63 protein-coding genes (2 of these 63 only partly in view) are annotated in these 53,659 nt (G+C 57.4%); 33 read left to right on the forward strand and 30 right to left on the reverse strand.

Annotated elements, in window-relative coordinates; translation table 11 throughout:
- The 4 genes from hflC to rpiA all read right to left on the reverse strand — a co-directional run.
- Window positions 1-673, reverse strand: the 5' portion of a protein-coding gene (gene hflC, locus ACR0DK_RS13520; RefSeq protein WP_170393556.1) for a protease modulator HflC. The gene continues 224 nt to the left of window position 1, outside the view; the window shows 673 of its 897 coding nt (coding positions 1-673); it begins with the start codon at window positions 671-673; the stop codon falls past the left edge of the window.
- On the reverse strand, window positions 673-1,815 hold the full coding sequence (hflK, locus tag ACR0DK_RS13525; protein ID WP_170393723.1) for an FtsH protease activity modulator HflK: 1,143 nt from the start codon (window positions 1,813-1,815) through the stop codon (window positions 673-675). Before hflK ends, hflC begins: the two co-directional genes overlap by 1 nt.
- 72 nt (window positions 1,816-1,887) lie before the next feature.
- Window positions 1,888-3,246 carry a glutathione-disulfide reductase gene (gene gor / locus ACR0DK_RS13530; RefSeq protein ID WP_170393558.1) on the reverse strand — a complete coding sequence of 453 codons (1,359 nt, stop codon included), beginning with the start codon at window positions 3,244-3,246 and terminating at the stop codon, window positions 1,888-1,890.
- A gap of 129 nt (window positions 3,247-3,375) precedes the next feature.
- Window positions 3,376-4,161, reverse strand: coding sequence for a ribose-5-phosphate isomerase RpiA (gene rpiA / locus ACR0DK_RS13535; protein WP_170421048.1), 786 nt, complete (start codon window positions 4,159-4,161; stop codon window positions 3,376-3,378).
- A 167-nt stretch (window positions 4,162-4,328) separates the two neighbouring features.
- Between rpiA and ACR0DK_RS13540 the strand changes: the two genes are divergently transcribed.
- The 4 genes from ACR0DK_RS13540 to ACR0DK_RS13555 are packed head-to-tail and all read left to right on the forward strand — an operon-like array spanning window position 4,329 to window position 7,809.
- Entirely contained in the window at window positions 4,329-5,030 is a 702-nt protein-coding gene (locus tag ACR0DK_RS13540; protein WP_480736557.1) for a glutathione S-transferase family protein, read from the forward strand.
- A 1-nt stretch (window position 5,031) separates the two neighbouring features.
- Window positions 5,032-6,405 carry an L-serine ammonia-lyase gene (locus ACR0DK_RS13545; RefSeq protein WP_170511074.1) on the forward strand — a complete coding sequence of 458 codons (1,374 nt, stop codon included), beginning with the start codon at window positions 5,032-5,034 and terminating at the stop codon, window positions 6,403-6,405.
- 27 nt (window positions 6,406-6,432) lie between these two features.
- Complete coding sequence (locus ACR0DK_RS13550) at window positions 6,433-6,849, forward strand: GFA family protein (RefSeq protein ID WP_170421044.1); 417 nt, start codon at window positions 6,433-6,435, stop codon at window positions 6,847-6,849.
- A gap of 45 nt (window positions 6,850-6,894) precedes the next feature.
- Complete coding sequence (locus tag ACR0DK_RS13555; protein ID WP_480736559.1) at window positions 6,895-7,809, forward strand: DMT family transporter; 915 nt, start codon at window positions 6,895-6,897, stop codon at window positions 7,807-7,809.
- Here ACR0DK_RS13555 and ACR0DK_RS13560 read toward each other — a convergent pair.
- A complete protein-coding gene (locus ACR0DK_RS13560; protein ID WP_480736561.1) occupies window positions 7,754-8,461 on the reverse strand; it encodes a thiamine diphosphokinase in 708 nt (235 codons plus the stop codon). The two genes, ACR0DK_RS13555 and ACR0DK_RS13560, sit on opposite strands and share 56 nt — an antisense overlap.
- Before the next feature lie 120 nt (window positions 8,462-8,581).
- Here ACR0DK_RS13560 and ACR0DK_RS13565 point away from each other — a divergent pair, with 120 nt between their 5' ends.
- Complete coding sequence (locus tag ACR0DK_RS13565) at window positions 8,582-10,255, forward strand: hypothetical protein (protein ID WP_480736636.1); 1,674 nt, start codon at window positions 8,582-8,584, stop codon at window positions 10,253-10,255.
- A 99-nt stretch (window positions 10,256-10,354) separates the two neighbouring features.
- Here ACR0DK_RS13565 and ACR0DK_RS13570 read toward each other — a convergent pair whose 3' ends face one another.
- The 6 genes from ACR0DK_RS13570 to nthA form a co-directional block, all read right to left on the reverse strand.
- Complete coding sequence (locus tag ACR0DK_RS13570) at window positions 10,355-11,062, reverse strand: porin family protein (RefSeq protein WP_170563396.1); 708 nt, start codon at window positions 11,060-11,062, stop codon at window positions 10,355-10,357.
- Window positions 11,063-11,141: 79 nt separating this feature from the next.
- Entirely contained in the window at window positions 11,142-11,384 is a 243-nt protein-coding gene (locus tag ACR0DK_RS13575; RefSeq protein ID WP_170510671.1) for a DUF2842 domain-containing protein, read from the reverse strand.
- Window positions 11,384-12,676, reverse strand: coding sequence for an adenylosuccinate synthase (locus ACR0DK_RS13580; RefSeq protein ID WP_170393577.1), 1,293 nt, complete (start codon window positions 12,674-12,676; stop codon window positions 11,384-11,386). The genes ACR0DK_RS13575 and ACR0DK_RS13580 overlap by 1 nt, the downstream gene beginning before the upstream one ends.
- A gap of 220 nt (window positions 12,677-12,896) precedes the next feature.
- Entirely contained in the window at window positions 12,897-13,226 is a 330-nt protein-coding gene (locus ACR0DK_RS13585) for a nitrile hydratase accessory protein (RefSeq protein ID WP_170393579.1), read from the reverse strand.
- Complete coding sequence (gene nthB, locus ACR0DK_RS13590) at window positions 13,223-13,900, reverse strand: nitrile hydratase subunit beta (protein ID WP_480561789.1); 678 nt, start codon at window positions 13,898-13,900, stop codon at window positions 13,223-13,225. Before nthB ends, ACR0DK_RS13585 begins: the two co-directional genes overlap by 4 nt.
- On the reverse strand, window positions 13,897-14,511 hold the full coding sequence (gene nthA / locus ACR0DK_RS13595; protein WP_480736566.1) for a nitrile hydratase subunit alpha: 615 nt from the start codon (window positions 14,509-14,511) through the stop codon (window positions 13,897-13,899). Before nthA ends, nthB begins: the two co-directional genes overlap by 4 nt.
- A gap of 151 nt (window positions 14,512-14,662) precedes the next feature.
- Between nthA and secG the strand changes: the two genes are divergently transcribed.
- The 6 genes from secG (at window position 14,663) to ACR0DK_RS13625 (ending at window position 19,028) form a co-directional block, all read left to right on the forward strand.
- Window positions 14,663-15,031, forward strand: coding sequence for a preprotein translocase subunit SecG (gene secG / locus ACR0DK_RS13600; protein ID WP_010439184.1), 369 nt, complete (start codon window positions 14,663-14,665; stop codon window positions 15,029-15,031).
- Window positions 15,032-15,190: 159 nt separating this feature from the next.
- On the forward strand, window positions 15,191-16,834 hold the full coding sequence (locus tag ACR0DK_RS13605) for a CTP synthase (protein ID WP_170421030.1): 1,644 nt from the start codon (window positions 15,191-15,193) through the stop codon (window positions 16,832-16,834).
- A 102-nt stretch (window positions 16,835-16,936) separates the two neighbouring features.
- Window positions 16,937-17,713: an isocitrate lyase/PEP mutase family protein gene (locus ACR0DK_RS13610; protein ID WP_170393586.1), complete on the forward strand. Its 777-nt coding sequence runs from the start codon at window positions 16,937-16,939 to the stop codon at window positions 17,711-17,713.
- Window positions 17,714-17,784: 71 nt separating this feature from the next.
- Complete coding sequence (locus ACR0DK_RS13615) at window positions 17,785-18,078, forward strand: DUF1330 domain-containing protein (protein ID WP_170393588.1); 294 nt, start codon at window positions 17,785-17,787, stop codon at window positions 18,076-18,078.
- Between the two features lie 41 nt (window positions 18,079-18,119).
- The gene (locus ACR0DK_RS13620; protein ID WP_170393590.1) at window positions 18,120-18,569 is read left to right on the forward strand and encodes a tellurite resistance TerB family protein; all 450 of its coding nucleotides are present in this window, start codon (window positions 18,120-18,122) and stop codon (window positions 18,567-18,569) included.
- A gap of 21 nt (window positions 18,570-18,590) precedes the next feature.
- Window positions 18,591-19,028, forward strand: a complete 438-nt coding sequence (locus ACR0DK_RS13625; RefSeq protein WP_170393592.1) for a tellurite resistance TerB family protein — start codon at window positions 18,591-18,593, stop codon at window positions 19,026-19,028.
- A gap of 31 nt (window positions 19,029-19,059) precedes the next feature.
- Here ACR0DK_RS13625 and ACR0DK_RS13630 read toward each other — a convergent pair whose 3' ends face one another.
- Both ACR0DK_RS13630 and ACR0DK_RS13635 read right to left on the reverse strand, forming a co-directional pair.
- Window positions 19,060-19,638 (reverse strand): disulfide bond formation protein B, encoded by a 579-nt coding sequence (locus ACR0DK_RS13630; protein ID WP_170393594.1) that lies wholly within the window; start codon window positions 19,636-19,638, stop codon window positions 19,060-19,062.
- A 9-nt stretch (window positions 19,639-19,647) separates the two neighbouring features.
- Window positions 19,648-19,803: a DUF5993 family protein gene (locus ACR0DK_RS13635; protein WP_223118239.1), complete on the reverse strand. Its 156-nt coding sequence runs from the start codon at window positions 19,801-19,803 to the stop codon at window positions 19,648-19,650.
- Between the two features lie 366 nt (window positions 19,804-20,169).
- On the opposite strand from ACR0DK_RS13635, the gene ACR0DK_RS13640 reads away from it, so the two are divergent.
- The 4 genes from ACR0DK_RS13640 to ACR0DK_RS13655 all read left to right on the forward strand — a co-directional run bounded on the left by ACR0DK_RS13640 (window position 20,170) and on the right by ACR0DK_RS13655 (window position 23,500).
- A complete protein-coding gene (locus tag ACR0DK_RS13640; protein ID WP_170393596.1) occupies window positions 20,170-20,946 on the forward strand; it encodes an ABC transporter ATP-binding protein in 777 nt (258 codons plus the stop codon).
- Between the two features lie 33 nt (window positions 20,947-20,979).
- Window positions 20,980-21,729, forward strand: coding sequence for a transporter substrate-binding domain-containing protein (locus tag ACR0DK_RS13645; RefSeq protein ID WP_170393598.1), 750 nt, complete (start codon window positions 20,980-20,982; stop codon window positions 21,727-21,729).
- 80 nt (window positions 21,730-21,809) lie between these two features.
- A complete protein-coding gene (locus tag ACR0DK_RS13650; protein WP_480736573.1) occupies window positions 21,810-22,697 on the forward strand; it encodes an ABC transporter permease in 888 nt (295 codons plus the stop codon).
- Window positions 22,694-23,500 (forward strand): ABC transporter permease, encoded by an 807-nt coding sequence (locus tag ACR0DK_RS13655; RefSeq protein WP_480736575.1) that lies wholly within the window; start codon window positions 22,694-22,696, stop codon window positions 23,498-23,500. The genes ACR0DK_RS13650 and ACR0DK_RS13655 overlap by 4 nt, the downstream gene beginning before the upstream one ends.
- Here ACR0DK_RS13655 and ACR0DK_RS13660 read toward each other — a convergent pair.
- Window positions 23,497-24,306, reverse strand: coding sequence for a M90 family metallopeptidase (locus ACR0DK_RS13660; protein WP_480736577.1), 810 nt, complete (start codon window positions 24,304-24,306; stop codon window positions 23,497-23,499). The two genes, ACR0DK_RS13655 and ACR0DK_RS13660, sit on opposite strands and share 4 nt — an antisense overlap.
- Before the next feature lie 211 nt (window positions 24,307-24,517).
- Here ACR0DK_RS13660 and ACR0DK_RS13665 point away from each other — a divergent pair, with 211 nt between their 5' ends.
- The 5 genes from ACR0DK_RS13665 to ACR0DK_RS13685 all read left to right on the forward strand — a co-directional run bounded on the left by ACR0DK_RS13665 (window position 24,518) and on the right by ACR0DK_RS13685 (window position 30,563).
- Window positions 24,518-25,837, forward strand: coding sequence for a glutamine synthetase family protein (locus ACR0DK_RS13665; protein WP_480736579.1), 1,320 nt, complete (start codon window positions 24,518-24,520; stop codon window positions 25,835-25,837).
- A 58-nt stretch (window positions 25,838-25,895) separates the two neighbouring features.
- A complete protein-coding gene (locus tag ACR0DK_RS13670; RefSeq protein WP_170404894.1) occupies window positions 25,896-26,576 on the forward strand; it encodes a type 1 glutamine amidotransferase in 681 nt (226 codons plus the stop codon).
- On the forward strand, window positions 26,576-27,934 hold the full coding sequence (locus ACR0DK_RS13675) for a glutamine synthetase family protein (RefSeq protein WP_170393610.1): 1,359 nt from the start codon (window positions 26,576-26,578) through the stop codon (window positions 27,932-27,934). The genes ACR0DK_RS13670 and ACR0DK_RS13675 overlap by 1 nt, the downstream gene beginning before the upstream one ends.
- A gap of 12 nt (window positions 27,935-27,946) precedes the next feature.
- Window positions 27,947-29,251, forward strand: coding sequence for an NAD(P)/FAD-dependent oxidoreductase (locus tag ACR0DK_RS13680; protein WP_170817600.1), 1,305 nt, complete (start codon window positions 27,947-27,949; stop codon window positions 29,249-29,251).
- Between the two features lie 112 nt (window positions 29,252-29,363).
- Window positions 29,364-30,563, forward strand: coding sequence for a DegT/DnrJ/EryC1/StrS family aminotransferase (locus ACR0DK_RS13685; RefSeq protein WP_480736583.1), 1,200 nt, complete (start codon window positions 29,364-29,366; stop codon window positions 30,561-30,563).
- A 3-nt stretch (window positions 30,564-30,566) separates the two neighbouring features.
- Here ACR0DK_RS13685 and ACR0DK_RS13690 read toward each other — a convergent pair whose 3' ends face one another.
- From ACR0DK_RS13690 to ACR0DK_RS13705, 4 genes are all read right to left on the reverse strand, one after another.
- Window positions 30,567-31,328 carry a trypsin-like serine peptidase gene (locus tag ACR0DK_RS13690; RefSeq protein ID WP_480736585.1) on the reverse strand — a complete coding sequence of 254 codons (762 nt, stop codon included), beginning with the start codon at window positions 31,326-31,328 and terminating at the stop codon, window positions 30,567-30,569.
- Window positions 31,329-31,336: 8 nt separating this feature from the next.
- Window positions 31,337-31,891 carry a polyhydroxyalkanoate synthesis repressor PhaR gene (phaR, locus tag ACR0DK_RS13695; protein ID WP_170393618.1) on the reverse strand — a complete coding sequence of 185 codons (555 nt, stop codon included), beginning with the start codon at window positions 31,889-31,891 and terminating at the stop codon, window positions 31,337-31,339.
- Between the two features lie 135 nt (window positions 31,892-32,026).
- Window positions 32,027-32,473, reverse strand: coding sequence for a phasin family protein (locus ACR0DK_RS13700; RefSeq protein WP_029621740.1), 447 nt, complete (start codon window positions 32,471-32,473; stop codon window positions 32,027-32,029).
- A gap of 132 nt (window positions 32,474-32,605) precedes the next feature.
- Window positions 32,606-34,408, reverse strand: a complete 1,803-nt coding sequence (locus tag ACR0DK_RS13705; protein WP_480736587.1) for a PHA/PHB synthase family protein — start codon at window positions 34,406-34,408, stop codon at window positions 32,606-32,608.
- 111 nt (window positions 34,409-34,519) lie between these two features.
- Between ACR0DK_RS13705 and phaZ the strand changes: the two genes are divergently transcribed.
- Together phaZ and ACR0DK_RS13715 are read left to right on the forward strand one after the other, a co-directional pair.
- Entirely contained in the window at window positions 34,520-35,791 is a 1,272-nt protein-coding gene (gene phaZ, locus ACR0DK_RS13710; protein WP_170393624.1) for a polyhydroxyalkanoate depolymerase, read from the forward strand.
- Window positions 35,788-36,372 (forward strand): DUF6151 family protein, encoded by a 585-nt coding sequence (locus tag ACR0DK_RS13715; RefSeq protein WP_170393626.1) that lies wholly within the window; start codon window positions 35,788-35,790, stop codon window positions 36,370-36,372. Before phaZ ends, ACR0DK_RS13715 begins: the two co-directional genes overlap by 4 nt.
- Here ACR0DK_RS13715 and ACR0DK_RS13720 read toward each other — a convergent pair.
- From ACR0DK_RS13720 to ACR0DK_RS13735, 4 genes are all read right to left on the reverse strand, one after another.
- The gene (locus tag ACR0DK_RS13720) at window positions 36,369-37,079 is read right to left on the reverse strand and encodes an alpha/beta fold hydrolase (RefSeq protein WP_170421006.1); all 711 of its coding nucleotides are present in this window, start codon (window positions 37,077-37,079) and stop codon (window positions 36,369-36,371) included. The genes ACR0DK_RS13715 and ACR0DK_RS13720 overlap by 4 nt on opposite strands.
- Before the next feature lie 73 nt (window positions 37,080-37,152).
- A complete protein-coding gene (locus ACR0DK_RS13725; protein WP_223118287.1) occupies window positions 37,153-37,767 on the reverse strand; it encodes a hypothetical protein in 615 nt (204 codons plus the stop codon).
- 20 nt (window positions 37,768-37,787) lie between these two features.
- On the reverse strand, window positions 37,788-38,795 hold the full coding sequence (locus ACR0DK_RS13730) for an alpha/beta hydrolase (protein ID WP_480736590.1): 1,008 nt from the start codon (window positions 38,793-38,795) through the stop codon (window positions 37,788-37,790).
- On the reverse strand, window positions 38,795-39,544 hold the full coding sequence (locus tag ACR0DK_RS13735; protein WP_480736592.1) for an alpha/beta fold hydrolase: 750 nt from the start codon (window positions 39,542-39,544) through the stop codon (window positions 38,795-38,797). Before ACR0DK_RS13735 ends, ACR0DK_RS13730 begins: the two co-directional genes overlap by 1 nt.
- Before the next feature lie 216 nt (window positions 39,545-39,760).
- Between ACR0DK_RS13735 and thrS the strand changes: the two genes are divergently transcribed.
- From thrS to ACR0DK_RS13760, 5 genes are all read left to right on the forward strand, one after another.
- The gene (gene thrS / locus ACR0DK_RS13740; protein ID WP_170626089.1) at window positions 39,761-41,719 is read left to right on the forward strand and encodes a threonine--tRNA ligase; all 1,959 of its coding nucleotides are present in this window, start codon (window positions 39,761-39,763) and stop codon (window positions 41,717-41,719) included.
- A gap of 221 nt (window positions 41,720-41,940) precedes the next feature.
- Complete coding sequence (locus tag ACR0DK_RS13745; protein WP_010439128.1) at window positions 41,941-42,243, forward strand: BufA1 family periplasmic bufferin-type metallophore; 303 nt, start codon at window positions 41,941-41,943, stop codon at window positions 42,241-42,243.
- Between the two features lie 71 nt (window positions 42,244-42,314).
- Entirely contained in the window at window positions 42,315-43,172 is an 858-nt protein-coding gene (gene bufB / locus ACR0DK_RS13750) for an MNIO family bufferin maturase (RefSeq protein WP_480561802.1), read from the forward strand.
- Window positions 43,169-43,930, forward strand: coding sequence for an HvfC/BufC N-terminal domain-containing protein (locus tag ACR0DK_RS13755; protein ID WP_170563450.1), 762 nt, complete (start codon window positions 43,169-43,171; stop codon window positions 43,928-43,930). The genes bufB and ACR0DK_RS13755 overlap by 4 nt, the downstream gene beginning before the upstream one ends.
- The gene (locus ACR0DK_RS13760) at window positions 43,927-44,445 is read left to right on the forward strand and encodes a DoxX family membrane protein (protein ID WP_170626091.1); all 519 of its coding nucleotides are present in this window, start codon (window positions 43,927-43,929) and stop codon (window positions 44,443-44,445) included. The genes ACR0DK_RS13755 and ACR0DK_RS13760 overlap by 4 nt, the downstream gene beginning before the upstream one ends.
- A 1-nt stretch (window position 44,446) precedes the next feature.
- On the opposite strand, the gene ACR0DK_RS13765 is transcribed toward ACR0DK_RS13760, so the two are convergent.
- Window positions 44,447-44,815 (reverse strand): hypothetical protein, encoded by a 369-nt coding sequence (locus ACR0DK_RS13765; RefSeq protein ID WP_170393641.1) that lies wholly within the window; start codon window positions 44,813-44,815, stop codon window positions 44,447-44,449.
- A gap of 42 nt (window positions 44,816-44,857) precedes the next feature.
- Window positions 44,858-45,175, reverse strand: coding sequence for an arsenate reductase family protein (locus tag ACR0DK_RS13770; RefSeq protein WP_170422413.1), 318 nt, complete (start codon window positions 45,173-45,175; stop codon window positions 44,858-44,860).
- 214 nt (window positions 45,176-45,389) lie between these two features.
- On the opposite strand from ACR0DK_RS13770, the gene ACR0DK_RS13775 reads away from it, so the two are divergent.
- Entirely contained in the window at window positions 45,390-45,596 is a 207-nt protein-coding gene (locus ACR0DK_RS13775) for a cold-shock protein (protein WP_008758035.1), read from the forward strand.
- Between the two features lie 115 nt (window positions 45,597-45,711).
- On the opposite strand, the gene thyX is transcribed toward ACR0DK_RS13775, so the two are convergent.
- Window positions 45,712-46,623 (reverse strand): FAD-dependent thymidylate synthase, encoded by a 912-nt coding sequence (gene thyX / locus ACR0DK_RS13780; protein ID WP_170510735.1) that lies wholly within the window; start codon window positions 46,621-46,623, stop codon window positions 45,712-45,714.
- Window positions 46,624-46,800: 177 nt separating this feature from the next.
- Between thyX and ACR0DK_RS13785 the strand changes: the two genes are divergently transcribed.
- From ACR0DK_RS13785 to ACR0DK_RS13795, 3 genes are read left to right on the forward strand one after another with little or no spacing between them, the layout of a single operon-like run.
- A complete protein-coding gene (locus ACR0DK_RS13785; RefSeq protein ID WP_170393645.1) occupies window positions 46,801-47,229 on the forward strand; it encodes a VOC family protein in 429 nt (142 codons plus the stop codon).
- Window positions 47,226-47,930 (forward strand): DUF1194 domain-containing protein, encoded by a 705-nt coding sequence (locus tag ACR0DK_RS13790; RefSeq protein ID WP_480736598.1) that lies wholly within the window; start codon window positions 47,226-47,228, stop codon window positions 47,928-47,930. Before ACR0DK_RS13785 ends, ACR0DK_RS13790 begins: the two co-directional genes overlap by 4 nt.
- Complete coding sequence (locus ACR0DK_RS13795; RefSeq protein WP_480736600.1) at window positions 47,927-48,697, forward strand: DUF1194 domain-containing protein; 771 nt, start codon at window positions 47,927-47,929, stop codon at window positions 48,695-48,697. The genes ACR0DK_RS13790 and ACR0DK_RS13795 overlap by 4 nt, the downstream gene beginning before the upstream one ends.
- Here the strand turns inward: ACR0DK_RS13795 and ACR0DK_RS13800 are convergent.
- From ACR0DK_RS13800 to ACR0DK_RS13810, 3 genes are all read right to left on the reverse strand, one after another.
- Complete coding sequence (locus ACR0DK_RS13800; RefSeq protein ID WP_170610068.1) at window positions 48,644-49,141, reverse strand: winged helix DNA-binding protein; 498 nt, start codon at window positions 49,139-49,141, stop codon at window positions 48,644-48,646. The two genes, ACR0DK_RS13795 and ACR0DK_RS13800, sit on opposite strands and share 54 nt — an antisense overlap.
- A gap of 77 nt (window positions 49,142-49,218) precedes the next feature.
- Complete coding sequence (locus ACR0DK_RS13805) at window positions 49,219-49,476, reverse strand: succinate dehydrogenase assembly factor 2 (RefSeq protein ID WP_170393653.1); 258 nt, start codon at window positions 49,474-49,476, stop codon at window positions 49,219-49,221.
- Entirely contained in the window at window positions 49,473-49,865 is a 393-nt protein-coding gene (locus ACR0DK_RS13810; RefSeq protein ID WP_170393655.1) for a helix-turn-helix domain-containing protein, read from the reverse strand. The genes ACR0DK_RS13805 and ACR0DK_RS13810 overlap by 4 nt, the downstream gene beginning before the upstream one ends.
- A gap of 92 nt (window positions 49,866-49,957) precedes the next feature.
- Here ACR0DK_RS13810 and ACR0DK_RS13815 point away from each other — a divergent pair, with 92 nt between their 5' ends.
- Window positions 49,958-51,160 (forward strand): pyridoxal phosphate-dependent aminotransferase, encoded by a 1,203-nt coding sequence (locus ACR0DK_RS13815; protein ID WP_170596076.1) that lies wholly within the window; start codon window positions 49,958-49,960, stop codon window positions 51,158-51,160.
- Between the two features lie 14 nt (window positions 51,161-51,174).
- Window positions 51,175-51,576, forward strand: a complete 402-nt coding sequence (locus ACR0DK_RS13820; RefSeq protein WP_170420988.1) for a hypothetical protein — start codon at window positions 51,175-51,177, stop codon at window positions 51,574-51,576.
- Window positions 51,577-51,580: 4 nt separating this feature from the next.
- Here the strand turns inward: ACR0DK_RS13820 and ACR0DK_RS13825 are convergent, their stop codons facing one another.
- Window positions 51,581-52,945 (reverse strand): MATE family efflux transporter, encoded by a 1,365-nt coding sequence (locus ACR0DK_RS13825; RefSeq protein WP_480736603.1) that lies wholly within the window; start codon window positions 52,943-52,945, stop codon window positions 51,581-51,583.
- Window positions 52,946-53,074: 129 nt separating this feature from the next.
- Window positions 53,075-53,659: the 3' portion of a polyphosphate kinase 2 gene (gene ppk2 / locus ACR0DK_RS13830; protein ID WP_170404818.1), read on the reverse strand. Its footprint extends 345 nt past the window's final position; the window shows 585 of its 930 coding nt (coding positions 346-930); its start codon lies beyond the right edge, outside the window; it ends in the stop codon at window positions 53,075-53,077.

The raw sequence follows: 53,659 nt of genomic DNA on the forward strand, positions 1-53,659 counted from the left end.
CCTCACGGTTGGCGTCGGAAACCAGTTCAACCACGGTCCGGTCGGCCTGCGCGCGCACACGCTGCGCGGCTTCGTTACCGCGGGCGCGTTCGTCGGTCGCTTCACGTTCCCGTTCTGCCTTCATCCGGTCAAACGTCGCCTCAAGGTTGGCCTGCGGCAGATCAGTCGCCTTCAGACGCACGTCGATTACGTTCACGCCCAGCGCACGTGCCTGTGCAATCGCGCTGTTGCGGATACGCAGCATCAGTGCGGCACGATCCGAGCTGAGGATGTCACGGGACGAAACCGAACCCAGTACTTCGCGGGTTTCGGCGCGCAGAATGCGGTCCAGACGATCCTCGGCAACCGGGATACCGCCGACACCAACGGCCTGACGGAACTGTTCCAGATCAGAAATCCGGTAGCGTGCGAAGGCATCGACCACCAGACGACGATCGTCCAGAGGCGTCACTTCCAGCGGCTGAACGTCAATCGACAGGATACGGTCGTCATACCGTACCACTTCCTGAATCAGCGGGATTTTGAATGCCAGCCCCGGATCTTCCTTAACCGCAACAACGCGACCAAATTGCAGAACCAGAGCGCGCTCACGCTCGTCCACGATGAAGATCGAGGACAGAACACCGACTATCGCAAGAAAGATGATCGGCAGAATAAACGTTGTCTTACGCATCAGTTGCTCTCCCCTGCAGGGTTACGGCGCAACTCGTTGAGCGGCAGATAAGGCACAACGCCCTGCCCCGATCCTGTCGAGTTTTCATCCAGAATGATCTTGTCCACATCACCCAGCACCTGCTCCATGCGTTCCAGATACAGACGTTTGCGGGTCACATCAGGTGCTTTGGAATATTCCTCCAAAACCGCGCTAAAGCGGCTGGCTTCACCCTGTGCACCGTTGATCTGCTGGGCACGATAAGCTTCAGCCTCTTCCAGTACCTGCGCGGCTTCACCACGCGCCTCAGCGAGAACGCGGTTGGCATAGGCGTCAGCGACGTTCTGCAACCTGTCACGCTCCTGCGCGGCGGCCTGAACGTCGCGGAACGCGGCAATCACGTCCTGCGGTGGATCAGCCTTGTCAAAGTTCACACGAACGATGTTCACACCCGAATCGTAGCTGTCCATTGTCTCTTGAATCAGTTCCTGCAGGCGATCAGCAATGATACCGCGATCCCGGTTCAGGATCGGCGCAAGTTCGCTTTGGGCAATAATCTCACGCATCGCCGATTCAGACACGGCGCGGATCGTCTGGCGCGGATCACGCAGGTTGAACAGGAATTTCGCCGGGTCATTGATGTTCCAGACAACCTGATAGTCGATATCGACCACATTCTCGTCGCCGGTCAGCATCAGACCATCGTCGCTGCCACGGGCACCGCCCATGTCTTCGTTCTGTTCGCGGGTGACCGGAATGACCTCGGCGGTCACAAACGGCCAAGGCGCAAAGTTCAGACCCGGATTTCCGACAGCCGAGAACTCACCCAGAAACAGTTCTACAGATTGTTCTTCGGGTTTGACTGTATAAAAGCTTGCTAGCCCCCACAGACCTGCCGCAACCAACAGACCGATCGCAACGGTCCCTTTGGTAAACGCGGGGCCACCGCCGCCGCCCGAACCATTTGTACCACGGCCACCGCCGCCACGACCGCCCATCAGGACGCGCAGCTGTTCCTGGCCCTTTTTCATCAGCTCATCGATCTCGGGGATCTGCGGGCCGTCACCTTCGGGGGGCTTGCGCCCATCCCCGTTGTTACCCCGATTTCCTCCGCCTCCGGATGAGCCTCCGCCCCCCCAGGGGCCGCCGCTGTTGCCCGCCATATGTATCTTTTCCCTTGTGTTGGACCGTGTGATCACGGGTTCCCTTGTAACGTGTGTGCGCGCGCTTGCAAATCAAGCCGTGCGCACAGGTTGCCGCATTGTCACCAGTTCTTCGGCCATCACCGGATGAACTGCAACCGTACGGTCGAAATCTTCTTTGGTGGCACCCATCTTTACGGCAATTCCGGCAAGTTGGATCATCTCACCCGCGCCCGGCGCAACGATGTGACAGCCGAGTATTTTCCGCGTCTCTTGCGACACGATCAGCTTCATCAGCACGCGCTGTGTGCCTCCGGCAAACGCCTTCTGCATGGGCTTGAATGAGGTCGCATAAACCTCAATCGGTTCCTGTTCCGCAGCCGCTTCCTCGCTGAGGCCCACAGTACCCATTTCCGGCTGGGTAAAGATCGCGGTCGGGATCAGTTCGTGATCAACGGGCGTTGGGTTGCCTTTAAAGACGGTCTCGACAAAGGCCATGCCTTCGCGGATCGCCACAGGGGTCAGGTTCACCCGATCGGTTACATCACCAATGGCAAATATCGAGGGCACGCCTGTCTGGCTGTACTCATCCACGATGATCTCACCCTTGCGACCGCGCGCGACGCCCAAAGCCTCAAGCCCCAGATCATCCGCATTCGGCGCGCGACCCGTGGCATACATCACAACGTCGAACAGCTGCTCGGAGCCATTTGTGGCCTTCACCCAGATTTTGTCGCCTTGCTTTTTCATCTCAAGCACGTTGGTGCCCAGATGCAGGTCGATGCCGTTCTGGCACATCTCTTCACTGATCAGCCCGCGCGCCTCATCATCAAAGCCCCGCAGAATTTGCGCCCCGCGATAGAACTGAGTCGTTTTGACCCCCATCCCATTCATGATCCCGGCAAATTCACAGGCGATATAGCCACCGCCAACGATCAGCATGGATTCGGGCAGTTCCTCCAGGTGGAAAATCTCATTCGAGGTGATCGCAAGATCAGATCCGGGGAACTCGGGTACAACCGGACGACCGCCCGTTGCGACAAGAATATGCTTGGCTGTCTTGCGGGTACCATCAGCCAGTTCCACCGTATGCGGATCAACGACATGGGCGCGCTGGTCGAAACTCTCGACACCATTGTTCTTCAGGATATTGCGGTAGATACCTTCCAACCGATCGAGCTCTGCGTGCAGCTTAACTTTGAAAGTGTTCCAGTTGAACGCACCCGGCTGCATGTCCCAGCCATAAGCCTGCGCGTCCCCGACCGTATCCGCGAACTCGCTAGCGAAAACCATCAGCTTCTTGGGTACACAGCCACGGATCACGCAGGTTCCGCCGTAACGATCCTCTTCCGCCAGAGCCACCTTGGCGCCGTTTTCACCCGCCGCCACCCGTGCCGCGCGAACTCCGCCCGAGCCGCCTCCGATGACGAACAGATCATAGTCAAAGCTCATGTACGAGTTCCTTTTATTCCGCGTGGCCAAAATTCACTGGATATCTGGGCGCAAATCCTGAACTGCCAACCCCTGACGCGGGAAATAGTGATTTTTCTTCTGCAGTTTATCGCGCTACTTGCCTGATCTTTAGTCCGCCAGATCGGAAAACAGGTTGTCCCCACCGTCACCCAGCATATCGGTCAGGACTGTACCCTCATTGATATCACGCAATTCGACCCGGCCATCGCCATAACCAATGACAACCTTGTCGCAAATATCAATGAACAGCCCATTTTCGACCACACCCGGGATCTGATTCATTACCAGTGCCAATTGGCGGGCATTGCCGATCCGCTTGAGATGCAGGTCCAGAATGTGATTGCCCTCATCTGTAACCTTGGGCGCCTCACCGTTCATGCGCAAAGTGACCGAGGTGCCCAGCACATCCATTGTGTCCAGCGCTTCTTCAATCAGGGTGCGGGTGGTCTGCCAGCCGAACGGGATCACCTCAACCGGCAGAGGGAATGCGCCCAGCGTCTCAACCTCTTTGCCTGCATCCGCGATCACCACCATCTGATCGCTGGCTGTGGCCACAATCTTTTCCTGCAACAGCGCAGCACCACCGCCCTTGATCAGGTTGAACTCGCCATCAAACTCATCCGCGCCGTCGATTGTCAGGTCCAACCAGCCGGCCTGATCCAGCGAGACGACCTCGATCCCTTCTTCCCGCGCCAATTGCGCCGTCGCGGTCGACGTCGGAACGCCCTTGATTTTCAACCCTCCATCGCGCACCCGTTCACCCAGGCGGCGCACCAACCATGCGGCGGTCGAGCCTGTCCCCAATCCCACACGCATCCCGTCCTGAACAAGATCGGCGGCGCGACAGGCAGCAACGTATTTCGCTTTGTCGATGGGCGACAAGTCTCTGGTCATGGCAGCTTCCCCCAAGAATACTGCCAGACTTATACGGAATGCCCCGCGCAACTGCGAGAGGCAAAACACGCCATACCTGTGCTAACATGTCGCTGAAATACGCGTTTCCGATAGGAAACGTCGCAATCAGCCTCTATTGTGATCGCCAGACCCCCTAGATAGTCGCCATGGAATCGCCATACCGCCTGCACTACGCCCCAGACAACGCCTCGCTGGTGATCCGACTGGCGCTGGAAGAGATGGGCCTGCCCTATGAGACCATACTGGTCGATCGCGCCCGCGATGCACAGAATAGTGCGGCGTATCGGGCGTTGAATCCGAACGGGCTGATCCCGGTGCTGGAGACGCCCCAGGGTCCGATCTTCGAGACCGCCGCAATCCTGCTGTGGCTGGCTGATACGCATGGGCAATTGGCCCCGACACAGGTCAGCCCTGATCGGGCGGCATTCCTGAAGTGGCTGTTCTTCGCCTCTAATACCCTGCATGCCGACCTGCGAATCCTGTTTTATGCCGAGAAATACATCGCGGCAGATCAGGCCGATACACTACGCTCCGGCATCCGCCCCCGGCTGCGGCAGCACCTGAATCTGCTGGATGCTCAAGCCCAAAAAGCGCCCGACTGGTTCAGTGCTGATCACCCGTCAGTCCTGACGATATATGTCGCCTGCATGATGCGTTGGATGGCGCTTTATCCCGCTAAGGCGGACCGCAGCTGGTATCAACTCGCCGACACGCCTTATCTGCAAAAAATCCTGATGCAGCTAGAATCAAACCCGTCGACCCGCGCCGCCATTGCCGCCGAGGGGCTGGGGGTCACTCCCTTCACCTCGCCGACCTACGCCAACCCTCCAGAAGGCTCAGCTACCTGATATGTTTCTCTCTGTCTTCGATATGTTCAAAGTGGGCATCGGCCCATCTTCTTCCCACACCATGGGTCCGATGGTGGCCGCCGCACGGTTCCTTGACCTGATGCGCGCCTCACCGTTCGAGTTTTCGGGCCTGCGCGGCTCGTTGCACGGCTCGCTGGCCTTTACCGGCGTCGGCCACGCCACCGACCGCGCTACCATTCTGGGCCTCGCCGGGTTTGTGCCTGACACCTATGACAACGACAAGGCCGAAGCCACACTGGCAGCTATCGCAGAATCCCATACGGTGACACCCGAAGGCCTGCCGACGCTGAGCTTTGATCCCAAAGCCGATCTGATCTTCGACTACGACAACAATCTGCCCGGTCATGCCAATGGTATGATCCTGATGGCCACTGACGCACAAGGCGATGTCATCCTGCGTCAGGTCTACTACTCCATCGGTGGAGGATTTGTTCTTACGGAAGAGGAATTGGCCGAAGGCAAGGCAACTGACGAAGGTGCGCCTGTGCCCTTCCCGTTCAAATCCGCCGCCGAAATGCTGCAAATGGCCAAAGACAACGGTAAAAGCATCGCTCAGATGAAGCGCGAAAATGAGATCGCGCGCGGTTGCGCGGATAGCTTTGCCAAAGGCACCGCGCGTCTTTGGCAGGTCATGAATGACTGCATCGAGCGTGGGCTAAAAACGGATGGCATCCTGCCCGGTGGTCTCAGCGTGCGCCGCCGCGCCAAGGGCATCCACGATGCCCTGCTGGCGGAACGCGGCATGAACCTGAATGCCCCGCATACGATCAACGACTGGATGAGCGTCTACGCCATGGCCGTAAACGAGGAAAACGCAGCCGGTGGGCAAGTTGTCACCGCCCCTACAAATGGCGCGGCAGGCGTGCTGCCATCAGTTCTGCGCTATTACCTCGATCACGTGCCCGGCGCGTCCGAAAGCCATGTCGAGGATTTCCTGCTGACCGCCGCCGCCATCGGTGGTCTGGTCAAGTTCAACGCTTCGATCTCGGGCGCTGAAGCGGGCTGTCAGGCCGAGGTTGGCAGCGCGTCAGCCATGGCTGCGGCAGGCATGTGCGCCGTGATGGGCGGTACGCCTGAGCAGGTTGAAAATGCCGCCGAGATCGCGTTGGAACATCACCTTGGCATGACCTGCGATCCAGTCGCGGGCCTTGTGCAGGTGCCGTGTATCGAGCGTAACGGCCTGGGTGCGATCAAGGCCGTCTCTGCCGCATCGCTGGCGCTTCGCGGCGACGGCAAGCACTTTATGCCTTTGGACGCGGCCATTGAAACGATGCGCCAGACCGGTGAGGATATGCACGAGAAGTACAAGGAAACCTCTTTGGGCGGGTTGGCCGTCAACGTGCCGAACTGCTGATCTGACAGCAAGAACAAGTGGGGTGACATGCGCGGACATTGCCTGTGCGGCAAGATTGGATACGAGGTTGACCCTCCGGTTCTGTCCTGTGTCACATGCCATTGCGACAGCTGCCGTCGCCAATGCGCCGCTCCGATGACCACCTATTTCGGCGTGCGCGACGGCAATTGGCGCTGGACCGGTGAGCAGCCGAAACGCTTCAATTCCTCACCTGGAGTCGAGCGCAGTTTCTGCCCCCATTGCGGCACGCCGATATCCTTCCGGTCCACGGTGATGTCGGATGTGATGCACCTCTACGTCGCGACACTGGAAAATCCCGAAGTACTCAGCCCGACCTTGCATGTCGCGCATGAGGAAAAGCTTAGCTGGCTGCAGCTTGGTGACGGCCTGCCCACCTGCATCGGCCCGGATTACACCAAAGTCCAACCCCTGCCCGACACCTGAGATCAGAGCTTCCCCCTCTGCCGCGAAACCGCTAGCGTCGCGCACATGACTCAGGATCGCCCCGTTCTCGGCATCATATTGATGCTCGGTTTTTGCGTGCTCGCACCGCTTGGTGACGGGATGGCAAAGCTGTTGGGTGAAACCACAGCTTTGGGACTGTTGGTACTGGTGCGGTTTGCTGTTCAGGCGATTATCCTGATCCCACTGATCGCGATGACCGGCAAGCCATGGAAGATGACGCCGCGCGTTTTGCGCCTGACGATGATCCGCACCCTTCTGCACATCATTGGGATCGCAGCGATGTTCACAGCGCTGCAATATATGCCGCTGGCCGATACCGTGGCCATCGCCTTTGTAATGCCTTTCATCATGCTGCTGTTGGGCAAATACGTTCTGGGCGAACAGGTCGGCCCCCGTCGTTTGATCGCCTGTGTCGTGGGATTCATTGGCACCTTGCTGGTGATCCAGCCTAGCTTTGCACAAGTGGGCGCGCCTGCCTTGTTGCCCTTGATCGTCGCAGTGGTCTTCGCCCTGTTCATGCTGGTTACGCGGCAGATCGCCAAGGAAACAGACCCGGTTGCGCTGCAGGCTGTATCGGGGGCCATGGCTACCGTCTTTTTGCTTCCGATTGTCCTGCTGGGTTCCCAGATCGGCCTGCCCGCAATGTCCCTGACGATGCCCACGGCCGAGACGCTCTGGCTGCTGCTGGGAATCGGTGTGCTGGGCACCGTGGCGCATCTGCTGATGACATGGTCTCTGCGCTATGCGCCGTCTGCGACTCTGGCCCCGATGCAATATCTAGAGATTCCGGTCGCCACCCTGATCGGCTGGCTGATCTTCCACGATCTGCCAAACGGGCTGGCCGCGCTAGGCATCGGCATCACCATCGCGGCCGGGCTCTACGTTATCCTGCACGAGCGGGCCAACGCTCGGTCCGGCCCGACTGAAACGCCTGCATGACCTGATCCAACGCCGCGCGCGGCAGGATCGTCAGCAACCCGGGTCCATTGACCTCAAGCGTTAGCGCTCCTAGCGCTCGGTTAGAGGTTCCGACCTGCCCGTCCGGTTCCAGCACCAGATCATCAATCGGCCATTCCAGCCCCTCGCTGCGCCCGGTCACCCGCCGCAGCGGAAACAATGAAACCGTGTCTCCTGCTGTGAGCTCCAGACTGATCCTGGGTGGCGCATGAAAGACAATTTCTCGTGCGCCCAACAGGACACAAGGCCGATCCTGCAACCGAACCAGAGTATTGAACGCCACCAACTGATGATCCACCCGCGCGCCCAGAAATCCTGCTGCCAGCACCACAGGCGCGTCCATATTGCGCAGCGCCTTGTCAAAATCGGTGCTGTTCTGCTCGGATATCTGGAACAACCGATCCTTGGGAATCCGGGCCAGATATTCTGCCGTAATCGAGTCCAAATCGCCGATCACTGCGTCCGGCATCCGTCCCGAATCAATCAACGCAGCCGCACCGCCATCCGCCGCAACGGCAGAATTGACGCGATTTAGCACCAGATTCACATCCTCTGAACAGATTTCTCCCCCGCCAAACAGCCCGATTGGCCCGCCAGAGCGAACAATTGCCCCATTTTCCACAAGATTGACCATAATTTCCAGTTTTGGACATAATGAAACCACAAAATGATAGCTTCATGGCTAGAGTTTCGAGTCGGTTGCCCCTGCTGTGTCTGGTAATCGACCTGGTAGTTTGTAAAGGACATGCGTCTGATGGTACAGAACAACAAGGTACTCACCGTTTCATACGGCACCTTCTCGTGCACCCTCGAAGGCTTTGACGATTCATTTGAAACAATGAAGGCGATCGCCGAGTATTTCCGGGACCTTGCAGCGGATGACCGATACTTCGGATCGGAACCTCCTCAGCCTGACGCCGAGATGCTGACCCGGATCGCACAGCGGGACGCCGCACAGAAGGTTGAAGCCAGCCAGAACGAGACCGGCCTGTTGCTGCGCGCAACGGAAACCGCCCCGGTTGCAGCACCGACCCCCGCTGCAATTGCGCCAGCCACAACACATGAACCTGTTCAGCCTGTCGCGGATGTTGTTCCCCCTGCTCCGTCTGCTCCGCAATCCGACGATGCCCCCGCCGCTGACAGTATCGCAGCCAAGCTGCAGCGAATCCGGGCTGTTGTTTCGCATTCCGATGCTGCCCCTGCCGGATACTCTGAAGACGAAGACGTCAGCTATCTGCAGCCTGTGAAGCCAAAGGTCGATGCAATCTCTGCCGCTTTTGAGTCCGGCGCGCTGAGCCCGGCCGATCTGGAAGACACTGCTACGGACGACGCTCCGGCAACGGCCCCGCAGGTCGAACAGCCTGCCGAACCCGAGCAAATGGCAACCATCGCTGAGCTGCCCGTTCAGGACGAAGAACCACTCGCGCCTGCCGCCATCAAGCAGGACGAAGTCGAAGCAGCCCCGATCATCTCACCGGCGATCACTGCCGAACTTGAAGACGAGGACGAAGCGCCCGAACAGCCGGCAGCCGATGTCACGGACAAGGACGTGTTGTTCTCGGACCTCGACGACGACCCTGAAACTGAAGACGAAGGCCCGTCAAACATTCTGAATGGCCAGGACGACACCGACGAAGATGAAACATCACCGGATCTTACCGGCCTCACCCATGGCGTCATCTCGGCCGAGGATGAGGCGCTGCTGCTTGACGAAATGGCGCTGGTAGAAACCGAGCTGGCGGCAAACACGACGGCTGAGCTGCCCGATATGACGGGTCTGGATCAGGACGTCTCGCGCCTGATGGACGAAGCGGGCGCCCATATGGATGATCCTGCCACCAGCGGCCAGCGCGAAACATATTCTCACCTGCGCACTGCCGTTGCTGCAACCGAAGCAGACCGCGAAGATGGCGCAGACAAATCTCAGACCCCCGAGGATGATTATCGCGGTGATCTGGCCTCGGTCGTCAATCCACGCCGACCCGAGATCGAGGTCACCAGTGAACGCCCCACCCCGGATGCTGCCGCACCATTGAAACTGGTGGCTGAACAGCGGGTGGATACCGAAACGGCTGACACCGGCCCGGTGACACCGCGCCGTGTCACCTCGGCGGACGAGGAATCTGCAGATGAAGATGTTGGTTTTGCAGCCTTTGCGCAAGAACAGGGTGCCCAATCACTACTCGACCTGCTGGAAGCTGCCGCGGCTTATCTGTCCTTCATCGAAGGTCAGGAGCAGTTCTCGCGTCCACAGCTGATGAACAAAGTTCGCTCGCTCAAGCAGGACTCGTTTAACCGCGAAGAAAGCTTGCGCTCATTCGGTCAGTTGCTGCGGGACGGCAAAATCGAAAAGGCCGGAGGTGGCCGTTTCGCCGCCTCAACCCAAATCGGGTTCCGCCCGAACGACGACGAGCGTGCCGCTGGCTGACACCAAGATCCCCCCAATACCCCCTCAAGACAAAATTGGGCCAGAGGAAACTCTGGCCCTTTTTCGTTCCGTGGCTGGCAGCCAAAAAGCCAGTCAAGTTCAGAAGTTGAACGCCAGCGCCACGTAAGGGCCGGTCAGGATCAGATCAATCACATCGCGCCCGTCTTCAAACTCAACATCCAGATGGCGATACCCGCCCGCAACGTTGATATTCTCACGCCAATTCCAACTAGCCTGCACCAGCGCCTCCCACTGGAATTCCGAGCCATAACCGAAGCCGCCGATATTGCCCATCGCTGTGAGGCTCCAGCGGTCATTCAGCGCGTAGTTATAGCGTGCGCCGATCAACGGGTCGGTCCAGCTTTGATCTGTGCTGAAGGTGCGATCCAGCACGGTGGTCGAAACATCCAGGTCCCAATGGCGCAGCCCGGCCAACGCTTCCAACCGTGACCGATCATCCTGATAGACCGCATAGCTGGCCGCCAGTGAGACCATCGTGCCCTCAAGATCCCAACTGGCTGCATCGTCAAACCGACCGACCGAGACATCGTCACCCAAATTGAGATAATTGAACTCACCACCAATGGTCCAACGCCCATTTCGGGCCTGACCAGCGATCAGGAACGCGCCCTTCAGAATGTCGAAGATCGAGGTATCCCCGTTCACCGGCGGGTTTGGTCCCACGTCCAGTGAGGTTCTGAATTCCGGCCCCCAGAAATAAGGCGCAATGGTATAGCGCCAATCATCGGCCTGAGCGCTGCTCGCGATACATGTTGTGGTAACCGCCGCTAATACCCGGTTTTTCATGCCCTATCTGCCTCTGGTTGCCGCGAAAGAAAGTCGCAAACATCGTGCCACGCAGAAGACACCAAGACAATCGGGCGGCTTAGCTTTGATCTTGATCCGGGTCCTCTTTGCCCACCCCGCGGAAGACAAATTTGAACGGCAACGCCCAGACAATGCCAAGCGCGACATATACCAGAAGTTCCAGCCAGATCGGCGGGCGATCCAGCCAGTTCACGATTGTCACAACCGCAACGATATAGACGGGGAGCCCGATCAGCAGCAGCACCAATGACCACCGCCGACGTGCCTTATAGCTGAGGCCGGGTTTGTCGTTGCTGCTCATCAATCTGCAAACGGGTCGGTCACCAGAATGGTGTCCTCCCGCTCCGGGCTGGTGGACAACAGGGCGACCGGACATTCGATCAATTCCTCGACGCGGCGCACGTATTTGATCGCGTTCGCAGGCAAGTCTGCCCAACTGCGCGCGCCTTCGGTGGATTCGCTCCAGCCCGGCATCTCTTCGTAAATCGGCGTGCAACGTGCTTGCTGGTCGGCGGCGGTCGGCAGATAGTCCAGACGATCGCCATCCAGCTCATACCCGACACAAATTTTCAGCGTCTCGAACCCGTCCAATACATCCAGTTTGGTCAGGGAGATGCCGTTCACGCCGCTGGTCGCGCAGGTTTGACGTACCAGACAGGCATCGAACCAACCACAACGGCGTTTGCGCCCCGTCGTGGTGCCGAACTCATGCCCCCGTTCGCCCAGGCGTTGGCCATCTTCGTCGTCTAATTCGGTTGGGAAAGGCCCCTCACCCACGCGGGTCGTGTACGCCTTGACGATGCCCAAAACGAAGTCGATCGAACCCGGTCCAATCCCAACGCCTGTCGAGGCCTGGCCCGCAATCACATTCGACGATGTCACAAACGGATAGGTCCCGAAATCGATATCCAGCAGCGCACCCTGTGCGCCTTCGAACAGGATTCGCTTGCCTGCCTTGCGCTTCTCGTTCAGCACCTTCCACACCGGTGCTGCGAAAGGCAAAATCTGCGGCGCGATCTCTTTCAACTGCGCAATCAATGCATCGCGATCAATTGGTTCCAACCCCAGCCCATTGCGCAGCGCATTGTGATGGACCAAGGCCCGATCGACCCGCAGCGCTAGCGTCGCATCATCAGCCAGATCAGCCACCCGGATCACACGCCGACCAACCTTGTCTTCATAGCATGGACCGATCCCGCGACCGGTCGTGCCGATCTTGGCCACCGAGTTCTGGCTTTCGCGCGCACGATCCAGCTCGCCATGGAACGGCAGGATCAGCGGGGTGTTCTCGGCAATCATCAGCGTCTCGGGCGTGATATCGACACCCTGCGCGCGGATGGTACCGATCTCTTTGATCAGGTGCCAAGGGTCCAAAACGACCCCATTGCCGATCACGCTCAGCTTTCCACCGCGTACGACGCCCGAAGGTAGCGCATGCAGTTTGTAAACCTCACCCTCAATGACCAGCGTGTGCCCGGCATTATGTCCACCCTGAAAACGCGCGATCACATCCGCTCGCTCACTGAGCCAGTCGACGATCTTGCCTTTTCCTTCGTCACCCCACTGGGCGCCGACAACAACCACGTTGGCCATATCCGGTCCTTTTGCGCTGAATATTCAAACCCGGCTCATATAGCCGGGCACAGACGGCAGGGAAACCGATATTTCGCCGCAGACACAAATCGTGCTGCGCGCGATGCCTCCGGTGGAGGTGATTTTGGCCAGATGAAGAGCGGATCCCCTGCTTCATCTGGCCAAAAGTACCTCGGGGGAGTCGCCCGGACGGGCGGCGGGGGCAGCGCCCCCTCTGCTTTTAGCGCAAGTGTACGGGATGACCGTGGGGTGTTGTCAGGTAAGCCTCTTCCCATGCATTGCGAAGATCCTGGACATCATCAGTGGGCGCTTCCCCCTGCTCAGCCAGCAGCGCCTCCAAGGTCTCCAACCAAGCGTGAAAGTAATCGTCCCCACCATCCAGATCTTTTTTGAGGCCGTTCCGTTTCAAAGTATTGGAAAACCGTTCCGCCCAGTCCGGCCAATCAAACCGGCCCGCTTCGTTCAAGGCCACTGTGACCGCAAAAACCTGCGCGTGCCAGGGCTCGGCAAAAATCGGCTCGGGGGCCGAGTGAGTGATACAATCGCTCATGCGGGCTCCAAATAAGACTGCCAGAGGTCCAGCACGACTTCATCCGCCGGATGCTCGGGGTTTGCCCAAAGTTCTGAGGCGGGAAACACGACCGCATATAGCGGCTCGGGGGCTTCACCCAACCCATGGGCGTTGGAATCCGGCAGGACATGAGTGCCATGCAGCCTGAGGATGCGACCCGTTGCACCCGCGGCATAGATCGGCAACCGGGTGTGGCCGCCATCAACCAGTCGATTGGCGCTCTGGCTCAAGGTTCGGACTGCTTGTTCGGCTTGAAACCGAACTTCGACGTTCGACGGGCGATCTGCGGGTCCACCTTTGGCCAAAGCGCCTGCGACGGCGTCAGCCATCAGGGTACGCTCAGTCAGAGGATGAACACCATCCCCGTCAACACCGCGCAAATCATCAAGCGTCAGGACACCCTTTTCGACCAGAAGATCAGCCAGACCAGACATCCATTTCTCATAGTAAGAAAACCGCGCGTAGTCCGTAGGAGACAACCTTTCCCGCGCGTGACGTGAGACATCGATATTCCATTGCCCCAAAAACCCCGCAGCGAGCGTTACCGCCAGCGCCCGACCGTGCCAGTCTTCGGCAAACACCGGCGCGTCTTCGGGTTCCGGGTTCACCGGACCATCACCAAAGCGCCCTCCCATATCATGGACCCGCGTCATGACGGCACCTTGGGTAGCCCAGTGCCGATCATGCTGTCGCGGGTGACCAGCGCCGCCAATTCGTCCGCGTTCAATCCTTCTGTGCCCTCTGGGCGCATCGGCAGGACGAGGTAACGAATTTCGGCCGTCGAATCCCAAACGCGGACCGAAGTGCCTTCGGGCAAGGTAATGCCAAACTCAGACAGGACCTTGCGCGGCTCTCGCACGGCGCGGGCGCGGTAAGCGTCAGATTTGTACCAGCCGGGTGGAATTCCTAGCAGCGGCCACGGGTAACAGCTGCACAAGGTGCAGACGACCATGTTGTGCTGTTCAGGCGTGTTCTCGACGACCACCATATGCTCACCCTGACGACCGTAAAACCCCAGATCGGCCACGACCGATGTGGCGTCCGCCAGCAGCGCGGCTCTGAAATCGGGATCACTCCAAGCCTTGGCAACAACATGCGCGCCGTTCTGTGGACCTATCTTGTTCTGATAAGTATCGATGATTTCATCCAGCGCTGCAGGATCAATCAGACCCTTGCGGGTCAGAATCGTCTCAAGCGCTTTGACGCGCAGCGCGGGTTCGGGAGGCAACAGGGCGTGCGGGTGGTCGTGATCATCATGTGGCATGAGGCGCAGCCTGCGCGACAGAACAGCGCTCTGTCCAGTCTCTTTGGTGTGATATGAAACATCACCGCACGTGATGCCAACTCGTGACTTGCCCCCGCTGGCAAACTTGCATAAGTACCACGCGATACACGCCACGCTGTACAGGACCACCATGGAAAACGTCGTTCTCATCATCCACCTTCTTCTGGCCTTGGGCCTGATTGTCGTTGTGCTGATGCAACGTTCCGAAGGCGGCGGCCTTGGGATGGGTGGCGGTGGCGGCGGGGCCATGACGGGCCGCGCGGCAGCAACGGCGTTGGGCAAGCTGACATGGATCCTGGCCGCGTGCTTTATCGTCACCTCGATCACGCTGACGATTCTGGCGGCCCAGAAATCTTCTGGCAGCTCGGTGATTGACCGTTTGGGCGTGCCTGCCCCGGCCCCGGCTGAGGAAAGCGCTCCGGCAGTCCCATCGGCAGATGAATTGTTGCCGCCGGCGCAAGGCGACAATGCTCCGCTGATCCCGCAGGCGGCCGACTAAGCCACAAAACCTAGAAAATCATAAGGGAACTGCAACAGCATCTTGCGGTTCTCTTGCGCTATGTGCGCGAATCCTTTATACGTGAAGTCCCGTGATGCAGCGGTTTTTTCGAACCGCCGGGCAGCTAATAATGACGTCTCACGGGAGCAGCCGAAAAACATGGCGCGTTTTATTTTCATCACTGGTGGTGTGGTTTCGTCCTTGGGCAAAGGACTGGCTTCGGCGGCGTTGGGATCGCTGTTGCAGGCCCGGGGATATTCGGTGCGTCTGCGCAAGCTGGACCCCTATCTAAACGTCGATCCGGGCACCATGTCGCCCTTCGAACATGGCGAAGTATTCGTTACCGATGACGGCGCTGAAACCGATCTGGACCTTGGCCATTACGAACGCTTCACCGGTGTGGCGGCACGCAAGACCGACTCGGTCAGCTCGGGGCGGATTTATTCCAATGTGCTGGAGAAAGAGCGCCGTGGAGATTACCTCGGCAAAACCATTCAGGTGATCCCGCACGTCACGAATGAGATCAAGGATTTCATCGCGATTGGCGAGGATGAAGTTGATTTCATGCTCTGTGAAATCGGCGGCACCGTAGGTGATATTGAGGGCCTGCCCTTCTTTGAAGCGATCCGCCAGTTCAGTCAGGACAAGCCGCGCGGTCAGTGTATCTTCATGCACCTGACGCTGCTGCCCTATATCAAAGCATCGGGCGAGTTGAAAACCAAGCCAACCCAGCATTCGGTGAAAGAGTTGCGCTCGATCGGTCTAGCCCCTGACATTCTGGTTTGCCGGTCCGAGGGACCGATTCCAACCAAAGAACGCGAAAAGCTGGCCCTGTTCTGCAACGTCCGCCCTGACAGCGTGATTGCCGCACAAGACCTCAGCACCATCTACGACGCCCCGCTGGCCTATCACCGTGAAGGTCTGGATCAGGCGGTTCTGGACGCATTCCAGATCAGCCCGGCCCCCAAGCCCGATCTGGCCAAATGGGAAGACGTCAGCGACCGCATCCACAACGCCGAAGGCGAAGTGAAAGTAGCCATCGTCGGCAAATACACCCAGCTTGAAGATGCCTATAAGTCAATTGCCGAGGCCCTGACCCATGGCGGCATGGCCAACCGCGTCCGCGTCAAGATCGAGTGGGTCGATGCCGAGGTGTTTGACAACGAAGACGCCGCACCTCATCTGGAAGGCTTCCACGCCATCCTCGTCCCCGGCGGCTTTGGCGAACGTGGCACCGAAGGCAAGATCAAGGCCGCTCAATATGCGCGTGAACACAAAGTGCCCTATCTGGGCATCTGTCTGGGCATGCAGATGGCCGTGATCGAAGCCGCACGCAACGCGGCGGGAATCACCGAAGCCGGGTCCGAGGAATTTGACCACGAGGCTGGCAAAAAGCGTTTTGAACCCGTTGTTTACCACCTGAAAGAATGGGTGCAGGGCAACCACAAGGTCGAACGCAAAGTCGGAGACGACAAGGGCGGCACCATGCGTTTGGGCGCCTATAATGCGGTTCTGGCCGAAGGCTCGAAGGTCGCGGAAGTCTATGGCGGCACCCAGATTGAGGAACGCCACCGTCACCGCTATGAGGTCGACATCAAGTACCGCGACAAACTGGAAAAGGCAGGCTTGAATTTCTCGGGCATGTCGCCAGATGGGCGTTTGCCGGAAATCGTCGAATGGTCGGATCACCCATGGTTTATTGGTGTTCAGTATCACCCGGAACTGAAATCCAAACCCTTCGACCCGCACCCCCTGTTCCGCGAATTCGTGCGCGCCGCGAAAGACACCTCGCGTCTGGTCTGATCACGGGCCGATAACAGATTTGTACCAGTCGGCGCGAAATATCTTTACGCGCCGGCGGTTTGCACGGTTAACTGCCGCCATAGCAGCGACAGGAGACCGGCCATGACCGATCAGATTACCCAAGCAGAAACATTTGCCGCCCTGCACAAGAAGGGTGATCCGGTCATCCTCTATAACATTTGGGACCCCGGCAGCGCCGTCGCTGTACGCGATGCAGGGGCCAAAGCGCTGGCGACTGGCAGTGCTCCGGTGGCAATGGCGCAGGGGTTTTCGGACGGCCAGAACATCCCGTTTGAGTTGGCGTTAGACAACGCTCGCCGCATTGTCGAGGCGGTTGATATACCGGTCACCATGGACCTCGAAGGCGCTTATGCCGAGGATACTTTTGGCATATCGGCCAATGTCAAACGCGCGCTGGAAACCGGTGTAATCGGCTTTAACTTCGAAGATCAGGTCGTTGGAACTAAAGATCTTTATGATATCGAAACACAGGCAGCGCGTGTCGCTGCGATGCGCGAAAGCTGTGACGTGGCCGGTGTTCCCGCCTTCATCAACGCCCGCACTGACATCTTCCTCAAAGCCGCTCCGGACACGCATGATCAAGCGATGCTGGATGACGCCATGGCCCGCGCGGCCGCCTACGCCGATGCCGGAGCCAGCGGGTTCTTCGCGCCGGGCCTGAAAGACGAATCCATGATCGGCCAGCTTTGCGCGGCCACCGACCTGCCGGTCAACATCATCGCCCTGCCCGGCACGCCTGACACGCCGACGCTGGCGAAACTCGGCGTGGCCCGGATCAGCTATGGCCCGGTTCCCTATCGGCAAATGACCGCTTGGTTACAGGATTCAGCACGCGCCGCGCTGCAATCCGGTGGATGATCCACTTTTAGGGGATTGCATTTCAACCTGTTCCTCCGCACCTTGCATCCGATACCAGCGGAGGACACCTTGTGGCCAAAGGATACTGGGTTGCCCATGTCGATGTAGACGACATTGAAACCTACAAATCTTACATTGCTGCCAATGCGGCCCCATTCGCCGATTACGGGGCCAAGTTTCTTGTACGCGGCGGCGAGAGGAGCGAGCCTGAAGGCAAGGCTCGCGCCCGCACAGTTGTCATCGAATTTCCCAGCTATGAACAGGCGCTGGCCTGCTATGAAAGCGATGCCTATCAAGCCGCCAAGGCCTTGCGCGATCCGGTTTCGACCGGCGATCTTGTGATTATTCAGGGCTATGAGGGCTAGCACCGCTTGGCGCGCCTCGAATTACGGAATATCCTGCCGATATGTTGAAAAAATTCTTCCAGGCCTTTCGGCCGCCGCAACATGACAAACTGCCCGATCCTGATGCCGAACTGGCCCTGGGGGCATTGCTGGTACGTGTCGCGCAGGCCGACCGCGACTACAAGCTGGAAGAGATCAGCCTGATCGACCGCATTCTTGCGCGACTTTACCAGCACAATGCGATCGAGGCCGCCAAGGTCCGCGCCACCTGCGAAAAATTGCACGCAGCTGCTCCGGAAACAGATACATTCGGCAAACTGATCCGCGAAACCACCGATCTTCAGGAACGCTTGGCCGCGCTTGACGCCCTGTGGGAGGTCGTGCTGGCCGATGGCAACTCGGACGAGGGCGAGGTCAAGATCGTCGAAGAAGCCCGCATTGCCATGGGCCTCAGCTTCAACGACAGCAAAGCGGCACGCGAGCGGATACAAAGCCGCTTGGAAGCGACCTAGGCTATCTCTATATAAACGCTTATGTTCAGTGATTTCCTGTCCCGGCTCACGCAGCCGCAGCCCGACCCGCTTGTCGAAGATGATGCCCGTCTGGCCCTCACCGCCCTGTTGGTGCGTATCGCTCGGTCCGACAACGACTATGCCGATACCGAAATGGCCCGAATCGACCGCATCTCGGCCGAACGCTACGGCCTGTCGCCATTTGAGGCCGCAGCCCTGCGCGCCCGAGCCGAAGACCTTGAAGCCGAGGCGCCCGACACCGTCCGCTTTACTCGCGCCATCAAAGAGGCGATCGCCTATGACGACCGCCTGGCCGTTGTGCAGGCCATGTGGTCGGTCGCACTGGCGGATGGGCACCGCAGCGGTGAAGAGGATTCTCTGCTACGCCTTGTCGTCAGCCTGCTCGGCGTGAGCGATGTGGATTCGGCGCTTGCAAGACAAAAGGCGGCGAAGGTCTGATCAACCGGCAAGCCTTTGGGCGTTGTCAGCGCTATGAATCGCTGCCTTCAAGCTCATTCAGAAACTTGTAGTCCGTCGGTGGATCGTCACAGATGCCAGGCCCACACTCCAAAAGCGCCGAACCAGCGTTCGCGACGGCCAATGCCAAAATCAGGAAAAACGCTGTTTTGGCCAATGTACTTCCTCCGAAGCGTTCGGTTGCCCGAACGTCCGAGGCAAGATCATACTGCTTCTCGAATACCAGCATGATTGCGGTGCCAAGGATGATCAAACCAAAGGCAACTCCCGCCCAGGTATAGAAGTGTAGGCCCAGAACCGGGGAGCCGTAGTGCCCTGTTCCGGGCACGATATGCAGCAGGATCTGGCGGATCGAAACGCTGATCCCAAATATCGCTGCCACCAGCACGATGCCATAGTTTCTGGCGCGCGTACCCCATAACAGGTTCAGAGCAAGCCCGAACCCAACGGCCACGAATCCCACGCGTTGGAGCAAACATAACGGACAGGGCAGTTCGTAAAGGACAAGCTGAAAGTAGAAGGCAAGCACCAGAACCAGGCAAACCGCCAGTGCACCAATCGCATTCATGTTACGAGCAAATTCAGGTGACATTGGACGACCTCACAGTTGAATCGTTAAGGGGGTCGTGGCGTGAAACTTCAGCCAGTAGGCACTCGCCAAAAGCGTCAGCACGAACAATGCGTATGAAATTCTGACCAGCTTAAAGTATGCCAGCACCATCGTGCCGGCGAACAATGCAAATAATAGCGCGATCACAAGAAGCCCCTTACGTGAATTGAATTCGTATATTTCAATCTTTAACTCAAAACGAATTATTCCCAAATTCAAACAGTTTTGGTGATTGGATCAAGCCAGTTCAATAAATTTGGTTTCGCTGAGGATCACCTCGGTTGATCCGGAATCCTGTGACCTGAATCTCTGGGCCGCAATCAAGAGATTGATCTGGCTGACCTGTCGATAATGGTGCATCGAGTCACAGAATGCGCCCAACAAACTGACAGTTTAGACAGCGCGACCGCCCGATTTGGCAATTTCGCTGCGTGAACTTGTCAATTGCGCATTGCATTAGCCCGATTTTTCAGCCCTATTACCGCACCAACACCAATCATATCTGGACTGCCCGTGACAGACGCCGCTCCCGTCATTGAGATCAAGAACCTGCACAAAAGCTTTGGCCAACTCGAGGTGCTCAAGGGCGTGGACATCACCGCGCATCGCGGCGACGTCGTGTCGCTGATCGGATCATCCGGCTCGGGGAAGTCTACCCTGCTGCGCTGCTGCAATCTGTTGGAAGACAGCCAAGAGGGCGAGATTCTGTTCAAAGGCGAGCCCGTCCGTTGGACTGGCAGCCACAATCATCGCCGTCCCGCCGATCCCAAGCAGGTGTTGCGCATCCGCACAAATCTGTCGATGGTGTTCCAGCAGTTCAATCTGTGGGCCCATATGACCATCCTGCAGAATGTGATGGAGGCTCCGGTCACTGTCATGGGCCGCGACAAGGCCGAGGTCGAAGACAGCGCGCGCAAATATCTGGAAAAGGTCGGCATCGGCGACAAATGCGACGTCTATCCGGCGCAACTATCGGGCGGACAGCAACAACGCGCCGCAATCGCACGTGGGCTGTGCATGGAACCTCAGGCGCTGCTGTTTGACGAACCGACCTCAGCGCTCGATCCCGAACTGGAACAGGAAGTGATCAAAGTGATCAAGGATCTGGCCGCAGAAGGCCGCACCATGATCATCGTGACCCATGACATGAAGATGGCTGCGGATATCTCCAGCCACGTTGTGTTCCTGCATCAGGGCCTGATCGAAGAAGAGGGTTCAGCCGAAGACATTTTCACTGCCCCTGAATCCGAACGGCTTCAGGGCTTTCTCTCCGCCACTCAGGCGGCTTAACCAACGGACAGAACCAATAAAGGGGAGTAACTCATGAAAAACCTGATTCTGACCACCGCAGCACTGGCGTTGACCGCCGGTATCGCAATGGCCGAAACTGTGCGCATGGGCACCGAGGGCGCCTACCCTCCGTACAACTTCATCAATGATGCTGGTGAGATCGACGGCTTCGAGCGTGAAGTCGGTGACGAGCTGTGCAAGCGCGCTGGTCTGGAATGCGAATGGGTCAAGAACGACTGGGATTCGATCATTCCGAACCTGGTCTCGGGCAACTACGATACCATCATCGCCGGCATGTCGATCACTGACGAACGCGATGAGGTCATCGACTTTACCCAGAACTACTACCCGCCGACCGCCTCAGCTTACGTAGCTGCTTCAGATGGCGCTGACACGAAAGGTGGCATCGTCGCTGCACAGACCGCAACCATTCAGGCCGGTCACGTTGCTGAATCCGGCGCGACTCTGGTCGAATTCGCCACCCCCGAAGAAACCATCGCCGCCGTGCGCAACGGCGAAGCGGATGCGGTGCTGGCGGACTATGACTTCTTGGTCCCGATTGTTGAGGAATCCGGTGGCGAGCTGGTCTTTGTCGGCGATCTTGTCCCGCTGGGCGGTGGCATCGGCATGGGCCTGCGCGAGAGCGACGCAGAACTGCGCGGCAAGTTCGATGACGCTATTTCGTCCATGAAGGCGGACGGCACGCTCAACGAGATGCTGGTCAAATGGTTTGGCGAAGGTATCGCTACATACAACACAGACGGCTCGGTCGTAACCAACTAAGCCCTCCGTCCAATTGTCCGGCGCGTGCGCGCGCCGGACCTGCCGGACCTGAGACCGGCCAGACGTTCGAAAGACGCCTTATGTTCTCCTACTGCGCTGATCCTGACACGCTGGGCACGTTCCGCTGGTTCTCGTGCTATCTGACCAATGGCGTCCACTGGTCGTTCTACTTGTCGTTCTTCAAGGTGCTGGGTCTGCTGGCCGTCACCGCCCCGGTCGCCCTGAGCTTCGGTTTTGCCGGCGCTATGGCAGCGCGATCGCATTTCCCGCCGCTTAGCTGGCTGGGTAAGGCCTATATCGCCATCGTGCGTGGCGTGCCTGATATCGCTTTCTTTCTGTTCTTCGTGATTGCGCTGGATCAGGGGTTCGAATGGCTGCGCCACAAGGTAATCTGCCCCGACTGGACCGAGCCTGTTCGGCAAGGCAATGACTTTATCGTCTGTCAGGCCGCCAAACTGCCGCTGGGCACCGCGCCGGAATGGGTGCACGAAACCTATGGTTTCTTCCTTGCGGTCATCACCTTCTCCATCGTCTTCGGCGCTTTCGCCGCCAACGTCCTGTTCGGCGGTATGCGCGCTGTCCCGCACGCCCAACTTGAAACAGCCGAAGCCTACGGCATGACCCGCCGCCAGACCTTCTGGCGCATCCTGGTGCCGCAGATGTGGGTCTATGCGCTGCCCGGCCTATCGAACCTTTGGATGGTGCTGATCAAGGCGACGCCGCTGCTGTTCCTGCTGGGCATCGAGGACATCGTCTATTGGGCGCGCGAGCTGGGCGGCACCAAGACCTCGCGGTTCACCGACTATCCCCATGGCGACTGGCGCATGTGGTACTTTCTCGCTTTGCTGATCTTCTATCTCGGCATGACGCGGGTCTCGGAAATCGGGCTTGAAAAACTGATGCGCCGCCTGTCCCACGGTCAGGCCACATCGGGCGGAGAGCTTCTGCGCAAGGAGACCACCGCATGAGCTGCATCCAGACCATTCAGGACTATGGCCTCCGGTCGCTGGGCTTCGGAGAACGCCTGCTGCCCAAAACCGATTTCACCTTGTGCGAGCATTTCACCCTGATCGGCTCGGGCATGATCTGGAACATCTATTTCGGCGCCATGGCCATGATCCTGGGCTTCTTTCTGGCCACCGCACTGGCGGTCGGCAAGGCGTCCGCCAACAAATGGCTGCGCAAACCGTCCGAGTGGTTCATCTTCCTGTTCCGGGGCTCGCCGCTGTTTATCCAGTTCTTCTTTGCCTATTTCTTCTTCCTGTCACTGAAGAAACCCTATCCCATGTTCGATGCGTTCACATCTGCATGGCTGGGGGCGCTGATCGTGTTGTTCCTGAACACATCCGCCTATTCGGGCGAGATCTTCTATGGCGCACTGCGTTCGATCCCAAAGGGAGATATCGAGGCGGCCGATGCTTATGGCATGACCGGCTGGTCCCGGTTCCGCCGCATCATCTGGCCCACCATGCTGCGGCTGGCCTGGCCCGCCTACACGAACGAAGCCATCTTTGTGTTCCAGTCCACCACGCTGGTCTTTTTCTCGGCCTTCCCGGCCTGGCAACAACGCGGAGACGCGCTGTATTATGCCAGCTATTTTGCCGACAAAACGTTCAACCCCTTCATCCCCTACCCGATACTGGCATTCTATTTCATCCTGCTGACGCTGGTCATCGTCTGGGGCTTCGGCAGGGTCAACAAACGCCTGAACCGCCACCTGCCCGCCGAGCGAAAGGCAAAAATGCGGTTCCGTTTGAATCTGGCGCGCTAGGCCCAGTCCACGGGGTTCAGACGAAACAGCTTCGAAAGCTGCTCATAAACCTCGGGCACTTCACGCTGCAACGCGCGGGGGCGTTCAAAGAACACCTCGACCGAGACGGCAAAAAACTCCTCGTGGCCGGTCGCGCCATACGGGTCGATCACCGTCTGCCGCCCGCTTTCAACGGCGTGAACATGCGCGTCATAGGCGGTCAGGAACACCTTTTCCCACTCGGCGAATGTCTGCCCTTCGCTCAGGATCGGCACACCATTTGTGCCGCCTGACAGGTCGTCAATCTGATGCGCAAACTCATGCAGCACCACGTTATGCCCGTCGTGATCGTTCAGCGCCCCCTGCCGGCTGTGCGCCCAGGACAGGATGACCGGCCCGCGATCCCAGCTTTCCCCGGTCCGCACGATCTCTTTCTCGGACACGACATAGCCCGAGCGCCGCTGCTGCTTTGACTTGAACGCATTGGGATAGATCAGAATGGTCGTCAGATTGTCATACCAAATGTCGCTATTGATCACGAGCAAACAGGCCTGCGCCGCAATCGACAGCTCCATCTCCTCAGTCACTTCCAACCCGTCGCAGCCGTAGAAGCTCACTTGATCCAGAAACAGGTTCACCTTGCCATCCAAGTGGCTGCGCAGCCCGGCGGGCAGCCGCCGGATGATGGGAACTTGCTGATCAATGATGCCCCGTTGATCCGAGGTCAGAGGCGTCGCCAACAGCGCCGCGCGGGCCTGTCTCTTGGACCAGACGTAATAGCCGACCCCGCCTGCGATCAGTAACACTATGGTAAGAAAGATGAACATATCTGAGACTATAGGCATCGCTACGCCCGGCACAATCGGGCACCTGAATGTTGTACAACTCGGAAGACAACGGTCTCGACCACTGTACAAGTCGGTTGATTTTCAACATCGCGCCTCACCGCAAGCGACGCCTGTTCGTAATTTGATCAAATTTCGTGACAAGACGCTAATCCTGATTTAAACCTCTCGTGACTAGACCACGGAGCCCCCAATGGAGCTGAGCGCCCTGCATACATTCCGCGTCGCCGCCTGTGACCTCAACGGTCAGATGCGTGGCAAACGCGTGCCGCCCTCATACGGTGCCAAGTTGGACAAAGGCGCCGTACGCATGCCGTTCTCTGCGCTCAATGTCGATCTCTGGGGCGCTGATATCGAAGGCAGCCCGCTTGTCTTCGAAAGCGGTGATGCAGATGGTGTGTTGCGCCCCACCGGGCGTGGTCCGGTTCCCATGCCCTGGCTGGATACACCCACCGCGCTGGTGCCCATGTGCCTCTACCACGATGACGGCACGCCTTTTGCAGGCGATCCGAGACACGCGCTTTCTGCGGTTCTGGATCGATTTTCCGAACGGGGCTGGTCGGTCATCGCCGCTACCGAACTCGAGTTCACTCTGCTTGACGCCTCAGGCGACCAACCGCAGCCTCCGATCAACCCGGTCACGCGCCGCAGGCTGCGGGACGAAGCCGTTCTGTCGATGGCCGAAATGGACGCGTTTGATGCGTTCTTCACCGATCTCTATGATGGTTGCGCCGCTATGGGTATTCCCGCTCAGACTGCAATATCTGAAAGCGGGATCGGCCAGTTCGAGATCAATCTGAACCATCAGGACGCCATGCGCTGCGCCGATGATACGTGGCTTTTCAAGACCTTGGCGCGTGGCGTGGCACGCAAGCATGGCTTCACAGCGACCTTCATGTCCAAGCCCTATGCCGAGGATGCGGGCAACGGAATGCATGTGCATTTCTCGATCGTCGATGTCGATGGACGCAATGTCTTCGATGACGGAGGGGCCGAGGGAACCGATGAACTGCGCTCGGCGGTTGCTGGATGTCTGACTGCGATGCCCGGCTCTACGCTGATCTTCGCACCGCATGGCAATTCTTACACGCGCCTCGTGCCTGGTGCCCACGCACCCACCGGAGCAAGCTGGGCCTATGAAAACCGCACGGCTGCCCTGCGCATTCCGGGTGGTGCCCCTGCCGCCCGACGGATCGAACATCGCGTTGCTGGCGGTGACATCAACCCCTATCTCATGCTGGCCGCAGTTCTGGGCGCGGCAATGGTTGGGATCGAGGATGGCCTGCGACCGCCCAGCCCGATTTCGGGCAATGCCTATGAGTTGACCGATCTGCCGCAGCTGGCAGCCGACTGGCCGTCGGCCATCTCTGCTTTCGAAACTGACCCGGTAGTTGCGCGCATTTTCCCGGACGATCTGATCCGCAACCTGGTAATGACCAAACGGCAGGAAATTGCACGATTCGCGTCCCACCCCCCTGACGAGCACTGGCTCAGCTATCTTGAGAGCGTTTGAACCTCTTGCCCAGCTCGCTTCGCTCCGTTAGAATAAATTTGATCAAATTTGGTGAACTATGAAAATCGGCATCCTTGTAACCGGCCACCCACCCGATGAATTGCATGAACAATTCGGGGAATATGATGGCATGTTTCGCGCATTACTGGGTGGGAACGGCTTTGAATTCCAAACATACGCAGTGGTCGATGGTGAGTTTCCGGAAGACGCGCATCAGGCCGACGGGTGGATCATCACCGGATCTCGTCATGGCGCATACGAAGATCACGTTTGGATTCCCCCGCTTGAACAGCTGATCCGGGATATTCGGAAGACAGGGAACCCCTTGATTGGTGTCTGCTTTGGACATCAGATCATCGCGCAAGCGCTTGGTGGAAAAGTGGAAAAGTTTGATGGTGGCTGGGCTGTAGGACGCACGGAATACAGCTTTGGCGATCAGACTGTCACCCTGAATGCTTGGCATCAGGATCAAGTGACCAAACTGCCCGCAGGTGCGGTGGTCACCGGTACGAATGACTTTTGCCAAAACGCCATGGTCACCTATGGCGATACGATCTGGACCGTGCAGGCCCATCCTGAATATGGAAATGACTTCATACAGGGCTTGATGGAGACCCGAGGCAAAGGCGTGGTTCCCGATGCGTTGATGCAGGCGGCAGCGAACCGGAAAGATGCCCCGGATGATAATGCCAAAATCGGACACCACATGGCAGAGTTCCTAAAGAAAGCGAGGGCCTGATGGCCGACTGGACAGATCAGCTGCCTGAGGCGGCGCGCACCTACTTTGAAGGCAAACGGCTGGATGAGGTTGAATGCATCATCTCTGACCTGCCCGGCATCGCCCGCGGCAAGGCGGTCCCGGCGTCAAAGTTTGCCAAGCAATCCTATTTTCACCTACCCGACAGCATTTTCTACCAGACCATCACAGGGGATTGGGGCGAAGCTGCAGGTGAGGACGGTTTCATTGAGCGGGACATGATCCTGAAACCCGACTTCTCAACTGCGTCGGCCGCTCCTTGGACGGGCGACTGGACCTTGCAGGTGATTCACGACGCGTTCGACCGAGATGGCGAGCCGATCCCTTTCAGCCCCCGCAATGTGCTCAAACGCGTTGTGAAGATGTATCACGACAAAGGTTGGAAGCCGGTTGTCGCCCCTGAGATGGAATTTTTTCTTGTCGCGCCGAATGTAGATCCCGCGCAAGGGATCAAGCCGATGATGGGCCGCTCGGGCCGACCTGCGGCGGCGCGGCAGGCTTACTCGATGACAGCGGTCGATGAATTCGGGCCGGTGATCGACGACATCTACGACTTTGCCGAGTTTCAGGGGTTTGAGATCGACGGGATCACGCAAGAAGGCGGTGCCGGACAACTAGAGATCAATCTGCGTCATGGCGATCCGGTGAAGCTGGCGGACGAGGTATTCTATTTCAAACGCCTGATCCGCGAAGCCGCGTTGCGTCACAACTGCTTTGCGACATTCATGGCGAAACCGATCGAGGATGAGCCGGGCTCGGCCATGCACATCCATCACTCGATCATTGAAAAAGAAACGGGACAAAACATCTTCTCCGGTCCACAAGGTGGCGAGACGGATGCGTTTTATCACTTCATCGCCGGCTTGCAGAACCACCTGCCTGCAGGGCTGGCGGTGATGGCACCGTATGTAAATTCATATCGCCGCTACGTCAAAGACCATGCGGCCCCGATTAATCTGGAGTGGGCACGCGACAATCGCACAACTGGCATTCGCGTACCTCTGTCCGGCCCCGAGGCGCGCCGGGTCGAAAACCGCATCGCAGGCATGGACTGCAACCCCTATCTGGGTATCGCATTGTCGTTGGCCTGTGGCTATTTGGGCCTGACTCAGCAAGAACGCCCACGCCGCCAATTCTATGGCGACGCCTATGAAGGCGACGGCGATATCCCTCAGATCATGGGTGAAGCTCTGGATTTGTTTGATGAAGCCACTGCCCTGCACGAAGTTCTGGGTCCCGAGTTCGCCCGTGTCTACGGCATCGTCAAACGTGCTGAGTACGAAGAGTTCCTGCAGGTCATTTCCCCGTGGGAACGCGAGCATCTGCTGATGAACGTCTAGGGCAAAGACGCGATGAACCTGCTGTATTCTAATGACCGCAAGGCGGAGTATCCGCCAAGCTGGTATGCCGCAACGGCGCACGCCTTCGACCGCCACCCGGCGCTTGAAGGCGACCATTCCGCAGACGTCTGCATTGTCGGGGGCGGATATACGGGCCTTTCGGCAGCATTGCACCTGGCTGAGGCTGGGTTCGATGTTGTCCTGCTGGAAGCTCATCGCGCGGGCTTTGGGGCTTCGGGTCGCAACGGAGGCCAACTGGGCAGCGCGCAGCGTTTGGATCAAGAGGATCTTGAACGGCTTGTCGGCGATGAAGATGCGTTAAAGCTTTGGGATCTGGCCGAAGAAGCCAAGGATCTGGTCAAATCTCTGATCTCAAAACATCAGATCGATTGCGACCTGAAGCCCGGCATTGCGGTTCTGGGCTTTAACAACTCGGAGCGCGCAGAGCTACATGATCACGCGGCGCATCTGTCGGGCAAATACAAATACGACCAAATCGAAACTTTAGATGCCGATGCCGCGCGCGGGCTTTGTCCTTCACCAGCCTATGCGGGTGGGTATCTGGACAATGGTGCCGCGCACCTGCACCCGTTGAACTACGCCCTCGGCCTTGCGCGTGCCGCTGTCAGAGCCGGGTTAAGACTGCATGAAGACACCGAAGTTCTTGGCATCGATCAGGGCGCTCGTGTTACTGTACGCACTGAAAAGGGCACGATCACTGCCGATCACGTTATTCTGGCCTGCAACGGATACCTCGGAGATCTGAACCGGCAAGTTGCATCGCGCGTGATGCCAATCAACAATTTCATCGCGGCAACCGAACCTTTGGGCGCTGAAGTGCAAAAAGTTTTGGCCAAAGATATCGCCGTTGCTGACACCAAGTTCGTGATAAACTATTTCCGGCTAAGCGCCGATGGCAGGCTGCTGTTTGGGGGTGGCGAAAGCTATGGTTATCGTTTCCCCGAGGACATCGCCGCAAAAGTCCGCAAGCCGATGACCGAGATTTTCCCGCATCTGCGTGACGTCAAAATCGACTACGCATGGGGCGGAACGCTGGGCATCACCATGCGGCGCATGCCCTATTTGACCCGGGTTGCGCCAAATATCCTGTCCGCCTCGGGTTATTCTGGCCACGGCGTCGGCACCGCGACCCATGCGGGGCAACTCATGGCATTGGCGATCCAGGGGCAGGCTGAGGGGTTCGATACCATGGCCCGCGTTCCTGCAGTGCCCTTCCCGGGCGGTCCTGCTTTGCGGACGCCGTTGCTGATACTGGCCATGACTTGGTATGCGCTGCGTGACAGGCTGGGTATCTGAACACATTCTTTACGACGAATTGGTGAAATCTCGCTGACGATGCGAATTGGGACTTGGCTTGCCTGCACATCGAATTTATATTTCCCAAAGATAAAATTCGGGAAATCCAAATATGACGCTTGTACCCAACGTTCATGAAGCCGAAGCCATCCCCGCAGCCGCCCGAGACGCAATCGACGCTCTGATGAAGTCAGGCGATCTGTTTCGCTATACCGCACCTCAGGATGCGCCCGTTGCCCTGCTGGAGGCAGAGTTTGCCGAACTGCTCGGCACAAAATACGCGCTGGCGGTCTCTTCCTGTTCTGCCGCGCTGTTTTTGTCGCTCAAGGCGCTTGGGCTGCCCCGCGATGCGCGGGTTCTGATCCCCGGATTTACCTTTGCCGCCGTGCCGTCATCGATTGTTCACGCGGATTGCATTCCGGTTCTGTGCGAGGTCGGGGACAATTATCGCGTCGATATGGCCGATTTCACGGCCAAGCTGGACAGCGTGCAGGCAGTGATCATCAGCCATATGCGCGGCCATACCTCGGACATGGACGCGATCATGGAGCTGTGCGAAGCGCGCGATATCCCGGTGATCGAAGACGCCGCCCACTCATTGGGCACAACCTGGCATGGGCGCAATATTGGCACCATCGGTAAGGTCGGCTGCTTCTCGTTCCAGTCCTATAAAATGATCAACGCAGGCGAAGGTGGCATTCTGGTCAGCGACGATGCGGATCTTGTGGCGCGGGCTGTCATCATGTCGGGCGCATACGAGCACAACTGGAAAAAGCACTCTGGCTCAACAGAGCTGGAACAGGCCTTTGCCAAATGGCAGAACCAGTTGCCACTGTATAACCTGCGCATGAGCAACCTCAGCGCCGCAGTCATTCGTCCGCAAATCCCCGAATTGGCACGCCGTGTCCGCGACGGGCTGGCAAACCATGACTATGTGGCTGATCGTCTGAACACATCGCCCTACATCGATGTCCCTGCCCCTCTGACACCCGAGCAGCGCGCACCGGATTCGATCCAATTCAATCTGGTTGACCTCAGCGACGATGAAATCCGCGCCTTTGCCGCCGCAGCCGAGGCACGCGGTGTCAAGGTGCAGGTCTTTGGACTGAGCCAGGATAACGCTCGTGCCTTCTGGAACTGGCAGTTCCTACCCGAACAGTTCGACCTGCCACAGACCCGTGCGATGCTGATGAAGGCCTGCGATGTACGTCTGCCCGTGCGTTTGAGGCGCGATGAACTGGACGTAATCTCGGACATCCTGCTGGCTTCTGTTGGCGAGGTTGTTGGCCCGGTGCCAGTCTACGGGACCTGATCGTCAGTACGATTGCAGATCAAGGTCATGAACTGAAAGTAACAATGCGTCGATCCCGTCAGGGGTTGGCGCGACGCGCGACAAAATCCCGGCAACGGCAAGCCCGGTTTCTGTTTGCATCAGAAACGGCGCACCGGAATCCCCCATCATGACGGGGCAGATCGCGCGCATCAGCCCTTGGCCGGCCTGTGCGGCATTACAGCTATCGGTGCGACTGAGCACGTGGGGCCGCAATCCGGGATAGCCCGCGAACGAGCCCATCTGCGGGACAGTCCGGGAAATATCGAAAAAACCAACCTGCTCTCCAATTGGCTCGGCCAACTCCAACACGGCCCAATCCAGATCGGCGCGATTGTTGAATACACCGTCGCGCCCCTGTTCCGAATCCAGCCGATAGGCCAATACATTGGACACGGCGGCAGCCTCGCCGCGCTGATACCCTGCGGCAAACCGGATACTGGCCGGAGGAATCCAGCGGTTGCGCGCGCTGTTGTACAAGCAATGTGCCGCGGTCAAAACCAGCCGCTCAGACACCAGCACGCCGGTACAATGGGACCGCTGGCTGCGGCTGGCAAAATTGACCCGGCCAATGGCGCGCCAGGGCGGGGTCGTTGCATCCAGAATTTCGCGCGCGCGAATCTCATCGCAGCCCGCAGCCGTATCCCGACCAATTGTGCAGATAGGTTCCCACACGGATGTAAACTGGCCTTGGGCCTGTGCAGTCTGGGCCCAGATCAACGCGCCCAGAACAGACAGCCAGCGCATCGGTCAGGCTAGCTCAGCTTCGATAGTTTTTGTTGCAGCTCGGCAAGTTGCTTTTTGATGTCGTCCAAATCCTCTTTGGGTTCGGGCGATGTTTCTTGTTCATCATCCGGCCCCGACCAGTTCCCCGACAGACCACCGGTCATGGCTTTTAGAAAGGCCTTTTGCTGCGCTTGCATCGCCTCGAATCCCGGCATCTGGGACATCGGGTTCATGGCGCTCATGTTCTCCATCATCTTCGACTGGCTTTCGCGCAGCATCTCGAATGAGCTTTGCAGGAATTGCGGCATCATGCCCCCGCCCGGCACCATGTAGCTGCGCACCAGATCGTTCAGCACATTAATCGGCAAAACATTTTCGCCGCGGCTTTCGTGTTCGGCAATGATTTGAAGCAGATACTGACGGGTCAGGTCATCACCGGTTTTTAGGTCGATGATCTGAACCTCGCGGCCATCGCGTATGAAACCGGCTATATCTTCAAGCGTCACGTAGTCGCTGGTCTCGGTGTTATACAGCCGACGGCTGGCATAGCGCTTGATCAGCAGCGGTTTGTCTTGTTCCGACACCCTGTACCCTCCCCAAGGATGATGCGTTGCAGCAGAGGTTATGCGACTGCAGAACAAAAAGAAAGGGCAGGTCAAGCGACCTGCCCGAAGCGATTACACCATTTGGGAGGAATGGGTGCTATATCGCAGCCTTACTTACTTGGCGGTTGCTGCTTTCTTTGCGGCAGCGGTCACCTCGTTGGTGGCTTTTTTGACGGCTGCGGTTGCATCTTCTGCAGCGTCTTTGCCAGCCGCCATCAGCAGCTCAACGGTTTCGGTCTGAACTTTTTTCGCGATTTCAGCGAAAGCAGCCAGGTTTTCAGCGGCAACTTCAGCCGACGCGCTTGCGAAGTCGGTTGCAGCTTTTGCGTAATCCGCAGGCTCGGTTTTTGCTTTCGACATCTCGGTCAGTTTGGCCAGGGTTTCTTTGGTCCATTTGTTCGAGATTTCAGCCGATTTCTCAGCTGCGTCCAGAGCAACACCCGACAGCTTTTCGTTCAGAGAAGCGGTCGATTTGAATGCGTCTTCCAGAGCGGTTGTGTCAACCGGGAACGCGCCCATCATGTCTTTCAGGGTCGCGGTAAAGTCTTGGGTCTTTGCCATTGTCCTAAATCCTTCTAGCCGTTCCGGGCCCACCCCGGTTCTCATCAGCTTGAAGGTAATATGATTGCTGCATTGCAGCATTGCAAGTTTTTTCTTGCTGCAATGCAGAAAAATTTGAGTTTCAAAATGATATCAGCGGTTTGCCTTGACCAAAACATAGGTACCCGGAGCCGGGCAAAGGCGTGGATGATCCGAATCGCCGGTATCGCGCGCGGGAACCTGCTTGCCTGATCGCTTCTTTAACCACGCTTCCCACATCGGCCACCACGAACCTTCGTGGAAGTCAGCTTCTTTCAGCCATGTATCAGCATCACACTTCAGCTCAGGATTGGTATAGTGACCATATTTTTTCTTACTGGGCGGGTTCACAATGCCCGCGATGTGACCGGACTCGGACACCACAAAGGTCTTCGACTTCGCGCCCATCTGCTGCACCCCGCGATAGCAATCCTTCCACGCGGCAATATGATCCGTCTCGCAGGTGATCGCCATCAAAGGCACATCGACATCCTTGATATGCAGCTTATGGCCAAGCAGTTCGAACCCGTCGTTGACGAAATCGTTGCTCTGACACAAACCGCGCAGATACTGGATCGCCATCCGACCTGGCAGATTGGCCCCGTCGCCGTTCCAGTACAACAGGTCAAACGCTGGCGGTGTTTCACCCATCATGTAGCTGCGGATCGCCGGAGTATAGATGAGATCTCTGGATCGCAGGAAAGACATCGTTCGCCCGATGATCCATGCCTTTAGAATACCATCCTTCGAGACCTGTTCTTCGATGCCATCTACAAAGTCATTTTGCAGGAACGGCGTGAACTCCCCCTGCTCACCAAAGTCTGTCAGGGTGGTGAAGAAAGTGGCAGATTTGATCGACTTGTCGCCGCGCTGCTTCATCAGCGAAAGCGTCAGGCTCAGCGTCGTACCAGCAATGCAATACCCAACTGCATTGACCTGCTTGACCTTGCAGATTTTCTTCGCCTCTTCGATGGCGGTCAGGAACCCTTCCTGAATATAGTCCTCCATCCCAATATCGGCGTGTGAGCTATCGGCATTCACCCAGCTGACCACAAACAGGGTATAGCCCTGCTCTGTCACCCATTTGATCAGGCTGTTCTGAGCCTTCAGGTCCAAGATATAGAACTTGTTGATCCATGGCGGGAACAGAACGATCGGCGTTTCGTGCACCGTCTCGGTCACCGGTTTATACTGGATCAGTTCCATCATTCGGTTGCGATAGACGACGTCGCCGGGTGTAGTTGCGATATTCCCGCCAATCTCAAAGGCACTTTCGTCAGCAAGTCTGACAACCATTTCGCCGTCATTGGCCTCAAGGTCCGACACGAGGTTCTCCAGCCCCTGTATCAGGGACTGCCCTTCGGTCTCGATCGCCTTTTCCAGCGCATCGGGGTTGGTGGCCAGAAAATTCGTTGGCGCCATCATATCTATGATCTGCTGCGAGAAATACTGCAGACGCTGCTTATCCTTGGTTTCCAGATCGTCAACCGATGCAACGGCCTGCGCGATCGCTTCGGCATTGGTTTGGTACTGCTGGCGAATGAGGCGAAAGTAGGGGTTGGTTTCCCACATTGGATTGGCAAACCGTTTATCTTTGGCAGCGGCTGGGGGTGCATCCCCGTCGCTTTGGGTCATCGCTTTCTGCGCTTCCGCAAAGTTGAGAACCGATTTTCCCCAATACTCAATTTGCTGCTCCAACAGCTTTGTGGGGTTTTGAAACGCTTCAGCCCAATACGCAGTTGCTGCTTTTGCAAAAAGCTCTTGATTCGGGCCATCCAGAGCGGGGGTGTGCGGCGTTTTTCCGGCCATGACCTCGACCAGGCGTTTGGACAGTTCTTCTACTTTGTCCATATTTTCTTTAAGTCGTTCAATATGTTCTTCGGTCAGTTTTGGCGTCTGGTCTTCGGTAGTTGTCATTTTAACAATTCCCCCCTAGTCTCGCTGCTGTGCAGAATAACGTCGTTGGCGTCGGGGGGCAAAGCGGCGAATGGTCCGAATTCTCAGGCTGATACTCAGGAGGCACATTCGATGCGCTACATGATGACCTATGACCTGATGGAAACCATGCGTAACACCAACCAATGGCTTGGTGCAACCGCAAGCGCGATGGCATCCTACCCCCTGTTCTCGATGACACCCAACCCGGCCTTCAACTGGATGGCTGCATGGGGCGAAGTAACCGAGCGCACATTTCAGCGTATGGTCGTCAAGCCTGATTGGGGCATCCGCACCTTTACCTGCGAAGACGGCAAGGACCATCTGGTCGATATCACAACCGTGCTTGAGCGTCCTTTCGGCGACCTGATCCATTTCCGCGTTAATGGACGCACAGAACAGCCACGCAAGGTGCTGCTGGTTGCGCCGATGTCGGGGCATTACGCGACCCTGCTCCGCTCGACCGTCAAAAGCCTGCTTGTCAATTGTGAGGTCTACATTACCGATTGGCATAACGCGCGCGACATTCCCGTGTCCGAAGGCAAGTTCGATGTCGAGGATTACACGCTCTACCTTGTCGATTTTATGAAAGAGCTCGGCCCCGAAACGCATGTTATTGCGGTTTGTCAGCCCGCACCGCTGACTCTGGCCGCAACCGCCTATCTGGCCGAGGTCGAGCCGAAGGCGCAGCCAAGTACCCTGACGCTGATCGGCGGTCCCGTCGACCCCGACGCAACTCCGACCGAAGTTACGGATTTTGGTCGCCGTGTAACGATGGGTCAGTTGGAAGAAACGATGATTCAGCGGGTTGGCTTTAAATACAAGGGCGTAGGCCGGATGGTGTATCCCGGCTTGCTACAACTGGCTTCGTTCATGTCAATGAATGCCGAACGTCACAGCAAGGCGTTCTCGGATCAGATTCAGCGCGTTATTCGTGACGAGGCATCCGACCACGATGCCCATAACCGGTTCTATGACGAATATCTGGCGGTGATGGACATGACTGCCGAGTTCTATCTTTCGACCGTTGAACGTGTCTTCAAAAACCGGGAGATCGCGCGCAACGAGTTCGTTGTAGCCGGCCACAAGGTAGATATCGGCAAGATCACTGATGTGGCTGTGAAATCGGTCGAAGGCACGAATGACGATATCTCAGCCCCCGGGCAATGCATTGCGGCGCTGGATTTATGCACGGGTCTGCCCGACAGCAAAAAGGCCAGCCATGTTGAACCCGGCGCGGGTCACTATGGCATTTTTGCGGGCCGCAGCTGGCGCGACAACATCCGTCCGCTAGTGATTGATTTCATGAATGAAAACAGCCGCAAACCCCGTCGACGAGCCGCCAATAGCAACAAAGTTGCATGAGCCGCGCAGCGGCAGGAGACCTTCCTTTCCGTTGCAATTGCGGCGCCCTTTCGGGGCGCATTACTGAACACGGCGTCGTATCCGGCACTCATGTCGTGTGTTTTTGCCATGACTGCCGCGCGGCTCAGCTGTATTTTGAACAGCCCGACCCTGCACCCGGCCCAGTCGAGGTGTTTCAGATGTCACCGGAAGACATCAAGATCGATGCCGGGGTCGAGCACTTGGCAGCCATGCAACTTAGCCCCAAGGGCATGTTGCGGTGGTGTGCCAGATGCTGCAACGCGCCGCTGGCCACGACGCCGACAACTCCAAAATTTCCGTTCGCGGGTTTTATCGTCAAACGTATTCCCCACCCCAGCAGTTTGGGTCCCATTACTACGCGTGGATTTGTGCCAAGGGCTGACGGCAAGCAGTCTCATGAGAAAATCCGCTATGCCGCTATGGGTCTGCTTAAACGCGTACTAAAATCGCGTCTGTCCGGGAGCTGGAAGAAAACGCCATTCTTTGACTCTGAAACCGGTCGGCCGGTGGTGCAACCAACTGTTCTGACCAAGAACCAGCGCGCGGTTTTCTACGACTAGGTCAGCCGCAGTGGTTTCCGGAGCCAATCCTGCAGCATCGCAATCACGGATTCGGGTGCTTCCAGTGTCGGATAGTGCCCGGCCTCATCAATCACGCGCAACTCTGCATCCGGAATGAGATCAGCCATGAAGGTATTCTTGCGGACCGGATTCTCCGCATCATGGGCACCGCAAATGATCAGCGTGGGCATCCTGATCCGGCGCAGCGTGCCTTGTTGGTCCGGACGGCGTTGCAGGGTTCTTATCTGACGCACAAACACATCCGAGCCCAATTCCTCGGCCATCTGCAACACTTCGTTCAAAATCGGGATGCGTTGCGGACCGGGAGACAACATGTCCGAGCCGATCAGCTTGCGCATCACTTCGTCCAACCTCCCCGCCTGCGCGCCAACGATCAGGTCTTCGCGACTCGCCGCGATATGAGGTGTGTCGGCCTGCGCATCCGTCGCCAGCAAGGCCAGTCGTGTCACCCTCTCAGGTGCTCGCCGCACGATCTCAAGCGCGACGCCACCACCCAGACCAAACCCGCACAAAGCAAACCGGTGCGGCAGTTGATCCAACAAGCCCGACGCGATCTCTTCGAACCGTTCACCGCCGGTGATCGGTGCGACCATAACTGCACGTTCACGCGACAGCGCGGTGATCTGCGCCTGAAACAACCGTGCATCGCACATCAATCCGGGTAGCAAAACCAACGGCTCGATCACCTCGGTGCCCTCCGCTCGTTGTTATTGTTTTGTTACAGGATGAGAGGTTTGCCAACGGCGGGCAAGCAAAACTTCACGGATAGCTGATCGCCCGAAACGGTGGGAAATCCGCATAGCGTTCCTGCCTTTGGCCCAGCGGTTCATCTGGCTCCGCGCCGGCCCGCAACAAGCAGCCGCGCGGGGCGATGTAGCTGTCGATCCGCCGTACAGGCTTGGGCCGCCAAACCAGATTGAACGCGCATAATTTGGGAAAGAACCAAATCTCGGAATAATCCAGATGGTCATGCATCCACCACGCCAGATCGCGCCAATCGCGCCCCTGCGCATAGCGGTCTGCAAACCACGGAATTACCACCGACGCCCCTGCTACACGTGCGTCACCTTCGCCCCAATCCCAAATGTGGCACTCCAACGGGTTGTCATTGCGGGCACAGTTCAACCTGTTCTCGTTCCCGAACCGGTTCAGTGATCGCGAGCGATAGCCCGAGCGCACCGCGATACGACCAAAGGTTTCTTCCAGCGGATCCAGCAGGGTCTCGCAAAACGCGCGCCCGGTCTCGATCGCAAGATCAGGGTTGTCGGGAATATTTTGCAATGCGTGAAAGTTCCCGATCTCGGTATATAGGAAATCACGCATGAAAAAATGCCGGGATAGTCGCACGCGACCCAACGTCTCAAGGCTCCACATACTGCCCGGTCTACGCATATTCAGCCACCGCCTTGCCTCTGAATCCCCTGCTCTGACAGCCACTCCAATATGCCCGCGACCGCCGCGTCGGTCTGACCCGGTGACATCAGACGCCCCGCGACCACGTGTGAGGCCGGATCATCCCCGGGCCCCATTGTCACCAATGAAACCATCGCCTGACCACCCCAGGTCTTGGCCGCCTCATGCATTTTATCCGGACGCACCACCTGATCATCATCAGAAAACCAGAACAGCGCCGGAACCCGCGCGCCCGAGAAGTCCAGCGCATTGACCGCATCCACAAGGGCAAACATCGGCACGACCGCCTCCCATGGATAAACGGTTGTCCAAAAGATGTTCTTCTCGGGATCAGTGCTTGAGACATCCCGGTCCTGTCCCATCAAAGGCGGCAGCCAATGCCGGGCCCACGGCAAAGATGGCACCCAGGAACCAGCCGAGTTTACGCCAAAGTTCGGCGACACCAAAACCAACGCAGCCACATCAGTGCTCAGTTCCGTGTCCATCGCAGCCGCGGCGGCCAGGGTCGCCCCCGTCGAGGTTGCGATCACAATGACTTGCTCACCAACAGCCCTGGCGGCAGCCAACGCCTCTGCTGTATCCTGCATCCAGCCCGACGCCGTACCTTCGGCCATTGCGTCCCCATCACGGCCATGCCCCTGAAGCCTTGTGTAGACAAGGTTGGCACCCAACGCGTCCGCAACGCGATCAGGTACTGGCCTGATCTCCTCGGACGTGGCGGAAAACCCATGAATGTAGAGCACTGCATAAGCTGTCCGCTGTTCAACAAAACCATCCTGCCAGATCACGCGCTTTTCAACACCTGGCACGATGTCATCATAGGCGGATTCGATGCTTTCAAAGTAAACCTGAACGCCCTCGCCAAAATTGCGCGGATCGAAACGCGGATGCAGGTCCACTGGCTCGCGCGGGCCAAAGGCGTAGATCAACACACCAACCAGCGTCAAACCCACCATCACCCGCGCCAAAACCCAGCCCAGGCGACGCATCAGGTGCATTCCAGGAATTCTCGCAGAGCCTGCTCAATCAGCCCGAGGCATCGCTCATCCGAAAACCTGTGATCCGCATCTTTGACCAGCAGCAGTTGCATGTCCGGACCAGTGGCATGATCCAGCAGGCGCACTGCCGTATCGGTCGAGACGGCCGTATCTGCTGTCCCCTGCAGGAGACGCACAGGGAAAGGCAGATCAAGCGAAGCGCGCAAAACCAACCGCTGCCGCCCATCCTCAATCATCCGCTTGGTGATGACGTAGGGCTCCATGTAGTCCGATGGCAGTTCCACATGTCCAACCGTCTCTAGTTCAGATTTCTGCTGGTCCGAAAACGACGCCCAATACCCGTCCTCGGTAAAATCTGGGGCCGCCGCAATTGTCACCATACCTGCGATCCGTTCGGGCATGACACGCGCCAGCAACAGCGCTTGCCACCCGCCCATCGACGATCCCACAACAACCAGCGGACCATCAGTTAACCGAGAAACTGCGGCCAGCGTATCCTCGTGCCAGTCCCCGATACACCCGTCAGTAAAGGCGCCCGAGCTTTCACCGTGCCCCGAATAGTCAAACCGAAGGAACCCCTGCCCGCGCGCGCGAGCCCACGCTTCCAGGTGCAGCGCCTTGGTGCCCTCCATATCTGATTTCAAGCCACCTAGAAAAACGATGGTCGGCCCGCGCCCATCACTCTTGTGATACGCCAGACGTCGTCCCTGCGCGGTTTCCAGAAATTCTGCCTCTGCCATGCTACCCTCATTGCTTGTCAGCCCATCATGCATGTCACGCACCTCTCTGCAATTGCCCGATCCTTCTTCATCTGGCTAAAAATACCTCGGGGAGTGCGAGGGGCTGGCCCCTCGCTCCTGCCCTTGACACCTGTGTCCCCACCTGCCACATGAGCCGAGCATACATAACCCGCAACCGGGCGTTCAGTGGGCGCCAAACCGACGAGGAGAGCCGATATGGCCCTGGACTCACAGTCAGTCTCCCTTACCTTTCCCGATGGCAATTCCCGATCCTATGAAGCAGGCGTTACGCCCGCACAGGTCGCCGCCGACATCTCGACCTCGCTGGCGAAGAAAGCCATTTCTGCCACGGTGAATGGACAGCATTGGGACCTGCAATGGCCCATCGAAGCCGACGCGCAAATCGCTATTCACACCATGAAGGACGAGGCGCAAGCCAATGAGCTGATCCGACACGATCTGGCGCATGTCATGGCCCGCGCCGTGCAAGAGATTTGGCCCGCAACCAAGGTCACCATTGGCCCCGTCATCGAAAACGGCTGGTACTATGACTTTGACCGTGAGGAACCGTTTACGCCCGAAGATCTCGGCCTCATCGAGAAAAAGATGAAAGAGATCATCAACAAGCGTGACCCGGTGACCACCGAGGTCTGGGATCGCGATCGCGCAATCGAGTTCTACAAGGCCAATAATGAGCCCTATAAAGTTGAACTGATCGAATCCATCCCGGGTGACGAACCGCTGCGCATGTATTGGCACGGTCACTGGCAGGATCTCTGCCGTGGCCCGCACTTGCAGCACACCGGTCAACTGCCAGGCGACGCGTTCAAGCTGATGTCAATCGCCGGGGCTTATTGGCGCGGCGACAGCGACCGCGCAATGCTACAGCGCATCTACGGCGTGGCCTTCACCGGCAAGGAAAAGCTTAAGGCTCATCTGCACATGTTGGAAGAAGCCGCCAAGCGCGACCACCGCAAGCTGGGTCGCGAGATGGATTTGTTCCACATGCAGGAAGAGGCCCCAGGGCAGATTTTCTGGCACCCTAATGGCTGGACCATCTACACTCTTCTGCAAGATTACATGCGTCGGCAACAGCGCAAAGGTGGCTATGTTGAGGTCAACACCCCTCAGGTCGTCGACCGCAAGCTGTGGGTAGCTTCGGGTCATTGGGACAAATACCAAGAGAACATGTTCATCGTCGAAGTGGACGAGGAACATGCACGGGAAAAGGCGGTCAACGCCCTGAAACCGATGAACTGCCCCTGCCACGTGCAGATTTTCAATCAGGGTCTCAAATCCTACCGCGACCTTCCTCTGCGCATGGCCGAGTTCGGATCGTGTAACCGGTACGAACCTTCCGGCGCGCTGCACGGCATCATGCGCGTACGCGGCTTTACCCAGGATGATGGCCATATCTTCTGCACCGAAGACCAGATCGAATCTGAAACCGCTGAGTTCATTCGGTTCCTGTCCGGTATCTACAAAGACCTCGGGTTTGAGAACTTCTCGGTCAAATTCTCGGACCGGCCGGAAAAACGCTCAGGATCGGACGAAGTTTGGGACAAGGCTGAAGCCGCCCTGCTCAGCGCAACACGCGCGGCTGGGATCGAGCCGGAACTCAATCCGGGTGAAGGGGCATTCTACGGCCCGAAACTCGAGTTTGTTCTGACCGATGCGATCGGGCGGGATTGGCAATGCGGCACGCATCAGGTGGACTTTGTTCTGCCCGAGCGTTTGGACGCCACGTATATCGGCGCTGATGGTGGCAAACACCGCCCAGTTATGTTGCACCGCGCGACCTTGGGCTCGTTTGAACGTTTCATCGGCATTCTGATCGAAGAACACGCGGGCAAGCTGCCGTTCTGGCTGGCCCCGCGCCAGGTCGTTGTGGCCTCGATCACCTCCGAGGCCGATGAGTATGTGGCCGAAGTGGTCAGCACCCTTCGCGCAGCAGGCGTCCGCGCCGAGGCGGATATTCGCAACGAGAAGATCAACTATAAAGTCCGCGAACATTCGGTTGGCAAAGTGCCGATCATTCTGGCCGTCGGTCACCGTGAAGTCGAAGATCGCACGGTCAGTGTCCGTCGCCTTGGCGAAAAACAGACGCAGGTCCAATCGCTTGAGGCTGTAACAAATGAGTTGAGCGTGGCTGCAACGCCCCCCGATCTGCTGTAACATTCGGCAGCAAACCGCTAGAAATCCGGCCCGGTATTTTGGGCCGGATTGAAACAAATATCATTTTTCAATTCAAAAACAATTTGTTAACGTTCAAGGGTGCATGACGACCTTTGACGGGGTTGTGAGACACGGGCTCGTGAATTCAACTGCTGCCCCTGAACCATTACCTTGTCGTTGTCACAAGCAGACATACGCAGTCATTAACAAGGATTACCAAGATGTCGAACACTGCAAAAACACTGGTTATCGCAAGCGCAGTTGCTGCAGCCGTTTCCGGCGCGGCCACAACCGCAACAGCCCAGGCCAAAGAAAAGTGCTATGGCGTTTCTCTGGCAGGTCAGAACGACTGTGCAGCCGGCCCCGGCACAACTTGCGCGGGCACTTCGACCGTCGACTATCAGGGCAACGCATGGACCCTGGTTGACGCAGGCACCTGCGCCGACATCGAGCTGCCTAAAACAGCAGACGGTGCAGATCGCAAAGGCTCGCTTGAGCCGCTGGAGCGTGACCTGCCTGCATAAGGCTTTTCCGAATGAACCAGAAAGGGCGGGCAGGATCGCCCGCCCTTTCCACGTGATCAGGGGATTTGCAAATGTTGGACAATGCGCTCAGTTCGAACCGGCTGCCTGCAGCACCGGGCGTTGGTTACAAACCACAGCATTTCTCGCAGATTCTTGAACAGGCCAAGCCTGTGGCGTGGCTAGAGATTCATGCCGAAAACTATATGGGCGATGGTGGCAGACCTCTGGCACAACTGCGTCACCTGTCCGAACAATTCCCGATTTCAGTGCATGGTGTCGGGCTGTCGATCGGCGGCGAAACACCACTTGACCCAGATCACCTGGACCGCCTGAAGCATCTTGTCGGCTGGTTGAACCCGGCCAGCTTTTCGGAGCATTTGGCATGGTCAACCCATGACAGCCACTTCCTGAACGATCTACTTCCTCTGCCCTATACTGATGCCACTCTGGACCGTGTTTGCGACCATATTGATCAGGTGCAAGAGGTGGTCGGGCGGCAAATGCTGTTAGAGAACCCCTCAAGCTATTTGGCTTTCGAGGAAAGCACATGGTCCGAACCTGATTTCTTGCGAGAAATCACCCGGCGCACCGGATGTGGGTTGCTGCTGGACGTGAACAACGTCTTTGTTTCAGCCACCAATCTGGATTTCTCACCGCAGGGCTATATTGATGCCTACCCGTTGGACCAAGTAGGTGAGATTCACCTGGGCGGTCATGACGAAGACGAAGACGATCATGGGCATCCTTTGCTGATCGACAGCCACGGGCGCGAGGTCGTTGATCCGGTCTGGTCCCTGCTGGACTACGTTCTGGACAAATCCGGCCCCAAACCCCTGTTGATTGAATGGGACACCGATGTGCCAGACTGGCCGGTGTTACGGGCCGAAGCCGAGCGCGCGCAAAAAGCGCTGGATCGCGTGCCCGCATGAGCGTGTCGCAAACGACATTCCACATGGCACTGCTAGATGCCAACAAGCCCATTCCCGATGGGTTGCTGGACGCCGAGGCGCAGCCCGCTGGTCGTCGCTTCAGCGTCTATCGCAACAACGTCGCCGTCTCGCTGACCGAGGCGATGCATCAAGCCTTCCCGGTCATCACAAAACTTCTGGGCCCCCAGAATATGGACGGGCTGGCTGGAATATTCTTGCGCCAGCACCCGCCGTCCTCACCCCTGATGATGTTTTACGGCGAGGAATTCCCTAAATTTCTGGAAGGAATGGAGCAGTTGTCGCATCTGGGCTACCTGCCGGATGTTGCCCGTCTGGAACTGGCGCTGCGTAGGGCTTACCACGCCGCTGATCGACAACCCATAGATGCCGAAGCGCTCAGCTTGCCACCGGAAGATTTGATGCAAGCCAAACTGACCCTCGCGCCGTCGGTGCAGGTGTTGCGTTCAAGCTGGCCCGTACATTCGATCTGGCTATTTAACACCGAAGAAGGCGCGCCGAAACCTGAGGCGGGCGCTCAGGATATTTTGATCATGCGTCCCGAATACGACCCTGCCCCACACCCATTGCTACCGGGTGGTGCGGCATGGATCGCGCTGATTCAGGATGGCAAATCCATCGGTGAGGCATTTGAATCCACCATGGCCGAAACACCCGAATTTGATCTTGGAACCACTCTGGCACTGCTTTTGCAGGGCGGTGCAATAACTTCTGTGACTATCGAAAGGCTGGACACATGACTGCCCTGATCTCAACTTACAATAATGCGATGGAAAAAGCGGATCACGCGTCCGGTTGGCTGACACCAACCCTGGCTCGGGTGGTCTTTATCGCCGTGTTGTTCGTCTACTACTGGAACTCGGCCACGCTGAAAATCGACGGCTCAATCTTTTCGCCATCGGCCGGAGCCTTCGGTCAGATCTTTCCCAAAGCTGCAGAGGCGGTGCTGTATGATGTGACTCAGATGACCTTTTTCCAGCGGGTCGTCATCTTCTTTGGCACAGTGGCCGAATTTGTCCTGCCTGTGCTTTTGCTGGTCGGCCTGCTGACGCGCCTTGCCGCGCTTGGCATGATCGGATTTGTCTGGGTTCAAACACTGACCGATGTCACCGGACATGGCGTCAAACTGGGCGGCTTGTTCGACAACGCAATTACGTTGATGGATCAGCGCGTGATGTGGACATTCCTGCTGCTGGTGATTGTGATCAACGGCGCGGGTCCGCTGTCTCTGGATCGGTTACTACGCCTGAAGTGACCTAGAAATGTGCCTTGGGCTCGTCCGGTTTTCCTGCGGCGAGCCCAAGCAACCCTGCTACGCCTGCAAAGGCAATCGGGAACATGGTGAAAACGCCGAAGCCAAAAGCATAGTACATCCCAGCCGCAGAAATCAGCAGCAAAATGCCCGCAATCAGCGCTCGAGAATGGGCCATCGCCCCGCCAACGATTGCCAACAAAGGCGCCACGATCGAAGCCGTCTGGATCAACTCGGGGTTCTCTACCTGCTCGGCAATGCCTTCGATCTCACCAAACTGGTCGATCAGTTCCACAAAGCCGTAGCCAAAAAAACCGACGATCATCCCGATCAGCCCGGCAATGACGCCTAAAATCATGGCAGCGTTTCGCATTCACAGGTCTCCGCTTGTTGCCCGTGTCACATAAGCAGTTCTTCAGGCAACACCAAGGGCCTGACGGGTTTCAGGCGTCCAGCCCAGATACATCTGACCATTGGATACTATCAGTGGGCGTTTCATCAGGGTCGGATGATCAGCCAACAGCGCGAGCACCGGTCGATTGCGTGTGTCATCATCCAATCCCCGCCAGGTTGTTGATCGCGTATTGAGCAAGGCTTTGCCGAAAGTCTCGTACGCCTCGGACAGCACATTTTCGGGAACCCCTTGCGCGCGGACATCAACGAAAACCGCATCTGGAAGCAGTTTCAATGCCTTACGGCACGTATCGCAAGTTTTTAACCCATATAGCTGCATTATCTAACTAATCCTGTAATCGCTGCAAATTTAGACAAACCCATCAGGCTGCCCCAGTTATTCTTGATTTTTTACTTCACCGTGTAATGTTGAAAAAGGCGAAACACGCGACCCGGGCTGTATCGTGAGGGCGAAGAGTGACGTGTGGCGGTTTTGCCAGCCAAGGCCCCCACCAATTTGTGGGACAACTTGTAAGTAGAAGGAGACACGGGAAATGCCAACCGGCACCGTGAAATGGTTTAATACAACCAAAGGCTATGGTTTTATTGCGCCCGACGAAGGGGGCAAAGATGTGTTTGTTCATATCTCGGCCGTAGAACGATCCGGTCTGACCGGACTCGCTGACAATCAGAAAGTCTCGTACGAGTTGCAGGACGGACGTGACGGCCGCCAAATGGCTGCTGATTTGAAGCCGCTGTAAGGCACAGCCCGCCCCGGCGGGAAAGATAAAAGAAGGTTGACGGCCAATTTCAGGCCGTTAACCGCAAACCCTAGTGAACGCGCCCACCTTGGGACGTGCTCAGTTTTCTGTTGAATCAACCCTCTCGGATAACAGCCTCAAACTCACGCCATTCCCGTGCGGTCATGCCTGAGTTTTCCTGAGTGACATCTTCACCGCTGAGCATCCGACGCAAGCAGGTCACCATCTGCGCCGAGAGGTTGACTGCGCCAAGGCGGTAGTCCTCAAACGCGCGGTAGGCAAACGGTACCCAGTCGGCGACAATCTTGCACATGGTATCTGCGTAAACGCGGATTTCGTACTGCGCGTGCGGGTCGGCACGCAGACGCAAGAAGTGGAACAAGTTGTGCAAGTCCACCTTCCAATACCATTGCGTATAAATGTTGGCTGGAAGGTTCATCCGCGCCAGTTCACGCGCAAGCCCTTGCTGGCCGTCCTGACCGATCATCGCCTCGTAGTTGTCATAGCAGCGCGCACTGTCCGCTTTCAGTATCTCCAACACACGCGCGGCCTCTTCGCCTTGCAATGAGTCTCCACGGCCCTGATTGTTAACCTCGGATTGCGCGGCGACATGTTCGGGTGCCGGGATATAGAACTCTCGATCCAGTATCGAATACCGCGCCGAATATTCGTTCACATTCGCCGTGCGGTGGCGGATCCACTGGCGGGCTACGAATACGGGCAGTTTGACGTGCAACTTGATCTCGCACATTTCAAACGGGGTCGAATGCCAGTGGCGCATCAGATAGCGGATCAGGCCTTCATCATTTTGCACCGATTTGGTGCCTTTGCCGTAGGAAACACGCGCGGCCTGACAGATCGCAGCATCGTCGCCCATATAGTCGATAACGCGGACAAATCCGTGATCCAGAACCTGATGCGCCGTGTACAGATGATCTTCCATACCTTCGGCAACGACGCGGCGGGTCGGGCTCGACTGTGCGCGTTGAGCTTCGATCTCGGCCAGTTGGTCGGCAGACAGAGGCATGAAATTATCCTTTCCAGCAATGAGTCGCCGACCACTATATATCGGCAAGCTTGCCATCGGAACCGCGATATGTGCGGCGCATTGCGCTAAATCGGAATTGTGTCCGGCCAGCCCCTCGACATGGGATGAAGGCGCGCTAAGGTGCTTGGCATCACAACCAATGCAAGGAAAGTCGCGATGGGGCTGACATATCTCCACACCATGGTCCGCGTGAAGGATCTTGAGAAATCCATAGCGTTTTATGAACTATTGGGCCTGAAGGAAACGCGTCGTTATGAAAGCGAGGCTGCGCGGTTCACACTGGTATTCCTCGCCCCACCGGGACAAGAGGACGCGCCCATTGAACTTACATACAACTGGGATGGCGACGACGCACTGCCAAGCGACAGCCGCCATTTCGGGCACCTCGCCTATGGCGTCGACAACATTTACGAGACCTGCCAGCATCTTCAGGACAATGGCGTCGTGATCAACCGCCCGCCACGCGACGGGCGTATGGCGTTCGTTCGCTCGCCCGACAATGTCTCGATCGAGTTGCTGCAAAATGGTGAAGCGTTAGCCCCGGCAGAGCCTTGGTCTAGCATGGAAAGCACCGGCCACTGGTGATCCGCTGGCTGGGAGCACTGGGGCTGGCTGTCACGGGCAGCCCCCTTTGGGCCGAGACCTGCCGCCTGGCGCTGGCGCTGGCCATGGACATCTCGACCTCGGTGGACGCGACTGAGGATGCGCTGCAACGACGGGGGCTGGCCAACGCATTGATTGCGCCCGAGGTGCAGGAGGCTTTCTTCCTTTCACCTCAACCGGTTGCATTAGCCGTCTATGAATGGTCCGGCAGTTTCAACCAGACATTGCTTTTGGATTGGACGATAATCGATACTCGGGCCAATTTGATCTCCGCCGCGCATCGGATCGGGACATCAAAGCGATCGGAAGACGAGTTTCCAACTGCGATGGGTCACGCACTGGCTTTTGGGGCGACCTTACTGGAGAGCGCCCCGAATTGTCTGTTCCAAACCATCGATATCTCGGGCGATGGCAAGAACAACGATGGCTACGGGCCACAGATCGCTTACAAACACTTTCCGTTCAAAAACACGACCGTGAATGGTCTGGTGATCAATGCAGCTGATTTCGAAGGAGAAATCGACTTGATCCCGTTCTTTCAGAAAAATGTTCTACACGGACCCGGAGCTTTTCTTGAGATCGCCGCCGGGTTCGAAGATTTTGAGCGTGCCATGCGTCGCAAACTGGAACGGGAATTGAAAGGATTGGAACTTAGTGCGTTGCAACCGGATAATGCAAAATGATCCGCCTGTGTGCGACACTTCTTTGCCTGCTGGCCAACCCGCTTTCAGCGCAATGTCGACAGGCTTTGGCGTTGGGAATGGATGTCTCTGGTTCGGTCGACAGTCGTGAGTACAGGTTGCAACTTAGTGGCCTTGCGGCGGCGTTGCGCCATCCCGAGGTGGTTCAACTGATCCTTTCAAACCCGTCTACCTTTATACGGATCGCTATCTATGAATGGAGCGAACCTGGCCACCAACGCCTCTTGCTTGGTTGGACAGATGTTCGCTCGACTGCTGATCTGCGTCAAATTCAGCAACATTTAGAAAGCACAACACGCTCATCAGCGCCGCAGGGAACGGCGGTCGGGTCGGCCATGTTGTACGGTGCTGAGATGTTGGAGAGCCAAAGCGATTGCTGGCGGCGAACACTGGATCTGTCCGGTGATGGCAAACACAATCTCGGACATCACCCACGGGATGTAAAAGCCGCTCTGCAAAACACTGATATTACAATCAATGCCCTTGTAATCGGTATCGACGACCCCAATCCAGGAGACACTCGCCAGGTAGAGATTGGGGAGCTATCTGCTTATTACCACGCATGGGTCATCCGAGGCCCCGATGCTTTCGTCGAAGTCGCCCTTGGCTTCGAAGCCTATGAAGATGCGATGACACGTAAACTGATCCGTGAGCTTGAGGGTCTGTCGCTCTCCCAAACTCAGCCATCAAAGCTATCAGTAGATATACCGAATCTGATCGGTCCAATATCGTTCGACCCGACGCAGTGAACCGGTGATCCCTTCAATCCCATCGGTCCCTATCACGCCGCGGTTTTGCAGCCCTTCTGCATGGCGGGCGAACAGGTCTGACACGATGTCACGAATCTCGCGCCCGCGCGGGGTCAGGCGTACCCGTACCGAGCGGCGGTCGATCTCGCATCGTTGATGGTGCATATAGCCCATCTCGACCAGTTTCTTAAGATTGTAGCTGACATTGCTGCCTTGATAGTAACCACGGCTCTTCAACTCTCCGGCGGTTACTTCATGGTCGCCTATGTTGAACAACAGCAGGGCCTGCACCGCGTTGATTTCCAACACGCCGACGCGCTCGAATTCATCCTTGATGACGTCCAGAAGCAAGCGGTGTAGACGTTCGACCAGTGCCAACGCCTCAAGATAGCTCGTCATGAACCCCTTGGTCCCGGGCGCGGTGACCTGTAACTCCATACTCATTCAATCCTCCGATTCATCGCGCTGTTTCTGAAAACATGACGCGAATTCCCGAAAAATCGGTTAAGCCTGATGATTGCCTATTTTTGAAAGGTTTGCGCGATATCCGCGATCAATTCGGCCAGCGGTTCCGGCGGGCTGGCCTGACCAGTGACCCATTGATAAAGGTCCTGGTCATTTTCATGCAGCAAGGCATCGTATGTGTCCAATCCCGCCTCGTCCATCGAAGACAGATTGCGATCGGCATATGCCGTCAGGATCAAATCCATCTCTTTGATGCCCCGCCGCATCGAACGCATTTTCATGCGCTTGATCCGGGTCTCGCGCGGCTCGGTCATTGATTGCGTTCCAATTTCAGACGCAGCGCTTTTTCGACGCGGGCCAGCCGCTCGGAGTTGGCTCGCATCTCACCTCGGATCGTGCGTAGCTCTGCAACGAGATCGCGCAATTCCGAGTCCGTATCGCCATGCAGGCTTGTTTCGTCCATGCCGTCGCCCTCGCCCGTCAGAAGCCACATGATCGAGACATTCAGCAGCCCCGCCATCATCGACAGCTTGTTCGCGCGGGGTTCGGACAAATCATCTTCCCACGAAGTGATCGTGGCTTTTTTGACACCAAGCCTGCGGGCCAATTGGGTCTGCGTCATGCCTGCGGCTTCGCGTGCGCCAGCAACGCGATCCCCGAAGGTTGCGGTGTCCGGTCCGAACCAGTCTGTTTCGTCGTTCATCGGGGTCTCCAAAGGGTAAAACTCAATTGGCTTGATCGTTATTTCGGCGCACCCTATGACAGTCGGGCTGAACATACAAACCGAGGCCGACCATGAGTTTCCTGTCTGCGACACTGTCACGCGTAAAACCCTCGCCCACCATCGCGATGACGTCCAAAGCAGCCGAGCTGAAGGCCGCCGGGCGCGATGTGATCGGGCTGAGCGCAGGCGAGCCCGATTTCGACACGCCGCAGAACATCAAGGACGCGGCCGTGGCCGCCATCGCTGCGGGCAAGACCAAATACACTGCTCCGGACGGCATCCCCGAGCTGAAACAGGCGGTCTGCGCCAAGATGAAGCGTGACCACGGATTGGACTATACGCCCGCTCAGGTCTCGGTCGGGACCGGGGGTAAGCAGACGCTTTACAACGCGCTGATGGCTACGCTGAACGAGGGCGATGAGGTCCTCATCCCCGCGCCCTATTGGGTCAGCTACCCGGACATGGTGTTACTGGCCGGTGGCACACCCGTGATCGTCGAAACCTCGCTGCAGACCAATTTCAAACTGACAGCGGATCAACTGGAAGCCGCGATCACACCTAAAACGAAATGGTTCATCTTCAACTCACCCTCGAATCCCACCGGAGCGGGCTATAGCCGGGCTGAACTGAAAGAACTGACAGATGTCCTGATGCGGCATCCGCATGTTTGGGTGATGACCGATGATATGTATGAGCACCTGGCCTATGACGGGTTCGAGTTCTGCACGCCCGCACAGGTGGAACCGAGACTTTATGATCGGACGCTGACCTGCAATGGCGTCTCCAAAGCCTATGCCATGACCGGTTGGCGTATTGGCTATGCGGCAGGCCCGGTCGAGTTGATCGCCGCGATGCGCAAGGTGCAATCTCAATCAACTTCGAATCCCAGTTCGGTCAGCCAATGGGCAGCAGTCGAGGCTCTGAGTGGAACTCAAGCATTCCTTGCGCCGAATAATGAGATTTTCAAACGCCGTCGCGATCTGGTCGTCGACATGCTCAGCCAAATCGACGGTATCTCGTGCCCGACACCCGAAGGCGCGTTCTACGTCTATCCATCAATCGCAGGCTTGATCGGGAAAACCACACCCGCGGGCATTGTGATAGATTCGGACGAAACCTTCGCAATCGCCCTGCTGGAAGAGGCCGACGTGGCGGTTGTGTTTGGCGCAGCTTTTGGTCTGTCCCCCAATTTCCGCGTCAGCTATGCGACCTCTGATGAGGCCCTGACTGAAGCCTGCACACGCATCCAACGTTTTTGCGCCGCGCTCACCTGATACCGGAGTTTGTTATGTCCACAGCCCTGCCTGAATACTATTTCCGCGTGCGCGAAAATGGAGCAGCGGTGTTCAGGATCGACACGGAAAATCGCCATCGCCGGATCGAGATGGAACAGATCGCGGTTATCAACATCCGCAATGGCGAGGTCAAACCGCAGGGCCAGCGTGTACTAAGCGACGCCGACAACGATGAAATCGCGCGCTGGATGGAAGAGCGCAAAGCCCTGCTATCCCGCCGCGATGTGGATGATATACACCGTGCGGTTGACTACCTGAATCTGACCACGCAATGGGCCCAGTCTAAAGCAACGGATGCGCAATTAGAGGACGTGACCGACCCATTGCTGATGGCAATGCACGACTTGCGGTCGGTACTTGTTCGAAAGAAATCCGACCGGATGAGCAAAGAATGATCCCCTAGGCGGGAACTTCTCCTACATCGCGCACCGACCTTAGCCAGAAGCGCGCCATCAACAATACGGCAGCACAAGCGAGGCCAATCACGAGGCCAAGCCAGACTCCGATCCCCTCCATACCTTGAACAAAGCCGAAATAGTACGAAGCGGGGATACCGATCACCCAATAGCTGAGTGCGGCCATCACCATCGGTATTTTTGCATCCTGCAAACCTCGCAACAGGCCTAGTGCGATGACCTGCGCCCCATCGACCAGCTGGAACAAAGCAGCCATCGCCAGCAGGCCAGTGCCGATTAGCAGGATCTGTGGCCGCTGCGGATCATCGGCCTCCATAAACAGCGAGATCAGGGGCTCAGCGCATGTCAGGAATAGAACAATCGTCAAGACCGACACGATCAACGACATCCCGGTCACCGTAATCGCGCCTTTCTCAAGATGCGCCCGATCCCGTCGACCCAACGCGTTGCCCGCCCGAATAGTCGCCACATTAGACAGGCCTAAATGAACCATGAACGTCGCCGAGGCGAGGTTTAACGCAATCCCGTGAGCTGCCAGCGGCACTGGACCCAACCAGCCCATCATGACAGCAGAGATCGCGAACAACGACACCTCCGCCAGTGTCGTCAGACCGATGGGAACGCCCAAACGCAGCACGCTCATGAACATCTCCCAATCCGGGCGCCAAAACCGCTGAAACAAGCTGTGTTCCGGCAACACACGCACCGCATAGATCACGACCGCCACCAATGATACGATCTGCGTCACCACTGACGCGATAGCCGCACCAATCACCCCAAGTTCGGGCGCGCCCCAGTTTCCGAAGATCAGCGCATAGTTGGTCACGCCATTGACCACAGCTGCAACAATCGTGATCCACAGCACAATCTGCGTCCGCTCAAGCGCGGCCAAATAGGACTTCAGGACCATCACCAACAGCGCCGGGAACAAGCCCCACCCCGCGACCCGCAGGTATACTGACGCAGTTTCAGCAACTTGCGGCTCTTGCTTCAAAGCAATCAGGATCGGATGGGACCACCACAAAAGAGGCATCATCACCGTCGCATAGATCAGAGATAGCCACAGACCCATGCGAGTGGAGCGGCGAATGCTGGTCTCATTTTCCTCGGCGGCAGCGGTCGCCACCATCGGCATTACAGCCCACCCAAACCCGGCACCAAACAGGAACAGGACGAAGTAATAGCTGTTGGCCAGCGTCACGGCAGCCAAAGCCTCGACCCCGTACCAGCCTAGCATGACGGTATCGGTCAAACCAATCGCATACTGTGCCAGATGCCCGCCAATCAATGGCAGGCCCAGCACCGCGATTGCGCGCAAATGGCCGGGATATGTCATCACCTTGTTCATTCCGCCAGCCTTAGGCTTGCGCGCTGCCCGAGACAAGAGCGGAACAAACTTATTTCATAATGAGACTAACGAGAACAAAGCGACGCAATCCATCACCTTTGATGCAACGGCTTTACAGTTTATCGATTTTCAGCCGATCTTCGCGTCAGGATGCAGCGCTGTCCCCAGAATATGGTCCGAGTTATGAATTACGTGATGCGCCTGCCCAACTATCAACGGATCAGGCTCACCAACGATCCTGAGGTCTTTGTCCGGGTAGTCCAGCGTCGACAGGAAATGCCGCATGCAGTTCAGACGCGCGCGTTTCTTGTCGTTGGATTTGACAATCGTCCAGGGCGCATCAGCGGTGTCGGTGTAGAAGAACATCGCCTCTTTCGCCTCGGTATAATCATCCCATTTGCTCAGGCTAGCCTTGTCAATCGGTGACAGTTTCCATTGCTTCAACGGATCAGTTTCACGACTCCCAAAGCGCCGCTGCTGTTCTTCCTGCGTGACCGAGAACCAGTACTTGTAAAGCTGAATGCCCGAGCGCACCAGCATCCGCTCCAACTCGGGCGTCTGCCGCATGAATTCCAGATACTCATTGGGTGAGCAGAAGCCCATCACCCGCTCGACGCCCGCACGGTTGTACCAGGACCGATCATAAAACACCATCTCGCCCACGGTGGGCAGCTGCTGCACATAACGCTGGTAATACCACTGCCCCTTCTCCTC

The organism is Ruegeria sp. CE6 (assembly GCF_056537485.1).

What these genes read in the sequence shown, in the direction of transcription:
- hflK (WP_170393723.1), bottom strand. Translation starts at nt 1,815, where the DNA reads ATGGCGGGCAACAGCGGCGGCCCCTGGGGGGGCGGAGGCTCATCCGGA.
- gor (WP_170393558.1), bottom strand. Translation starts at nt 3,246, where the DNA reads ATGAGCTTTGACTATGATCTGTTCGTCATCGGAGGCGGCTCGGGCGGA.
- rpiA (WP_170421048.1), bottom strand. Translation starts at nt 4,161, where the DNA reads ATGACCAGAGACTTGTCGCCCATCGACAAAGCGAAATACGTTGCTGCC.
- ACR0DK_RS13540 (WP_480736557.1), top strand. Translation starts at nt 4,329, where the DNA reads ATGGAATCGCCATACCGCCTGCACTACGCCCCAGACAACGCCTCGCTG.
- ACR0DK_RS13545 (WP_170511074.1), top strand. Translation starts at nt 5,032, where the DNA reads ATGTTTCTCTCTGTCTTCGATATGTTCAAAGTGGGCATCGGCCCATCT.
- ACR0DK_RS13550 (WP_170421044.1), top strand. Translation starts at nt 6,433, where the DNA reads ATGCGCGGACATTGCCTGTGCGGCAAGATTGGATACGAGGTTGACCCT.
- ACR0DK_RS13555 (WP_480736559.1), top strand. Translation starts at nt 6,895, where the DNA reads ATGACTCAGGATCGCCCCGTTCTCGGCATCATATTGATGCTCGGTTTT.
- ACR0DK_RS13560 (WP_480736561.1), bottom strand. Translation starts at nt 8,461, where the DNA reads ATGGTCAATCTTGTGGAAAATGGGGCAATTGTTCGCTCTGGCGGGCCA.
- ACR0DK_RS13565 (WP_480736636.1), top strand. Translation starts at nt 8,582, where the DNA reads ATGGTACAGAACAACAAGGTACTCACCGTTTCATACGGCACCTTCTCG.
- ACR0DK_RS13570 (WP_170563396.1), bottom strand. Translation starts at nt 11,062, where the DNA reads ATGAAAAACCGGGTATTAGCGGCGGTTACCACAACATGTATCGCGAGC.
- ACR0DK_RS13575 (WP_170510671.1), bottom strand. Translation starts at nt 11,384, where the DNA reads ATGAGCAGCAACGACAAACCCGGCCTCAGCTATAAGGCACGTCGGCGG.
- ACR0DK_RS13580 (WP_170393577.1), bottom strand. Translation starts at nt 12,676, where the DNA reads ATGGCCAACGTGGTTGTTGTCGGCGCCCAGTGGGGTGACGAAGGAAAA.
- ACR0DK_RS13585 (WP_170393579.1), bottom strand. Translation starts at nt 13,226, where the DNA reads ATGAGCGATTGTATCACTCACTCGGCCCCCGAGCCGATTTTTGCCGAG.
- nthB (WP_480561789.1), bottom strand. Translation starts at nt 13,900, where the DNA reads ATGACGCGGGTCCATGATATGGGAGGGCGCTTTGGTGATGGTCCGGTG.
- nthA (WP_480736566.1), bottom strand. Translation starts at nt 14,511, where the DNA reads ATGCCACATGATGATCACGACCACCCGCACGCCCTGTTGCCTCCCGAA.
- secG (WP_010439184.1), top strand. Translation starts at nt 14,663, where the DNA reads ATGGAAAACGTCGTTCTCATCATCCACCTTCTTCTGGCCTTGGGCCTG.
- ACR0DK_RS13605 (WP_170421030.1), top strand. Translation starts at nt 15,191, where the DNA reads ATGGCGCGTTTTATTTTCATCACTGGTGGTGTGGTTTCGTCCTTGGGC.
- ACR0DK_RS13610 (WP_170393586.1), top strand. Translation starts at nt 16,937, where the DNA reads ATGACCGATCAGATTACCCAAGCAGAAACATTTGCCGCCCTGCACAAG.
- ACR0DK_RS13620 (WP_170393590.1), top strand. Translation starts at nt 18,120, where the DNA reads ATGTTGAAAAAATTCTTCCAGGCCTTTCGGCCGCCGCAACATGACAAA.
- ACR0DK_RS13625 (WP_170393592.1), top strand. Translation starts at nt 18,591, where the DNA reads ATGTTCAGTGATTTCCTGTCCCGGCTCACGCAGCCGCAGCCCGACCCG.
- ACR0DK_RS13630 (WP_170393594.1), bottom strand. Translation starts at nt 19,638, where the DNA reads ATGTCACCTGAATTTGCTCGTAACATGAATGCGATTGGTGCACTGGCG.
- ACR0DK_RS13645 (WP_170393598.1), top strand. Translation starts at nt 20,980, where the DNA reads ATGAAAAACCTGATTCTGACCACCGCAGCACTGGCGTTGACCGCCGGT.
- ACR0DK_RS13650 (WP_480736573.1), top strand. Translation starts at nt 21,810, where the DNA reads ATGTTCTCCTACTGCGCTGATCCTGACACGCTGGGCACGTTCCGCTGG.
- ACR0DK_RS13655 (WP_480736575.1), top strand. Translation starts at nt 22,694, where the DNA reads ATGAGCTGCATCCAGACCATTCAGGACTATGGCCTCCGGTCGCTGGGC.
- ACR0DK_RS13660 (WP_480736577.1), bottom strand. Translation starts at nt 24,306, where the DNA reads ATGTTCATCTTTCTTACCATAGTGTTACTGATCGCAGGCGGGGTCGGC.
- ACR0DK_RS13665 (WP_480736579.1), top strand. Translation starts at nt 24,518, where the DNA reads ATGGAGCTGAGCGCCCTGCATACATTCCGCGTCGCCGCCTGTGACCTC.
- ACR0DK_RS13670 (WP_170404894.1), top strand. Translation starts at nt 25,896, where the DNA reads ATGAAAATCGGCATCCTTGTAACCGGCCACCCACCCGATGAATTGCAT.
- ACR0DK_RS13675 (WP_170393610.1), top strand. Translation starts at nt 26,576, where the DNA reads ATGGCCGACTGGACAGATCAGCTGCCTGAGGCGGCGCGCACCTACTTT.
- ACR0DK_RS13680 (WP_170817600.1), top strand. Translation starts at nt 27,947, where the DNA reads ATGAACCTGCTGTATTCTAATGACCGCAAGGCGGAGTATCCGCCAAGC.
- ACR0DK_RS13685 (WP_480736583.1), top strand. Translation starts at nt 29,364, where the DNA reads ATGACGCTTGTACCCAACGTTCATGAAGCCGAAGCCATCCCCGCAGCC.
- ACR0DK_RS13690 (WP_480736585.1), bottom strand. Translation starts at nt 31,328, where the DNA reads ATGCGCTGGCTGTCTGTTCTGGGCGCGTTGATCTGGGCCCAGACTGCA.
- ACR0DK_RS13700 (WP_029621740.1), bottom strand. Translation starts at nt 32,473, where the DNA reads ATGGCAAAGACCCAAGACTTTACCGCGACCCTGAAAGACATGATGGGC.
- ACR0DK_RS13705 (WP_480736587.1), bottom strand. Translation starts at nt 34,408, where the DNA reads ATGACAACTACCGAAGACCAGACGCCAAAACTGACCGAAGAACATATT.
- phaZ (WP_170393624.1), top strand. Translation starts at nt 34,520, where the DNA reads ATGCGCTACATGATGACCTATGACCTGATGGAAACCATGCGTAACACC.
- ACR0DK_RS13715 (WP_170393626.1), top strand. Translation starts at nt 35,788, where the DNA reads ATGAGCCGCGCAGCGGCAGGAGACCTTCCTTTCCGTTGCAATTGCGGC.
- ACR0DK_RS13725 (WP_223118287.1), bottom strand. Translation starts at nt 37,767, where the DNA reads ATGTGGAGCCTTGAGACGTTGGGTCGCGTGCGACTATCCCGGCATTTT.
- ACR0DK_RS13730 (WP_480736590.1), bottom strand. Translation starts at nt 38,795, where the DNA reads ATGCGTCGCCTGGGCTGGGTTTTGGCGCGGGTGATGGTGGGTTTGACG.
- ACR0DK_RS13735 (WP_480736592.1), bottom strand. Translation starts at nt 39,544, where the DNA reads ATGGCAGAGGCAGAATTTCTGGAAACCGCGCAGGGACGACGTCTGGCG.
- thrS (WP_170626089.1), top strand. Translation starts at nt 39,761, where the DNA reads ATGGCCCTGGACTCACAGTCAGTCTCCCTTACCTTTCCCGATGGCAAT.
- ACR0DK_RS13745 (WP_010439128.1), top strand. Translation starts at nt 41,941, where the DNA reads ATGTCGAACACTGCAAAAACACTGGTTATCGCAAGCGCAGTTGCTGCA.
- bufB (WP_480561802.1), top strand. Translation starts at nt 42,315, where the DNA reads ATGTTGGACAATGCGCTCAGTTCGAACCGGCTGCCTGCAGCACCGGGC.
- ACR0DK_RS13755 (WP_170563450.1), top strand. Translation starts at nt 43,169, where the DNA reads ATGAGCGTGTCGCAAACGACATTCCACATGGCACTGCTAGATGCCAAC.
- ACR0DK_RS13760 (WP_170626091.1), top strand. Translation starts at nt 43,927, where the DNA reads ATGACTGCCCTGATCTCAACTTACAATAATGCGATGGAAAAAGCGGAT.
- ACR0DK_RS13765 (WP_170393641.1), bottom strand. Translation starts at nt 44,815, where the DNA reads ATGCGAAACGCTGCCATGATTTTAGGCGTCATTGCCGGGCTGATCGGG.
- ACR0DK_RS13770 (WP_170422413.1), bottom strand. Translation starts at nt 45,175, where the DNA reads ATGCAGCTATATGGGTTAAAAACTTGCGATACGTGCCGTAAGGCATTG.
- ACR0DK_RS13775 (WP_008758035.1), top strand. Translation starts at nt 45,390, where the DNA reads ATGCCAACCGGCACCGTGAAATGGTTTAATACAACCAAAGGCTATGGT.
- thyX (WP_170510735.1), bottom strand. Translation starts at nt 46,623, where the DNA reads ATGCCTCTGTCTGCCGACCAACTGGCCGAGATCGAAGCTCAACGCGCA.
- ACR0DK_RS13785 (WP_170393645.1), top strand. Translation starts at nt 46,801, where the DNA reads ATGGGGCTGACATATCTCCACACCATGGTCCGCGTGAAGGATCTTGAG.
- ACR0DK_RS13795 (WP_480736600.1), top strand. Translation starts at nt 47,927, where the DNA reads ATGATCCGCCTGTGTGCGACACTTCTTTGCCTGCTGGCCAACCCGCTT.
- ACR0DK_RS13800 (WP_170610068.1), bottom strand. Translation starts at nt 49,141, where the DNA reads ATGAGTATGGAGTTACAGGTCACCGCGCCCGGGACCAAGGGGTTCATG.
- ACR0DK_RS13805 (WP_170393653.1), bottom strand. Translation starts at nt 49,476, where the DNA reads ATGACCGAGCCGCGCGAGACCCGGATCAAGCGCATGAAAATGCGTTCG.
- ACR0DK_RS13810 (WP_170393655.1), bottom strand. Translation starts at nt 49,865, where the DNA reads ATGAACGACGAAACAGACTGGTTCGGACCGGACACCGCAACCTTCGGG.
- ACR0DK_RS13815 (WP_170596076.1), top strand. Translation starts at nt 49,958, where the DNA reads ATGAGTTTCCTGTCTGCGACACTGTCACGCGTAAAACCCTCGCCCACC.
- ACR0DK_RS13820 (WP_170420988.1), top strand. Translation starts at nt 51,175, where the DNA reads ATGTCCACAGCCCTGCCTGAATACTATTTCCGCGTGCGCGAAAATGGA.
- ACR0DK_RS13825 (WP_480736603.1), bottom strand. Translation starts at nt 52,945, where the DNA reads ATGAACAAGGTGATGACATATCCCGGCCATTTGCGCGCAATCGCGGTG.